Raw genomic sequence first — 57671 nt, 5'->3', positions numbered from 1 at the left:
TCGTCGGACGGGAACGACGTGCGGAGTACCTCGTGGCGTTCGAGCACGTCGATCACGGACTGCCGCAACGCATCCACATCGAGCGAGCCTGTCAGGCGCAGGACCGCCGGAATGTTGTAGGTCGCCGCCGTCGGATCGAACCGGTTGATGAACCACACCCGTTGCTGGGCGAACGACAACGGAATCCGTGCCGGGCGTGGCTCGACCGCGACGATCGGCGACAGCGCCTCGGCATTGCCCGCGACCGCGGCGGCGAGCGCGCGGACCGTCGATGCGGTGAACACCTCGCGCACCGAGATATCAACGCCGAGAGCCTCTCCGGCCTGCGCAGCCAAGCGCATCGCCGACAGCGAGTTGCCGCCGAGGTCGAAGAAGGAGTCGGTCACACTGATGCGGTCGAGGCCGAGAACGTCGGTGAACGCCTTCAGCACCGCCAGCTCCGCGGCGGTCTGCGGTGCCACCACACCCTCGCTGTGCGCCCCGAACTCAGGATCGGGCAAGGCGTCGCGGTCCAGTTTGCCGTTGGCGGTCAACGGCAGTGCTTCCACGATGAGCACCAGCGTGGGCACCATGTACGCGGGCAGTTGCCGTGCCGCAGCGGTGATCACGTCGTCGGCGACCACGTCGCGTCCGCCGTCGGCGACGACATACCCGACAAGGGTGTCGCCGGACGGTCCGTCGACGATGCGGACGGCTGCACCCACCACGCCGGACGCGGTCAGCAGCGCCGCCTCGATCTCGCCGAATTCGATACGGAATCCGCGCAATTGGACCTGCGCGTCGCCGCGGCCGAGGTACTCGATGTCGTTACCGACACGTCGCGCGCGGTCGCCGGTGCGGTACATCCGCGAACCGTCCCCGGCGAACGGGTCGGCGACGAAGCGCGTCGACGACAGGTCGGGGCGGCCAAGGTAGCCCTGGGTGAGTTGTCCACCGGTGACGTACATTTCACCCGGAACACCAACCGGAACCGGTCGCAGCCGATCGTCGAGGATGTGAATTCCCAGCGACGCCAGCGGGCGCCCGATGTACGAGGCGTCGTCGGCCGACACCGAGTCGGAGTCGAGTTCGCGGTAACTGACGTGAACCGTGGTCTCGGTGATGCCGTACATGTTCACCAGGCGCGCATCGTCGGCGGGGAATGCGTCGTACCAGCGCCGCACGTGTTCGAAACTCAGTGCCTCGCCGCCAAATACGACGTATCGCAGCCGCAGGTCGACGGGATTGCGACGGCGGGCGTCGATCAGCTGGTAGAACGCAGACGGTGTCTGGCTCAGCGAGGTGACGCCTTCGGCGGCGAGAAGGCCGACGAACCGGTCGATGTCGCGGGCCACGTCGCGGTCGACGATGACGCAGCGACCGCCGTAATACAGTGCCCCCCACAGTTCCCACACCGAGAAGTCGAAGGCGTACGAATGGAACATGGTCCAGACGTCGTCGGCACCGAACTCGAAGTCGCCTGCGGTGGTGTCGAGCAGCGTGACCACACCGCGGTGGGTGACCTCCACACCCTTGGGCAGGCCGGTCGAACCGGACGTGTAGATCACATAGGCCCGCGAATCAGCCGGGACGGCAACGGGACCCAGTGGCGACGCGCCGCTGTTCGCCGACACCAGCGTGCGGACGTCGACAGCCTCGACACCGTCCGGCACCGCTGCCCACAGTTCGTGACCGGCCGACGAATCGTCGGTCAGGACGACGGCCACGCCCGCGTCGGACACGATGTGCGACAGGCGCGCGACCGGGTTGGTGAGGTCGAGCGGCACATATGCGGCGCCCGCCTTGAGGACACCGATGATCGCGGTGACGAGGTCGGTGGTGCGGGCGGTGGCCACACCCACCAGGTCGCCGATGGCGGTGCCGCGTGAGATCAGGCCCGCGGCAACCGCATCCGAGTCCCGATCGAGTTCTGCGTACGTCAGTGCCGCGTCACCGGCGGTGACGGCGACCGAGTCACCGTGCGCCGCTGCGGACGCGGTGAACAAATCCACTAGAGTCGCACCGGAATGTTCGGTACGAGTGACTGGCTCGGGCAGGCTCCCGAGAAGGCGCCTGTCGTCGGAAAGGAGCAGGTCGACATCGCCGACGACCGTTGCGGGGCGTTCGGTCAACGCATCCAGCATGCGGACGAATCTGTCGGCGAGAGTGCTCATCGTCGGCTCGTCGAACAGATCGGTCGCGTACGTCAGCACACCTGTCCAGTCCTGCCCTTCCGGGGCGGAGGACACAACGACTCGCAGGTCCTGCTGCGCGGCAACCACCGGTGATTCGGCGGCGACGATCTCGAGACCGGAGATCTCGACGGGTGCCGAGCCCACCGACGCGATCGGGTCGAACGAGAGCATCACCTGCGCGAGGGGCGCGAACGCTTCGCTACGTACCGGGTCGACGGCCTCGACGACCGATTCGAACGGAACATCGGAGTATTCGAGGGCGTCCAGATTGGTGACCCGCACCTGGTCGAGCAACTCGGCGAACGGCTTTCCGGTGTCGACAGCGGTCCTCAGTACCAGCGTGTTGACGAACATGCCGATCAGCGGGTCGAGCGCGGCCTGACCGCGGCCGGCGGTCGGGGTGCCGACCATGATGTCGCCGGTGGCGGTCAGCCTGGCCAGCAGCGCGGCGAGCGCGGTGTGCACCACCATGAACGGGGTGACGCCGAATTCGCCTGCCACAGCGGCGACCCGGTCCGATACGCGGGCCGGGATCCCGAAGGTGACGTCGGCGCCGGCGTACGAGGCGACCGCCGGACGTGGGCGGTCGGCGGGCAGCTCGAGAACGTCCGGTGCACCGGCAAGTTGACTGCGCCAGTAGCTGAGCTGGCGGCCGATCACCGATTCGGCGTCGTCGGCCGAACCGAGCACCGTGTGCTGCCAGATCGCGAAGTCGGCGAACTGCACTTCGAGCGGTGCCCAGTCCGGTGAATCACCTTGAGCGCGAGCGGTATACGCGGTCACGATATCCGTGACCAGGGGCAGGATCGATTCGCCGTCGGCGGCGATGTGGTGGACGGTCAGCGCGAGAACGAAGTCGCGGTCACCGCCGGACAGCAGACGCACCCGCAGCGGCCACTGCGTGGTCACATCGAAACCGTCGGTCACCGAGGCGAGCAGTTCGTCGCGGGTGCCGACGACGCGCCACACGTCGTGGCTGTCGAAGTCGGCGATGTCCCCGACCACCTGGTGGGGTACGCCAGCCCGTGCCGGGAACACTGTCCGCAGCACCTCGTGCCGTTCGAGCACGTCGATCACGGCCTGCCGCAGCGCATCTGCGTCGAGGTCGCCGGTGAGGTTCAGGACCGCGGGGATGTTGTAGGTGGCCGCGGTGGTGTCGAACTGGTTGATGAACCACATCCGCTGCTGAGCAAACGACAACGGCACCAACTCCGGACGCGGATCAACCCTCGTGATCGGCGCCAAAGCCACACCATGACCGGACGTCGCCGCGATCAACTCACGCACACTCGGAGCCTCAAAGATGTCCCGAACAGACACCTCCACCCCGAGAACCTCACCAGCACGAGCAGCCAACCGCATCGCCGACAACGAGTTACCACCGACATCGAAGAACGACTCGGTCACCGACACCCGATCGGTACCCAACAGGTCGGCGAACACACCGGCCAAGCGCTCCTCGACGGCACCGTCCGGCGCCACGTACTCCTCGGAAACAGCACCGAAATCCGGAGCCGGCAATGCCTTCCGATCGAGTTTGCCCGCCGAATTCAGCGGTACGTCATTGATGAGCATCCACACCGTCGGCACCATGTACGACGGCAGTGCCTGTGCCACAGCAGCCTTCACCACGTTGACATCCACCGATGCCGGCGACAGGTAGGCCACGAGATGTTCGGCGCCGGAGTCGGTTGCCGCCACCGTCACCGCCGCATGCACCACACCCGGCACACCGGAGAGGACCGCTTCGATCTCACCGAGCTCGATCCGCTGACCCCGCAACTTCACCTGGAAGTCGGTACGACCCAAGTACTCGATATTGCCGACTGCGTTCCAGCGCACCGCATCACCGGTGCGGTACAGACGCGAACCTTCCACCCCGTACGGATCGGGAACGAACCGCTCAGCAGTCAAACCCGGCTGCCCCGCATATCCGCGCGCAATCTGCACGCCACCGAGATACAACTCTCCCGGAACACCCGCGGGCACCGGCTTGAGCCTGTCATCGAGCACAAGAGTCTCGGTGTTCCACACCGGCACACCGATCGTCACCGACTCCGGAGCATCCGACACATCAGCCCACGCCACCTCAACCGCAGCCTCAGTCGGACCGAACAGATTGTGAATACCTACGCTCGGCCACACCGCATGCACCTGGGCGACGACAGCAGCAGGCAACGCCTCACCGGAGGCGAACACCCACTTCAGAGAAATCAACTGCGCCAAACGATCCCGATCCACCACATCCACGAACACCGACAACATCGACGGCACGAAATGCACCGATGTCGCAGCAGTCTCCGCGATCAGATCCGCAATATACGCAGGATCGGCATGACCACCAGGACGAGCGATCACCAACTCCGCGCCCGCGAACAACGGCGCGAACAATTCCGGCACCGACACATCGAACGTGTACGGCGTCTTCTGCACAACCCTGTCCCCCACCGACCACGGGAACACATCCAGACCCCACCACAAACGGTTCAACACAGCACGATGCGACACCGTCACACCCTTGGGCACACCCGTCGAACCCGACGTAAACAGGGTGTACAACGCATTGTCCAACGACAACGACGCCAGCCGCTCAGCATCAGACACCGGAGCCGTAGCCAGATCCACCTCAGTGGTGCAATCCACCACGATCGTGCGGACCTGCTCACCCCATGCGCTCGTCTCACCGGACCCTTCGTGACGCGATCGGCTCGCAAGCTCGCCCGACCGCTCCTCAGGGATCAAGAAGTCGGCAGCTGTCAGGACGATCCGCACACCCGCGGCCACCACCATCGACCGCACACGATCAGCCGGAGCATCCGTGGCGATCGGCACATACTGACCACCAGCAGCCACCACCGCATGAATGGCCACCACCATCTCGATGCTGCGGTCGATACACACACCCACCGCGGTATCCGGGCCCACACCCGACGAAATCAACTCACGCGCAAGCACACTCACCCGAGCAGACAACTCGGCATAACAGACACTACGCCCCTCAAACCACAACGCCGACGCCTCCGGCGACCGAACACACTGCGCCACAACAACATCAGCCACCGAACCCACAGGCACAACAACCTCAGCACCCACCGAACGATCAAGCACCAAAGCACGATCAGCATCGGCCAGCAACGCCGCATCACCCACGGCCACTTCGGGTTCCGCTGTCAGCACGTCCAGCAGTCGCACGAATCGGTCGGCCAGCTCGGCCATCGTCGGCTCGTCGAACAGGTCGGTCGCATAGCGCAGCACGCCGGACCACGGTCGGTCGGCACCGCCGGAGGACACGACCACCGAGAGGTCGACCTGTGCGGGAACCTGATCCAGGGTGACGGGGGCGATCTTGAGATCGCCGACCTGAGCCCTGGCCTCAGCCACCGACGCACCGGGGTCGAACGAGAGCATCACCTGAGCCAGCGGCGCGAACGCCTCCGACCGCACCGGATCAACAGCCTCCACCACCGACTCGAACGGCACATCCGCATGCTCGAACGCATCCAGATCCGACACCCGAACCTGCTCCAGCAACTCCTCGAACGACATCGATGACTGAACGTCGGTGCGTAGCACCAAGGTGTTCACGAACATGCCGACCAACCGGTCGAGCACTGCCTGACCGCGACCGGCGGTCGGCGTCGACACCGCGATGTCCTGTGTGGCAGTCAATCTGGCGAGCAGCACCGCCAATGCGGCGTGCACGACCATGAACTCGGTGACGCCGTAGCGGCGGGCGATCTGCTCGATCCGCTCCGACACCTCGTCGGGGACGGCGAATCCGAGGTCGGCACCTCGGTACGAGGCGACCAGCGGGCGCGGGCGGTCAGTGGGCAGTTCGAGGACGTCCGGCAAGCCGGTGAGCTTGTCCTTCCAGTAGCCGAGCTGGCGGCCGATCACCGACTCGGCATCGTCAGCGGAGCCGAGGACCTCGTGCTGCCAGATCGCGAAGTCGGCGAACTGCACCGGCAAGGGCGTCCAGGACGGTGCATCGCCCTGGGTGCGTGCGGTGTACGCGGTGACGATGTCGGTCACCAGCGGCAACATCGACTCACCGTCGATACCGATATGGTGGGCGACCACCGCCAGGAGGTAGTCGCCGGCCGGGGTGGCGTCATGGTGCTCGTCTCGCCGGACCCTTCGTGACCCTCGCTCCTTCGTCGCATCGGCCTCAGGGATCAAGAAGGTGGAACCGTCGGCCTCAGGGGTCAAGATGGGGGATGCGTCGGTGTTGCGGAGGATAACTCGGATAGGCCATTGCATCGTTACGTCGAAGCCTGTTGTCGCCGCGGCGAAGACGTCCTCGTCGGTGGCGACGATCTGCCAGATGCCGTGGTCGTCGAACTCTGCGATGTCGCCGACCCACTGGAACGGTATACCGTTCTCGGCGGGGAACGAGGTGCGCAGGACCTCGTGGCGTTCGAGGACATCGATCACGGCCTGCCGCAACGCATCCACGTCCAGTTCGCCGGTCAGGCGGAGGACTGCGGGGATGTTGTAGGTGGCGCCGGATGTCTCGAAGCGGTTGATGAACCACATCCGCTGCTGGGCGAACGACAACGGGATGCGCGCAGGACGCGGATCGGCAACGGTTACCGGGACCACGGCAGCGCCGTGACCCGATGTGCCGGAGATCAATTCGCGGACACTCGGCGCACCGAAGATATCCCGGACGGACACCTCGACACCCAGTACCTCCGACGCACGCGCGGCCAGCCGCATCGCCGACAGGGAGTTGCCACCCAGGTCGAAGAACGACCCTGTCACCGACACCCGCTCAGCGCCGAGCACGTCGGCGAACACTGTCGCCAACGACTCCTCGACCGGGTTCGCGGGCGCGACGTACTCGGCCTCGACGGACCCGAAATCGGGTTCGGGCAACGCCTTCCGATCCAGCTTGCCCGCCGAATTGAGCACCACATCATCGATACCCACCCAAACAGTAGGCACCATATACACCGGCAACGACGCCGCCACCGCAGCCCGCACCACCTCGATATCCACCGACGCAGGCGAGACATAACCGATCAAATGCTGATCACCGGTCGGCGAATCAATCACCGTCGCAGCCGCATGCACCACACCCGGCGCCGACGCGATCGCCGACTCGATCTCACCGAGCTCCACTCGCTGACCACGCAACTTCACCTGGAAATCGGTACGGCCCAAATACTCCAACACACCATCAGTACGACGCCGCACCAAATCACCGGTCCGGTACATACGCGAACCAGACTCACCATAAGGATCGGCCAGGAAACGATCAGCCGTCAGATCACCACGCGCAGCATAACCACGCGCCAACTGCACACCACCCAAATACAGCTCACCGGGCACGCCGGCGGGAACCTGGTGGAGCCTGCCGTCGAGTACCAGTGACGTGCTGTTCCACACCGGGATGCCGATCGGCACCGACGCGTCGGAGGCCGATGCCCGTTCGATGTTCTCGTAGGTGATCTCGACCGCGGCCTCGGTGGGACCGTACAGGTTGTAGAACAAGATCTCCGGCAACGCCGAACGCACGTCGGCGGCTACCGCGGGCGGTACGGCCTCACCGGTGAGCGAAATGATACGCACCGAATCCATTGCCGAAATACGTTGTGTTCCCACCACATCGACGAAAACCGAGAGCATCGACGGCACGAAGTGCACCATCGTCGCCCGGGTCTGCTCGATCACCTCGGCCACGTACAGCGGCTCGGTGTGGCCACCGGGTTTGAGGATCACCATCCGCGCCCCCACCATCAGCGGCGCGAACAGTTCCGGCACCGAGACGTCGAAGGTGTACGGCGTCTTGAGGATGACCGTGTCTGTGTGATCGATCGGCAGTTCGTCCAGGCCCCACCACAGACGGTTCAGTACCGCCTCGTGCGGGAGGGTCACGCCCTTGGGGCGGCCGGTGGAACCCGAGGTGAACAGGGTGTAGATGGCGTTGTCCGGTGACACCGGGGCGATGCGCTCCGCAGCGGTGACCGGTGGTGTGGTCAGGTCGATGTCGCCGTCGCAGGAGACGACGAGGGTGCCGACACTCCCTACCCTCGAAACCATGTGAGCGGACGCGTCGGTGACCAGGACCAGATCCACACCGGCGGTGTCGACCATGTATTGCACACGGTCGGCGGGCGTATCGGTGCCGAACGGCACGTACTGGCCGCCCGCGGCCACGATGGCGTGGATGGCCACGACCATTTCCACGCCGCGGTCGATGCATATACCGACCGCGACGTCAGGTCCGATACCGGACGAGATCAGTTCACGCGCAAGGGTATTGACGCGGGCACCGAACTCGGCGTAAGAGACACCACGCCCCTCGAACCACAGCGCCGTCGCCTCCGGTGACGACGTCACCTGCGCGGCAACCACATCCGTGACGAGCAGCGGCGACACCTCGACATCGGCGCCCGCCGAACTGCCGAGCACCCGCGTCGTCTCGTCGGTGCCGAGCAGCTCCGCATCACCAACGGCGGCGTCGGGATCGGCGGTCAGCGCCGCGATGAGCCGGACGAAACGATCCGACATGCTCGCGATCGTCGATTTGTCGAACAAGTCTGTGGCGTAGCGCAGAATGCCCGACCACGGCCGGTCGGCGTCGCCGGTGGACACCATCACCGCCAGATCCACCTGTGCGGGCACCTCGTCGACGGCGACCGGCTCCATCCGCAACCCGCCGACGTCGACGCCGGCATCGGCGACCGACGCCGCCGGATTGAACGACAGGATCACCTGTGCCAGTGGCGCGAACGCTTCGGACCGCACCGGATCAAGTGCCTCGACAACCGCTTCGAACGGCACGTCGGCGTGGGTGAACGCCTCGAGGTCGGTGGCCCGGACATTGTCGAGCAACGTCGCGAAGGACTCGCCGCCCGACACCCGGGCCCGCAGGACGAGGGTGTTGACGAACATACCGACGAGCGGGTCGAGCACGGCCTGACCGCGGCCTGCGGTGGGCGTGGCCACGGCGATGTCGTCCGATGCGCTCAGCCGCGCCAACAGCACCGACAGCGCGGCGTGGACCACCATGAACTCGGTAGTACCGAATCGCTTTGCGGTGGCGGTGATCGCGTCGGAAACCTCGCGCGGGAAGTCGAAGGAGTGGTCGGCGCCCAGGTAGGACGCCACCCGGGGGCGCTGCCGGTCGGCAGGAAGTTCCAGGACGTCCGGAAGGCCGGCGAGTTGCTCGCGCCAGTAGCCGAGTTGTCGGCCGATGACCGATTGGGTGTCGTCGGCGGAGCCGAGGACCTCGTGCTGCCAGATCGCGTAGTCGGCGAACTGCACCGACAAGGGCGTCCACGACGGTGAATCACCTTGTGTGCGTGCGCGGTACGCGGTGACGATGTCGGTCACCAGCGGGAGCATGGACTCGCCGTCGAGGCCGATGTGGTGGGCGACTACCGCCAGGAGATACTCCTGGCCGGCCGAATCGGCCTGTGCCAGCCTGACCCGAATCGGCCACTGCGTTGTGACGTCGAAACCGGTTGTAGCGGCGGCGATGACGCCGTCCACCGAATCGGCGATCTGCCAGATGCGGCGGTCGTCGAACTCTGCGATGTCGCCGACCCGCTGGAACGGTATGCCGTTCTCGGCGGGGAACGAGGTGCGCAGGACCTCGTGGCGTTCGAGGACGTCGATCACGGCCTGCCGCAACGCATCCACGTCCAGTTCGCCGGTGACATTCGGCCCGCTCGCTTCGCTCCCGGCGCCGGTCAAGCGCAGGACGGCGGGGATGTTGTAGGTGGCGCCCGACGCGTCGAAGCGGTTGATGAACCACATCCGCTGCTGGGCGAACGACAACGGGACGCGCGCCGGACGCGGATCGGCGACGGTGACCGGAACGAGCGCGGCTCCATGTCCGGACGTGGCCTCGATCAGCTCGCGGACGCTCGGCGCACCGAAGATGTCGCGGACCGACACCTCGACCCCGAGCGTATCCGAGGCCCGCGCCGCCAGCCGCATCGCCGACAGCGAATTGCCACCCAGTTCGAAGAACGACCCGGCCACACTGACCCGATCGACACCGAGGACATCGGCGAACACCGCCGCGAGAGTCTCCTCAGCAGGTGTCCGCGGCGCGGTGTACTCGGCCTCCACGGACCCGAAATCGGGTTCGGGCAACGCCTTCCGATCCAGCTTGCCCGCCGAATTGAGCACCACATCATCGATACCCACCCAAACAGTAGGCACCATATACACCGGCAACGACGCCGCCACCGCAGCCCGCACCACCTCGATATCCACCGACGCAGGCGAGACATAACCGATCAAATGCTGATCACCGGTCGGCGAATCAATCACCGTCGCAGCCGCATGCACCACACCCGGCGCCGACGCGATCGCCGACTCGATCTCACCGAGCTCCACTCGCTGACCACGCAACTTCACCTGGAAATCGGTACGGCCCAAATACTCCAACACACCATCAGTACGACGCCGCACCAAATCACCGGTCCGGTACATACGCGAACCAGACTCACCATAAGGATCGGCCAGGAAACGATCAGCCGTCAGATCACCACGCGCAGCATAACCACGCGCCAACTGCACACCACCCAAATACAGCTCACCCGGCACCCCGGCCGGAACGCGCTGCAGCCGGGCGTCGAGCACCAGCGAGGAACTGTTCCAGATCGGCACGCCGATCGGCACCGAACCATCGGATGCCGACACCTGATCGATGTTCTCGGCGGTGATCTCGATGGCCGCCTCGGTGGGGCCGTAGAGGTTGTAGAACAGGATGTCCGGCAACGCTTCCCGCACATCGGCGGCCACCGCGGGCGGAACCGCCTCACCGGTCATGGAGATGATGCGCACCGAATCCATCCGCGAAATCCGGTCCACACCCACGACGTCGACGAACACCGACAGCATCGACGGCACGAAGTGCACCATCGTCGCCCGGGTCTGCTCGATCACCTCGGCCACGTACAGCGGCTCGGTGTGGCCACCCTCCTTGAGGATCACCATCCGCGCACCGACCATCAGCGGCGCGAACAGCTCCGGCACCGACACGTCAAAGGTGTACGGGGTCTTGAGGATCACGGTGTCGGCACCGTCGATCGGCAGTTCGTCCAGGCCCCACCACAGGCGGTTCACGACAGCGGCGTGCGGCAGCGTCACGCCCTTCGGCTTGCCGGTGGAACCCGAGGTGAACAGCGTGTAGATCGCCGCGTCGGGGCGGGTCGGGGCGCCGCGTTCGGCGTCGGTGACCGGAGTGGTGGTCAGGTCCGCCTCACCATCGCAGGAGACGACGATGGTGCGGACATCGCCGGCCTGCGGGGTTTCGAGAGCGGACATGTCGGTGACCAGGAAAAGGTCGACGCCTGCGGTCGCCAGCATGTATTCGACGCGGTCGGCGGGGGTGCCCAGACCGATCGGCACGTATTGGCCACCGGCCGCGACGATCGCGTGGATCGCGACGATGAGTTCCACCGACCGCGGAATGCACAGCGCCACCGCCGAATCCGGACCCACACCGTACGAGATGAGCTCGCGGGCAAGCGTGTTGACGCGTGCCCCGAACTCCGCGTAGGAGACACTTCGCCCCTCGAACCACAGCGCGGGTGCGTCCGGGGTCGCCGCGACCTGCGCCGCTACGGCGTCGACGATCGAACCCGCGGGAATCGCGACCTCGGCACCCCACTCGCGGCCCTCGACCTCGGCGAGGCCGGCGTCGTCAAGCAGGTCGATGGCGGCTACCGGCAGTGCGGGGGCGGTCGCGATGGCGCGCATGATCTGAGTCAGCGCATGGGCGAACACGGCGATCTGGTCGTCGCCGAACGCCTGCGGCAGGTACTTGAGGCGGACGAGGAGTCCGTCGCCGTCCGGTGCGGTGACCATGTTCAGCGGATAGTGCGTGGAGTCGCTCGCCCGGACGTCCGTGATCGACAGCCCGCCCGTGGCCGAGGCATCGTCGGTGGCCAGCGAATCGGCGTTGACCGGGTACGACTCGTGGATGGTCAGCGTGTCGAAGCCGATCGGCCTGCCGGCGGCCGCGGCGATCGCGGGCAGACTCAGGTACTGGTGGTCGAGGACCTTGATCTTGTCGGACTGCGCCCGTCCGATCACCTCACCGATGGAGGCGTCCGGATCGACGTCCACCACCGCGGGCAGGGTGTTGATGAACAGACCCACCATCGTTTCGACCCCGTCGAGGTCGGCGGGCCTGCCCGATACCGTCTCACCGAAGGTCACCACCCGATTGCCGGTGAGCCGGGACACCAGCACCGCCCAGGCCACCTGGACGACCGTGGCCAGAGTGGAACCATATTCTCGTGCAACCGATTCCAGCAGGGAGGTGGTCTCGGCGTCGAGGTGGGTCTCGTAGTCGCGGGGCAGCGCGTCGGCCTCCGGTACCTGGCCGGCGGCTACCATCGTCGCGCCCTCGACAGGGGCGAGGACCTCCCGCCACGCGGCCAGACCCTGCGCCCGGTCGCGACCGGCGATCATCGTCAGGTAGTCGCCGAAATCACCTGTCGCACCGCCGGATGCCACCGACGTGTACGGGGTTCCGGTCGCATAGACGGCCAGCACGTCGGCCAGGACCAGCGGTGCCGACCAGCCGTCGAGAATGAGGTGATGGTTGGTCACCACGAGTGTCGACGATGCACCGTGCCGGACGAGCACGAACCTCAGCAGCGGCGGGGCGGCCAGGTCGAACGGCTGCACGCGCTGCGCGGCGACGATCGACTCGATCCGTTCGGCGACAACATCTTCGGCGCCATGTTCATCGAGATCGACGACGGTCCAAGGCAGTTCGGCGTCGGCTGCGATGGCGGCGACCACCGCGCCGCTCGGGGCGGCGACGAACCGCGACCGCAGCACCCGATGATGGTCGACGACCTTCTGGGCCGCTGCCCGCAGCCGGTCGGCGTCGGCACCGGTCAGCGTCAGAACCGCCTGTGCCACATACACATCCACCTGACCGCTGTCGATGGCCAGTTGCGACTGGAAGTACAGACCGCCCTGCAGCGGCGACAGCGGCCACAGGTCGGCATCGGGGAAACGTGCTTCCAGATCATCGACGTCGACCTGGGTCAGTTCGGCCCCCGGAATATCGGATGGACTGTAACCGACTTGTCCCCCAACAGATTCGACGTACTCGGCGACCTCGGCCAGATAGTCCTGCCAGTGGCCGGCGATCTCGCGCGCGTCGGCCTCGGACATGATCGTGGTCAAGTACCCCAGGCTCGCGACGAGTTCGCGGCGGCCGTCGTGGGTGGCGATACCGGCGTCGAGCCGGACCGCGGACGTAGCGACCATGCCGCCGGAGATCGTGCCCGGCAACGCATACGGCTCTTGTGCCGGCGCGAACGGAACCAGGGCGGCAGCCGAGTCGTTGTCGGCGCGCACACCGCGGTTGCCGCCGTAGTTGAACGACACCGCGGGCAGGCCGCGGTCGGCGAAACGTTCGGCATGTGGGCCGAACAGCAAGGGGGTGAAGGCGATTCCGTTCTCCGGCTCGGCGAGGAACGCCTCTTTGGTCTGCTTGATCAGTGCGCGCGGCGACTCGTCGGCCAGGTCGAGACCGACCGGGGCGAGCGCCGTGAACCAGCCGACGGTGCGGGCCAGGTCGGCGCCGGGCGCGATCTCCTCGGCCCGGCCGTGTCCCTCCAGCAGGATCGACAATCGTCCGCTGTCGTGCCCGTGTGCGGCGGCCCAGCGATCGACGGCCACGGCGAGCGCGGCCACCATCGCCTCCGACGCGCCGGCACCGAATGCCTCCGGCACCGTGGTCAGCAGGCGTTCGGTGACGTCGGCGGATACGGTGACCGACACCTCCCCCATGGCGCGTTCCCGGTCGGAGGCGCGATCGAGGGCGCGCCCGAACCATTCCCGCGTGGTGGGCAATTGCTCACGCCAGTAACCGATCTCGTCGTCGCGTTCAGTACCGAGATCGGCGAGGACCTGCGACCATCTGCGGACCGAGGTGCCCTCCGCGTTGAGCGAGACCGCCTGTCCGGCCCAGATCTGCCCGGCGGCCACCACGAGATCGGCGATCACGGTTTGCCAGGACACGATGTCGACGACGGCGTGGTGAATCGCCAGGACGAGACGGCCGTCGGAACCGTCGGCGGGCAGCACGCCCGCAGCCGCGATCATCGCGCCCCGGGTGGGATCGAGCCGACCGATGGCCTCGGCGTGTGCCTGTTCGACAGCCAAGGCGAAGACATCCGTGCCGGGCGCGGCAGCCACCGAATGCATCGTGATCGCCTGTGCGGCATCGAATTCAGCAGCACCCGCGATCATCGACCAGGTGTCGCCGGACGCGGTGAGGGTGGCGGAGAGCATCGGATGGTTGGCGACCATCGCCGTGAGTACCGCACCGATTCCGTCCACGCTGCTGCCGGCCGGCAGTGCCAGCACCTGCGACTGCGAGAAATCAGCGAAATCTTCTGCAGTGTCGCTTCTTTCGAGCATCCACCGAACCATCGGCGGCAGAGTGACCTCGCCGGCGGGTCCGCCGGGCAACTCGTCGAGGACCACCGATTCGCGCATCCCCACCGCATGAGCCAGTGCGCGAACGGTTTTCAGCTCAAAGACGTCGCGGGGGCGAAGTTCGTAGCCGGCCGAACGCAACGCCGACGACAACTGGATCGACATGATCGAGTCGCCGCCGAGTGCGAAGAACGAGTCGGTGGCGCCGACCTGATCATGGCCGACGAATCCGGCGATGATCGCGGCGATCGTCTGCTCCACCTCGCCCACCGGGGCGACGTATACCGCTTCGACGATCGCCGACGGGGCCGGCAGCGCGTCGCGGTCGAGTTTGCCGCCCGGGGTCAGCGGCATCTCGTCGAGCGCGATCAGCTGCGCCGGCACCATGTGCGCCGGCAGCGTCGTCGACACCGCGGCAAGGACGGCGTCGGCGTCGATGCCGTCGGGCGCCACCACGTATCCGATGAGACGGGTGCGGCCGGAGGCGGCATCGTCGATACCGAGCACGAGGGCGCCTGTGACGCCGGGCTGATCGGTCAGCACCGACTCGATCTCGCCGAGTTCGATGCGCTGGCCGCTGATCTTGACCTGATGGTCGGCGCGGCCAGCGTACTCCAGATCACCGGACGAATTGACCCGCACCAGGTCGCCGGTCGCGTACATCCGCGAACCGGGTTCGCCGAACGGGTCGGCGACGAACGAGGTGACGGTGGCGCCGGGTTTGTTCAGGTAGCCGCGGGCCAGGGCGGGCGCCGACAGGTACAGCTCACCCACCACGCCCTGCGGCACCTGATGCAGCCGGGCGTCGAGAACATAGGTGGTGAATCCGACGATGCCGCGGCCGATGGTGACCGGTTTGCCGGGCAGCAGCCGCGCGCGGGTCGCCCACACGGTGGCCTCGGCAGGCCCGTACACGTTGAAGATGCGGCGACCGCGCGCAGCCCAGCGCTCGACCACCTCCGGTGGGCAGGCCTCGCCGCCGATGGCCAGATGTTCGACGGTCTCACCGAAGTCCGGGTCGACGGTCGCGAGCACCGTCGGGGTGATGATGACGTCGGTGACCTCGTTGTCCTCGATGACCTCACCCAGTGCGTCACCGGCATAGTCGGCCTGCGGCGCCACCACGAGCGTGTGGCCGGCCAGGACGGCCGCGGCCATCTCGACGACGATCGGGTCGAAGCTGGCTGATGCCAGGTGCAGGATGCGGGTGTCGGGGTTGTCCTCCCGCGGTCCGGTGACCTGGGCGTAGGTCTCCATCAGGTCGGCGATACCGGCGTGGGTGACGCTGACGCCCTTGGGCCGGCCGGTGGAACCGGAAGTGTAGGTGACGTAGGCGAGGTTGCTCAGCCGGACCGAACCATTCAGCTCGACGGCGGTCAGGTCGTCGCCGGACAGGGAGTCGTCGTCAAGATCGTCGAGGCCGAGCCATTCGCGGTCACCGTCGCCCAGACGCGACCGGGTCACCTCGTCGGTGATGCCGATGGTGACCGCCGAGTCCTCGAGCATGTACTCGATGCGGTCGAGCGGATACGACGGGTCGATGGGCAGGAAGGCCGCCCCGGACTTGGCGATACCCCACACGGCGATGACCGACTCGGCGGACCGGTCGAGCGCGACGGCGACGACGCTCTCGGCACCCGCACCGCGCGCGATGAGCGACCGGGCGATCCGGTTGGTGACGGCCTCGAACTCCGTGTAGTCGAGTTCGGTGTCGCCGCAGATGACCGCGGGATGGTCGAGATCCAGATCACGCCGCGCCAGCAGATCGATCAGCGTCCCGGCCTCGACGATGTTGCCCGGGTTGCCGCTGGTCGGATCGTTCGTGGTCGCCATTGTGTGTGGCACTCCTTCGCCCATTCTCACTGCTCGTGCATCCCCGGCCGCCCCTGTGGGGGAGACCTGGCGATGGCTGTAGGTCCATTGTGTCCGTGGCACCGAAACGAATATCGTCCGGGCCGCATGACGCGTTAGGGCGGTCGACCGTTCGGTCGACCGCCACCGGTCATTGTTCTCTGTGGGTTCAGCGTTCCGTGTGGGTTCAGGGGGTCATTCGTCCATTATGGCAAGGTCCCCGCCCGCATTGAGCCGGCCACGCATCCCGGTCGCGTACATCCGGACTCCGTCACCTGCCGGATCTGCGACGAAACGCACTGCGGTGTCCCCCATTCGGATGAACAGGCCGCGCGCCACAGCCTCACCCGACACGTACACGTCGCCGATCTCGCCGGCAGCCGCCTCCGCGAGCCGCTCGTCGAGCACCTTCACCACGACACCGCCGATCGCCTTACCCGCGGTAGGCGGCTTCTTGCGTGCCACCCGGCCCCTGGTGGCCCAGCCCCACGCCCCGGCGGGGCCGTAGGCGGTGAAGATACGGCGGCCACGTGCCCACCAGTCGGTGACGATGTCGTCGCCGCACCGTCCTCCGAGGACGACGATGTTGCGGACCGCATCCGCGGACTCCGGGTCGATCGAGGCCAGCACGGACGGTTCCAGCCAGACGTCGGTGACCTCGCCTGCGGCGAGGACCTCGCCGAGAGCCGCGCCATGACGTTCGTCACCGGACAGGACAAGTGTGTGTCCAGCCATGACTCCGGCGATCATCGTCACCCACGCCGCGACAGAATCGGTGGGAGATGTCACAAGGACCCGGGTGTCGGGGTCGGTGACCCGTGATCCGGTGATCCCCCTACACTCGTCGGACACCTGTTCGACCCCCTGGTGGGTGAGCACCACCCATCCGTCGCCTCCCGCGGGATGGTCGTCGGCCACGAGCGCGACGGCATCGGTTCGGCGGACCGGCCGACGCAATTCTGATGCGGCGATCGGTACGTCCGGAACATTGTCGCCGTCCTGCTCGGTGACGACGAAGACCGAGCCCACCCCGTGCAGACTGCCGGACACCGAGGCCGCCCGGTCGGCGGCGCCGGTCAGGCAGGCCGCCCCGGCCTTGATCGCACCCCAACAGGCAACGACCCGGTCGACCGGCGAGTCGGTGTCGATGACCACGACGTCTCCTGAGCCCGCCCCGCGCGCGATGAGCGCCCGGGCTGCGCGGTTGGTGCGGCGTTCGAAGGACACGTAGTCGAGCATGGTGTCACCGAAGATCAGCGCCGGGTGCGCCGGATCCAGATCGCGGTGTGCGATCAGGTCGACCAGCGTGCCGGATTCGATGGTCACGATGTCGCGGTCGCCGTCGGCCGGTGCCGCCACTGCCCCCGGTGCCGCGGTGACGATGTCGATATCGCCGACCGCGGTCGCCGATCCGGTCACGATCGCGGCGAGCACCCGCAGCCACACCTCGGCGAAGCGCTCGATCGTCGCCTCGTCGAACAGCGAACTGGCGTAGGTGAACTCGACCCGGGTGTGTCCGGCCGATTCCACGACGCTCACCATCACGTCGACCTTCGCGTCGGTGGAATCGACGAGGATCGGCTCGACGCCGGCGTCCTGCTCCCCCAACTCGACTTCGCCGATCGTGTGGGTGAGTGAAACCTGCGCGAGCGGTGCGTAGGCGGTGGAGCGCTGCGGTGCGAATCGCTCGACGAGCTGTTCGAACAGCACGTCGGCATGACCGAAGGCGTCGAGATCGGTACGTCGTACGACATCGAAGACGTCGCCGACCGACGCCCCGGGGTCGATCCGCGTGCGCAGCACCAGAGTGTTGACGAACATGCCGACCAGGTTTTCCAGCGCACGGTCGGTACGTCCGTCGATCGGTGAGGCGATGACCACGTCCGTGGTTGCCGCCAATCGTGCGACCGTCACCGCGAGCGCCGCATGGAACACCATGAACGAGGTGACCCGGTAGTCACCGGCGCACCGTGCGACGGCGGTGGCGATGTCGTCAGGCAGCACGGTGCGGACCACCGCGCCCGCCGGATCGGCGACCGCCGGTCGCGGCCGGTCCATCGGCAGGTCGGTGACCGCGGGCAGACCGTCGAGGTGGGTTTGCCAGTACGCCAGTTCCCGGGCAAGGATGCTCGCGGGGTCGCCCGGATCGCCCAGTGCGCGTTGCTGCCAGAGGCTGTAGTCGGCGTACTGCACCGGCAGCGGTTCCCACCCGGGCGCCGCGCCCGCGGTGCGCGCCACGTACGCAGCGGTCAGATCGGCGATGAACACACGCCCGGATCCACCGTCGAAGGCGATGTGGTGGGCCACGATCAGTACCTCGGTGATACCGGCCGCGGTGTCCTGCCAGATGCGCACCCGCAGCGGCAGATCCGTGGTGACGTCGAAACCTTCGCCGGCGGCCGCAAGCGCCTCGTCCCGGCTGTCGCAGATCTGCCAGTCCAGCAGTGCCGCAACCTGTTCGGCGTCGGCGATCTGCTGGTACGGGCCGTCGGCGTCCGACGGATAGCGGGTGCGCAGCACCTCGTGCCGCCCGATCGTGTCGAGCACCGCACCCCGCACCGCGGCGACGTCGATCGTGCCCTTGATCCGGACCGGCAACGGAATGTTGTAGGCCGACGACGCGGTGTCGAATTGGTTGACGAACCACATCCGGCGCTGCACGGACGACAACGGGAGCCGCTCCGGGCGGGGCACCACCGCCATCACCGGCGGCAGGTCCGGCGCGTTACCGGCCGTGGCGGCGATCAGCCCGCGCACCGTCGGAGCCTCGAAGACGTCGCGCACCGATACCCGCACCGCGAGCGCCGTACCGGCCCGCGACGCCAGCCGCATGGCGAGTAGCGAATTGCCGCCGGCGTCGAAGAACGATGTGGTGACGCCGAACCTGTCGAGTCCGGTGACATCGGCGAAGATCCGCGCGAGCACCGCCTCGATATCCGAAGCAGGCGCCACGTACTCGTCCACCGATGCCGACAGGTCCGGACTCGGCAACGCCGACCGATCGGTCTTACCCGCCGCGTTGGTGGGCCACTCGTCGATCGGCAACCACACCTCCGGCACCATGAACTCCGGAAGCAGCTGCACCGCATGTGATTTGACAGAATCAACGGAGACGTCCGCGGGCGCCAGATAGCCGACGAGATGCTGCGCCCCGGACTCGGACCGCACCACCGCGGCGGCGGCGTGCACGACGCCCGGCACCCCCGACAGCACCGTCTCGATCTCGCCGAGTTCGATGCGCTGACCACGCAGCTTCACCTGGAAATCACGCCGGCCGAGATATTCGAGATCGCCCGAATCATTGTGGCGCACAATATCTCCGGTGCGGTACAACCGGCCGCCGGCCGAGAACGGGTCGGCCACGAAACGATCGGCGGTCATCGCCGGAGCCGACGCGTACCCCCGTGCCGTCTGAGCGCCCCCGAGATACAGTTCGCCGGACACACCGGCGGGCACCGGATGCAGACGTGTATCGAGGACGTACGCGGACATCCCCGGCACCGGCCGTCCGATCGTCACCCGCCCATCGGCGGGGTCGAACTCCGAGATCGTGGAGTAGATGGTGGTCTCAGTCGGCCCGTACTGATTGTGGACACCGACCGACCATTCCTCGGTGACCTGGGCGGCCACCGACGGTGGCAGTGCCTCACCACCGACGGACACCTTGGCCAGTGTCTTGGCCCACGTAGGAGCCCCGCCGGGTAGATCCGGGCCGAGCGTCTCGGCCATCATGGCCATTAACGACGGAACGACGATCATGGCCGTGACGCCGAACCTCGCGATCGCCGCAGCCAGCGCCTGCGGGTCGCGATGCTCGCCGGGTTCTAACAGCACCAGCGGTGTTCCGTCAACGATCGGCCGCACGAACTCCAGCACCGCCGGATCGAAGGTGTACTCGAGCACCTGCAAGAACACGTCGTCGGGCCCGAAGCCGTAGTGCTCGCGGTCGGCGTAGACCTCGGCCATCAGCGCGCGGTGGCTCACGGTCACCCCCTTGGGGCGGCCCGTCGATCCGGAGGTGAACATCGTATAGGCGGCATTGTCCGGGCGCAGCGGGGCGATCCGATCGACGTCGGTCACTGCCGGGGCGGCGGGCACGGCGTCACCGGAGCAGTCGACGGTGAGCACCCGGACGCCATCGGAGCCGGCGAGCACCCGGACGCCGTCGGAGCCGGCGATGCCCGCCGCGCCATCGGCATTCCCGGTGAGCAGCACCGACGCGCCGGAGGTGGCCAGGATGTAGCCGACCCGGTCGGCGGGCGCGTCGGGAGCGATGGGCACGAACTGTCCGCCGGCTGCCCACACTGCGTGCAGGGCCACCACCATCTCAACCGAACGCTCGAACCGGATGCCGACCGCGGTGTCGGGACCGACACCGGACGAAATGAGTTCGCGCGCCAGCACATTCACCCGATCACCCAGTTCGGCGTAACTGACCGACCGGTCCCCGGAACACACCGCGATCTGCTCCGGCGCCGAGGCGACACATCTGCGCAGCAACCCGGTAACCGAGTCCGCTCCGACGTCGACCGTTCCCCCGGACGCGGCGTCGAGCAGTCTGCGCTCATCGGTCGCCGTCATCAGGTCGGCGTCGCCGACCGCGGCGTCGGGGTCGGCGGTCAGGCCGTCGACCAGCCGGACCAGCCGCTCGGCGAACCCGGCCATCGTGAAGTCGTCGAACAGGTCGGTGGCGTAGGTGATGGATCCGGCCCAGTCGGTACCGTCCGCCGATGGCGACAGCACCACCTCGATATCGAGTTTGGCCGGTGCCGACGGCGGATCCAGCGGCTGCACCCGGACCCCGGCGACGGACAGCTCCGCGCCGATCCCGGCCTGCGGGTCGAACGAGAGCGACACCTGCGCCAGCGGTGAGAATGCCTCGCTCCGAACCGGATTGAGCGCCTCCACGACCACCTCGAACGGCACGTCGGCGTTCGCGTAGGCATCCAGATCGATGCCCCTGACCTGGCGCAGCAGTTCGGTGAACGAATCGTGCTGATCGACCTGGGTGCGCAGCACGAGCGTGTTGACGAACATGCCGACGAGCGGGTCGAGGACTTGCTGACCGCGACCGGCGACCGGCGCCGCGATCGCGATGTCGTCGGTGGCGCTCAGCCGCGACAGGAGCACGGCCAGCGCCGCGTGCACCACCATGAACGGGGTGGCCCGGTGGCGGCGTGCGACCTCATCGATCTCGGCACCGACGGCCGCCGGGAGCGTGAAACCGACCCGCGCACCGCGATGGGAGGCGACGACGGGCCGCGGGCGGGCGCCGGCGATGTCAAGCACCTCGGGCAGCCCGTCGAGCCGGTCGCGCCAGCGCTCAAGCTGGCGCCCCACCACCGAATCCGGGACGACGCGCTCACCTGTCCGGGGGTCACGCCGAACCCGTTGCGCCGCTTCCGGATCACCGAGAACGCGATGCTGCCACAGGGCGAAGTCGGCGAACTGCACCGGCAGCGGCTCCCACGCCGGCGCGGCCCCGCCGCTGCGGGCGGCGAAGGCGGTCACCACGTCGGCCACCAGCGGCGGCATCGACTCGCCGTCGACCGCGATGTGGTGGGCGACGACGGCGAGCAGGTACTCGCCGGACGCCTGCTCGTACAGCCGCACCCGCAGCGGCCAGGTCTTGGACACGTCGAAACCGGTGGAGACGGCGGCCACGATGTCGGCCTCGGAGTCGACGACCCGCCAGACCTCGCTCCGGTCGAACTCGTCGAGTTGCCCGACGACCTGCCGGGGCTCGCCGTCGACCGCCGGGAACGACGTGCGCAACACCTCGTGCCGGGCGATCACATCTCGCACCGCTTCGCGCAGGGCGGTGGTGTCGACGGAGCCGGTCAGCCGCAGTACCGCGGGCACGTTGTAGGTGGCCTCTGTGGGGTCGAACTGGTTGATGAACCACAGCCTGGCCTGGGCGAACGACAACGGGATGACGTCCGGGCGCGGATCGATCGCGGTGATCGGAGGCAAGACCCGGTCGTGGCCGGCAACCTCGGCGACGAGGCCGCGAACCGTGTCGGCGGAGAACACATCGCGCACTGTCACCGTGACACCGAGCGCGTCGCCGGCGCGCGCTGCCAGGCGCATCGCGGCCAGCGAGTTGCCGCCCAGGTCGAAGAACGACGACGTGACGCTCACCCTGTCGACACCGAGGACGTCGGCGAACACCTGCGCGACGAGTTCCTCGGCGTCGGAGGCGGGTTCGGTGAAGTCGTCGCCGGGGACGCCGAACTCGGGTTCCGGCAACAGTTTTCGGTCGAGCTTTCCGGAGGCGCTGAGCGGCACGTCGGCGAGTGGCACCCATGCGGTCGGCACCATGAATTCCGGCAGTCGCAGCGCGGCGAACGCCGTGACGCCGGCGACGTCTACATCGGCAGGCGTCAGATATCCGGCCAGCACCTGGTCCCCGGCGGGGGTGGTGACGACGGCAGCGGCGGCGTGCACCACGCCGGGCGCGGCGGCCAGCACCGCCTCGACCTCACCGAGCTCGAGGCGCTGACCGCGCAGCTTGACCTGAAAGTCGGTACGGCCCAAGTATTCCAGCGCATCGGAAGCCGTCCAGCGCACCAGGTCGCCGGTGCGATAGAGGCGTCCGCCATCGGGGCCCAGCGGATCGGCGACGAACCGTTCGGCGGTCAGGTCCGGGCGCGCGGCATAACCACGGGCCAGCTGCACACCGCCGAGATACAATTCGCCGATCACGCCGGGGGGCACCGGGTGCAGGCGTTCGTCGAGCACGAGCGTCGTCGTGTTGGGTACGGGCGTACCGATCGGGATGACCTCGTCGCCGACCCGTGCTTCATGGGCGGTGACGTCGACCGCGGCCTCGGTGGGTCCGTACAGGTTGATCAGCCGCACCGCGGGCACCCCGGTGAGCAGAGCCCGTGCGGACGAAGTCCCGAGCGCCTCCCCGGAGGTGAACACGACCCGTAGCGATGTCAGCTCCGCGAGACCGTCCGCGCCGAGGACATCGGTGAACGCCGACAGCATCGACGGCACGAAGTGCATCACGGTGATCTGTTCTGCTCGTACGAGAGCGGCCAGATAGTCCGCGTCGCCATGTCTGCCGGGTGCGGCGATGACCAGCGGCGACCCGATGACCAACGGCAGCAGCAGTTCCCACACCGACACGTCGAAGGTCGCCGGGGTCTTCTGCACGAACACGTCGGAAGCCGACAGCCCGTACTGCTCGCGCATCCACTCCAACCGGTTGCGCAGCGCCCGGTGCGAGACCGTGACGCCCTTGGGCTGCCCCGTCGACCCCGAGGTGAACAGGGTGTATGCGGCGTGGTCCGGACGCAGCGGCGCCAGACGCTCTGCGTCGCAGACCGCTGCTGCCGAGTCCGGATGGATCTCGCCGGAACAGTCGACGACGACCGTCCCGACTCCCTCGGGCAGGTTGGTGACACCGGAGCCTGCCACCAGGACGAGGCCCGCGCCCGCGGTGTCCAGCATGTAGCGGACCCGTTCGGCGGGCGCATCGGCCGCGATCGGCACGTACTGGCCGCCGGCGGCGAGCACCGCGTGCACGGCGACGAGCAGTTCGACGCTGCGGTCGATCAGCACGGCGACCGCGGTATCGGGGCCGACACCCAGCGTTATCAGTTGCCTCGCAAGGGTATTGACGCGTGAACCGAACTCAGCGTAAGTCACCGTACGGGAGTCGTGGCGCAGCGCCGGACTGTCCGGGGAGCTGACGGCGCGAGCCCCGATCACATCGACGACGGTGCCGGGCGGCACCGGCTGCGCCGATCCCTGCGACGCGGCCAGGACCGCGGATCGTTCAGCGGCGTCGACGATTCCGGCCTCCCCCACCGGCAGCCCGGGATCGGCGGTGAGCCCCTCGAGCAGTGCGACGAACCGCCGCAGCATCGTCGCGGCCGTCGGCTCGGTGAACAGATCGGTGGCGTAGGTCAGGGCCAGCGACCACGGATCGCCGGCGGCCGCGGTCGACACGATCACCGACAGGTCCAGTTGCGCGGGAATCACCGGCAGCCCGACCGGGCTGAATTCCAGGCCGCCCACCGCGATGTCGGCGCCGGCGGCAGAGGCCGCCGGATCGAACGACAGCAGCACCTGTGCGAGCGGCGAGAAGGCCTCGGAACGAACAGGATCCAGTGCCTCGACGACCGATTCGAAGGGGGCCTCCGAATGCCCGAACGCGTCGAGGTCGACGCCCCGCACCGCGTGCAGGAACTCGGTGAACGTCTCGCCCGAGAAGGTCTGGGTACGCAGTACCAGGGTGTTGACGAACATGCCGACGAGCGGTTCGAGGACGGCCTGGCCGCGGCCGGCGATCGGGGTGGCGACGGCGATGTCGTGAGTTGCGCTGAGTCGGGCCAGCAGGACCGCGAGCGCCGCGTGCACCACCATGAACGGGGTGGCGTCATGGGTACGCGCCACCTCCAGGATCTGTGCCGCCACCGCGGCCGGCACCTCACCGCGGACCTGGGCGCCGTGGTAGGAGGCAACCTTGGGCCGGCGATGATCCGCGGGCAGGTTCAGCACATCCGGCAGACCCGCCAATTGTTCACGCCAGTAGGCCAATTGGCGAGCCACCACCGAGCCCGGATCGCCGGCACCGCCGAGCGCCCGGTGCTGCCAGATGGCGTAGTCGGCGAACTGCACGGCCAGCGGAGCGAATTCCGGTGCGCGCCCGTCGATCCGGGCGGCATATGCGGCAAGCAGATCACTCACCAGCGGCAGCACGGATTCGCCGTCGACGCCGATATGATGGCCGACGACGGCCAGCAGATGCCGTGAGGCGTCCTCCGGGTCGGCCGAAATACGCACCCGCAAAGGCCAATCCGTGGTCACGTCGAAACCCTCGGAGATGGCGCCCAGCAGTTCGCCGGGCGACCCGGCCACCCGCCACACGTCACGGGCGTCGAGTTCGGCTACGTCACCGACGAGCTGGAACGGTTCACCGTCCGGGGCGGGGAACGAAGTGCGCAGGATCTCATGGCGGGCGACGAGATCGCCGACCGCCAGCCGCAGCGCTCCGATGTCCAGCGGTCCCGACACCCGAAGCACCGCGGGAATGTTGTAGGCGGGCGAGGTGGTATCGAGCTGATTGATGAACCACATCCGTGCCTGCGCGAACGACAGCGGCACCCTGGCCGGTCGCGGCACCACCGCCACCACCGCGCCGAGTCCCGCGTCGGCGCCGGCCACCCGCTCGGCGAAGCCGCGTACCGTGGGTGCCTCGAACAGGTCGCGCAGGTTCAGGTCGACACCCATGTCGTCGCAGACGCGGGCGACGATGCGCGCCGCCAGCAGCGAGTTGCCGCCCATGTCGAACACGGACTCGACGACGCTGATCTTCTCCAGCCCCAGTACCTCGGCGAAGATCTTCGCCAGCGTGGCCTCGGCATCGGTTGCGGGTGCGACGAATTCGACCGCTGACACCAGGACCGGCGCCGGCAGTGCCCGGCGGTCGAGCTTGCCGTTCACATTGAGCGGAAGCTCATCGAGTACCGTGATCACGTCCGGCACCATGTACTCGGGAACCTTGCCCGCGACAACACGTTTGATATCCGCGGGGACCAGTTCACCGGCCGCCGAGCCCGCGGTGACATAGCCGACGAGCTGATCGGGGAAACCGTCGCGCGAATGTACGGCCGCCGCCGCCGCGCTGACCCCATCCGCGGCCAGCAGCGCGGCCTCCACCTCGCCGAGCTCGATCCGGAAGCCGCGCAGCTTCACCTGGTCGTCGGCGCGGCCGAGGTATTCGATGCCGCCGTCACGGATCAGCGCGACGTCGCCGGTCTGGTACATGCGGTCGCCCGGGCTGCCGAAGGGGTCGGCGACGAACCGGGTGGCGGTCAGTTCGTACCGGTCGGCATAGCCGCGGGCGAGTTGCCCACCGGCCAGGTACAGGTGCCCGGGCACCCCGTCGGGTGCCTTGACGAGCCGTGAGTCGAGCACGTACGCACGCACACCGGGCAGTGCGGCGCCGATGTCGCTCGCCGATGTGGCCGCCACGAAATCCGGGGTCAGCTCGCGGCGGGTGGAGTAGACGGTGGCCTCGGTAGGCCCGTACATATTGTTCAGCTGCGGTCCGGCGCTGCCCTCGCAGCGTTCCCGATCGGCGAACCAGCGCCGAACCTGCAGGAAGTCGAGTGCCTCACCGGCCAGGATCATCGACCGCACCGACGCGGGGAATGTGCGGACCGACGGCTCCCGCACGGCCTCGGCCAACTGGTAGAACGCCGACGGTGTCATGTTGATCACCGTCACCCGCTCGGCGTCGAGCACCCGCACCAGATCCGGCGGCGTCCGCGTGGTCAGGTAGTCCAGAACCACCAGGCGACCGCCCCAGCACAGCGACACCCAGACCTCGCTGACCGAGACGTCGAAGGCATAGGAGGTGTACATCGCCCACACGTCGTCGGGCGAGTAGTCGTATTCGCGGCCCATCGCCGACAGCAGATTGACCACGTCGGCATGGCTGATGACCACGCCTTTCGGGCGGCCGGTGGACCCGGAGGTGTACATGACGTAGGCAGGGTGCGCGCTGTCGATCCGGGTGGGCAGCGCGGCCCGGTGGTCGTCGGTGGCCAGGGCGCGCTGCCCGGCGACGGTGACCAGTTCGGCACCGAGGCCGGACCATTGCCCGATGGTCGCTTCGTCGGTGAGCACCAGAACCGGGTCGGCGTCGTCGACGACCATCTGCAGGCGGTCGACCGGGTGGGTCTGATCGAGTGGCAGGTAACCCGCCCCGGTCTTGACCACGGCCAGCAGTGCGACGACCAGGTCGATGCTGCGGGGCAGGGCGACGCCGACCAGCTTCTCGGGTCCGGCGCCGGCGGCCAGCAGGCCGGCGGCCAGATCGTCGGACAAACCGTCGAGCTCGGTATAGGTGACCGTGCGTCCGTGTTCGTCGGTGAGGGCGGTGCGCTCCCCGAAGCGGGCCGCCACCGACCGGAAGATACCGGGCAGGGAGGCGAGGTCGGTGCTGCCCGCGTAGCCGAGGGCTCGCGCCCGGATCGCGGCCACCGTCTCCCTGGTCTGTGCGGCCACGGCCTCGGGCGATAGTCCCGCGACCGGGAGGGCGGGGGTCACCGCGGCCCCGACGGCCGCGTCGGTGTCGATGCCCTGAGCTGCGAGAACCCTGGCGGTCAGCGACAGTTGTGTGTTGAGCTGCGCGAACGACACGGGTCCGGCGACACCGTCGACGGCGACCGAGTCTGGCGCAATCGTCGCGGCGAACGCCACCAGGTCCACCGTCGCCGGGGCAGGACCCCAGACACGGCTGAACGCGGCAGCAACCTCACCCACACCCGTCACGCCAAACCAGCTCCCCTCACATCTGTCTCCACCGTGCGGCGTACCGACGGACTCAACGACATCAACCGTCCGACGATACGCCACTGTCCGATCGCCGATACGTTCACCGGTCCAAATCCCCGGCCGTATCATGAATGCGGATATTGCCCGACTTATCAATCTGTGCCCGCAGCCCGGTGGCGAAGATCCGGTCGCCCGGTCCGCCCGCGGGGTCGGCGACGAAGACCATCGACGTCGACGCGGCGTCACCGGGATAGCCCGTGCCCAGCCCGTTGCCGCCGACATAGAGGGCGCCCTCCACGCCGGTGTCGACGGCCGCCAGGCGGTCGTCGAGCACCCGGACGACGACACCGTCGACAGGCTTGCCCACCCCGACGTCCTTGCCCGGGCGCAACCTCGCCGCCGTCGCCGCCCCGGCCACCTCTGCGGGCCCGAACAGGGTGAACATCCGCCGACCGCGTGTCTTCCACGGTCCGGACAGCTCCGCGGCACCGGGCTCGCCGACGAACGTCAGATTCCGCACCGACTCCAGCAGCTCCGGGTCGATCGCCTTCAGATCGGCGAATGAAGTCCACAGGTCCGTCACGGCGTGGCGGGCGATCGCGGCGCCGATGCGGTCACCGGCCCCCGGGATACCGGGAACGAGCACCAGGGTGTGTCCCGCGGCGATCGCGGCGAGCGACTCGCGCAGTGCGCCGATCGTGCCCGGTGTGGCCGTCGCGACGATCCGCGTATCGGGGTCGGTGGCAAGCGTGCCGGTGACTTTCAGGTTCTCCGCCACCACCATCGATAGTCCCGCGTGGGTCAACGCCACCGGCGGTGCGCCGGCGCCTTGCCATGCCAGCACCGCGACGCCGGCGGGATGTACGGGAGCGGTGCGTTCGGTGGCGGTGATCGGCGCGGACGACAGCGCGGCATCGTCGAGGTCGGCGATGCCGCCTTGCTCGATGCCGTCCGGGCCGCCCGGCCCGATCCACAGCCGCACCCGCGGCCAATAGGACGGGAGAGCCATACCCGCCGCGTCGCCGCCTGCGCCCAGAGGGGCCGCACCCGACTTGAGGACACCCCAGGTGGCGACCACCTCGTCCACGGCCCCGATCGGCCCGACGACGACGACATCGCCCGGGCCGACACCGCGGGCGATCAGGGCCCGCGCCACCCGGTTGGTGCGTGCCTCGAACTCGGCGTACCCGATGTTGATGCCGTCGCCGAGCAGTGCCGGATGACCGGGATCGAGGTCACGGGCGGCGAGCAGGCCGGGGAGGGTGGCCGGGTCGGCCGGTTGCCCGGTATCCTGCGAGAACGTATCGAGGATGTCGATATCGCCGATCGCCGGGTCGGCGGGGTTGTCACCCACGGAGCCGCTCCTCACGATCGCTTCGAGGATGCGTTCCCACACCAGGCCGAACCGGACGATACTGGCTTCGTCGAACAGTGCTGTCGCGTAGGTGATTTCGACCTCGGTATGCCCGGAACCCTCGTGCACGCTCAGCATCAGGTCAGTCTTCGCCTCAACGACATCGGGTACTACCGGCTCAACCGTCAGGTCACCTCCCGCCCTACTGCCCACCGTGCGCGCCGCGTCGAAGATCTCCAGGTCACCTGAGGTGTAGGTGAGGGCGATCTGGAACAACGGGGAGTAGGCCGTGGGCCGGTCGGGCACAAGCAGGTCGACCAGTTGGTCGAACTGCACCTCGGAGTAGGCGAACGCGTCAAGGTCGATGCGCCGGGCCACCGCCAGGGCCTCGGTGACCGTGGCCGCCGGATCGAACGCCGTCCGCAGGACGAGCGTATTGACGAACATCCCGACAACGCGGTCGAGCGCCCGGTCTGCCCGGCCCGCGATCGGCGTGCCGATCACCACATCCCACACCCCGGTCATCCGTGCGACGGTCAGCGCGAGAGCGGTGTGGAACACGATGAACGGAGTCACCCGGTGGTGTGCCGCGCACGGGGCGACCGCGGCGGCGATGTCCGCGCGCACCGTCAGGCGCACCACGCCGGCGCCGGCGTCCGCCACCGCCGGACGTGGCCGGTCCATGGGCAGGTCGGTAACCGCCGGCAGACCTGCCAGATGCCGGAGCCAGTAGCCCAGCTGGCCGCCCGGAACCCCGTGATCGTTTGTACCGCCGAGGATCTCGCGCTGCCACAGGGCGAAGTCGGCGTACTGCACCGGCAGCGGCTCCCAATCGGGCGCGCCGCCGGCGGCGCGCGCGGCATACGCCGTCACCAGATCCTGGAGCAGGACCCGCACGGATTCGCCGTCGCACGCGATGTGGTGGACGACGACCAGGATCTCCGATTCGGCACTGTCCGCATCCCGGAAGAACCGCACCCGCACGGGCAGATCGGCGTCGACGTGGAAACCCGCCACGGCCGCACCCCGCAGTTCGGCGGGATCGGCAACGATACGCCAATCAAGTTGCCATGCAGCCGATTCCGGATCCAGGATGTCCTGATAGGGCCCGGACTCGTCGGCCGGATACCTGGTACGCAGCACCTCGTGGCGGCCGAGGACGTCACCGAACGCCGCGCGGACCGCTACGGCGTCGACCGGTCCACGCATCCGCAGACCCAGCGGGATGTTGTACGCGCTGGACTCCGGATCGAGCCTGTTGACGAACCACATCCTGGTCTGCGCACCGGACAACGGGATCCGTTCGGGCCGGGTGACGGCCGACACGACCGGCGGCAGCGCGGAGCCGTTCCCCGACACCGCGGCCACCAGCTCACGCACGCTCGGTGCGGTGAACACATCACGCACCGACACGGTCACCCCGAGTGCGTCCGAGGCCCGTGCGGCCAGCCGCATCGCAGACAGTGAGTTACCGCCCAGATCGAAGAACGAGTCGGTGACCGACACCCGGTCGACGTCGAGAAGTTCGGCGAAGACCTGGGCCACAAGGGTTTCCGCCGGATTCTGCGGAGCCGCGTGAGCACCGGACCCGCCGGTCAGCTCGACGACGGGCAGCGCCGCACGGTCCAGCTTGCCGTTGGCGGTCAGCGGCAGGTCATCGAGCACGACGACGGCAGCGGGCACCATGTACGCCGGCACCCGCCGGGCAACCGCCGCGACCACCACATCCCGATCGACGGTGGCGCCCGGCTCGCGCACCACATATCCAACGATCGCGTCGCCGGCGAATCCGGTGACCGCACGATTCACGCCGTCGGCCGACTCCATCGCGGCCTCGATCTCACCGAGCTCGATCCGGAAACCACGTAGCATAACCTGAAAGTCGTTGCGGCCCAAGTATTCAATATCACTGCACTCAATATCACTGCACTCGATATCACCGCGCTTGCCGCCGTCCACGCGGCGGGCCGTGTCACCGGTCCGGTACATCCGCCGCCCGTCACCGGAGAACGGGTCGGCGACGAACCTTTCCGACGAGATGTCCGCGCGGCCGGTGTATCCCCGGGCCAATTGGTCACCGGATACGTAGATCTCACCGCGCACACCGACCGGCACGGGCCGAAGCCGGCTGTCGAGGATGTGAACTCGCAGCGACGACAGCGGCCGGCCGATCAGCGAGCGATCCCCGACCGGCACCGAATCCGGGGTCAGTTCACGGAAAGTGACGTGCACGGTGGTCTCGGTGATCCCGTACATGTTGATCAGGCGGGCCTGGTCGCCCGGGAACAGTTCCCACCAGCGCCGCACGCGCTGGGGACTGAGCGCCTCACCGCCGAACACCACATATCGCAGGGCGATCGGCCCGTGCCGGCGGCTGCGGGCGTCGATGAACGGGTAGAAGGCCGACGGGGTCTGACTCAGTACCGTCACGCGTTGTGCGGCTACGAGTTCGACCAGGAGGGCTGGGTCGCGCACCGTGTCGCGGTCGACGATCACGCACCGGCCACCGGTCGCCAGCGCACCCCACAGCTCCCAGACCGAGAAGTCGAATCCGTACGAATGGCACATCGTCCACACGTCTTCCGGACCGCAGTCGAAGTCGGCGGCCGCGGCGCCGAGCAGGGTCAGTACGTTTCGATGGGTGATCTCGACCCCCTTGGGTCGTCCCGTCGACCCAGAGGTGTAGATGACGTATGCCAGTGAATCCGGCTGCACCGCAACCGGAAGCGGGACAGCGACCGCTTCGCGCGCTGTGAGATCGGCGAGGTCGAGGCGGCGGGCCCGGCCTGCGGTGGCCTCCCACAGCGGATGGCCGTCCGTCGATGCGTCCGTCACGATCACCGACACCGCCGAATCGGTGACGTAGTAGTCCAGCCGTGCCACCGGATAGCTCATGTCCAGCGGGACGTACCCGGCGCCTGCCTTGAGCACGCCCAGGATGGCCACGGCCAGATCCACCGACCGGTCAGTGGCCACACCCACCGGATCACCCGGCCGCACACCGGAATCCACCAGGGCGGCGGCGACCGTGTCCGAGCGTGCGTCGAGCTGGGAGTAGGACAGTCCCGCATCCGTTCCGGCCGACACCGCGATCCGCTCGCCGTAGGCTCCGACGGACCGGGTGAACACGTCCACCAGAGACCCGGCGGCGGGCCCGGGCCGCGGCACCTCCTCGACCACCGGATGCGCGTGATCGGAGTCGATCAGAATGTCGGCATCACCGACGGCGGCCTCCGGGGCGGCGGTGACCGCGTCCAGGACGCGGACGAACCGCTCCATGATGGTCTCGACCGAAGAATCGTCGAACAGGTCGGTGGCGTAGCCGACCGCACACCGCCACGGCTCACCCGCGAGCCCGGTCTCGATGATGACGATCAGATCCAGCTGCGCGGGAATGTTCGGTGGACGCACCGGTTCTACGGTCAGGCCCGCGACCGTGATGTCCGCGTCGGCCACTGCCGCCGTCGGATCAAACGACAGCATCACCTGTGCCAGCGGCGAAAAAGCCTCCGACCGTACCGGATTCAGCGCCTCGACGACAGTCTCGAAGGGCGCGTCGGCGTGGGCGAAGGCGTCGAGGTCGACGTGCCGCACCTGCTCGAGCAGTTCGGTGAACCGGCCGGCGGGATCGACCTCGGTGCGCAGGACGAGGGTGTTGACGAACATGCCGACCAGCGGGTCGAGCACGGGCTGACCGCGCCCGGCGATCGGTGTGGCCACTGCGATGTCGGTGGTATCACTGAGCCGGGCCATCAGCACCGCGAACGCCGCGTGTACCACCATGAACGGGGTGGCGCCCAGATCTCTTGCGACAGAGTTGATCCGGTCGCCCACATCGGCGGGTATCGCGAACTCGACCCGGCCACCGGCCATCGACGCCACCGATGGCCGCGGACGGGTCGTGGGAAGCTCCAGGACGTCGGGCAGACCGGCGAGTTGGCCGCGCCAGTACTCGAGTTGACGCCCGATCACCGAGTGTTCGTCGGAAGCGGGACCGAGCACGTCGTGCTGCCAGACGGCGAAGTCGGCGAATTGCACCGCCAGCGGCGTGAATTCGGGTACATGTCCCTGCGCACGGGCCGTGTACGCCGCCACGAAGTCTCTGAGCAGCGGATGCAGTGATTCACCGTCGCCGGCGATGTGATGAATGATGACGGCGAGTACGTGCACGTCGCCGGACTTACGCCAGACGCACACCCGGATCGGCCACTGCTGCGCCACATCGAATCCCGTCGACACGGCGTCGAGCACCGCCTGCCGCGAATCGACGACCTGCCACACCCCGCGCGCGTCGAACTCCGCGGCCGAACCGATCCGCTGGCAAGGCACACCGTCGATCGCCGGGAAGGTGGTGCGCAGCACCTCGTGACGGTCGATGACGTCGATCATCGCCGCGCGGACCGCCGGTACGTCGAGTGCACCGGTGATCTTCAGGACGACGGGAATGTTGTAGGTCGGGGCGTCGGGGTCGAACCTGTTGATGAACCACATGCGCTGCTGCGCGAACGACACCGGGATCGGGTCGGGACGCACGGCGAGGGCGGTCACCGGCCCCGGGGCGAGCTCGTTGTCGGCCACCTGCTCGATCAGTTCCCGGACCGTCGGCGTGGCGAACACGTCGCGGATCGCCACCCCGACGCCCAGGACCACGGCGATCCGCGCCGCGAGCCTGGTCGCCGACAGCGAATTGCCGCCGATGTCGAAGAACGAATCGGTAACGCCGACCCTAGGCAGACCGAGGACCTCGGCGAACGCCTGGGCGACGAGGATCTCCTGGGCGGTCTCCGGCGCGGTGAAACCAGCTGTCGCGGCACCGAATTCGGGCACGGGCAAGGCCTCGCGGTCGAGCTTTCCGTTCGCGGTCAGCGGCAGGGCGTCGACGACCAGTACGGTGGCGGGCACCATGTACGCGGGTACGAGATCCGCGGCGCGTTCGCGCACCGCACCGACGTCGGGTTCGGCGCCGTCGGCGGCGACGACGTATCCGATGAGCTGCTCCCCGATCACCGGCATGTCCACGATGCGTGCCGCCGCGGCCACCACGCCCTCGGTGGCGAGCAGCCCGGCCTCGACCTCACCGAATTCGATCCGGAAGCCGCGCAACTGAACCTGCGAATCCGCACGGCCAAGATACTCGATATCCCCGTTTCCGTCGTCCCCCGCCACGCGCCGGGCGACGTCACCGGTTCGATACAGCCGCGATCCGGGCGGCCCGTACGGGTCGGCGACGAACCGGGTGGCGGTGAGGTCGGGGCGGGAAAGGTAGCCCTGCGCCAATTGTCCACCGGCCACGTACATCTCGCCGGCCACACCCATCGGTACCGGCCGCAGCCGGGCATCGAGGACGTGAATACCCAACGAGGACAGCGGCCTACCGATCAGCGATCCGTCACCCGCCGACACCGCCGCACGATCGAGCTCGCGGAAACTCACGTGCACAGTGGTTTCGGTGATGCCGTACATGTTGACCAGCCGGGCTTCATCGTCTCCGAACAGGTCGAACCAGCGCCGCACCTGCTCGAAACTCAGTGCCTCGCCGCCGAATACGATGTAGCGCACCGGCCACCGCCGACCCGCAGCACCGCGCCGACGCACGTCGATGAGCTGATAGAACGCCGACGGCGTCTGATTGAGTACCGTCACTCCTTCTGCCACAAGCAGATCCACGAACACTTCCGGGTCGCGGGCCAGGTCCCGATCGACGATGACGCAGCGCCCGCCGTGGAACAGCGGCCCCCACAGCTCCCACACCGAGAAGTCGAATGCGTAGGAATGGAACATCGTCCATACGTCGCCGGAACCGAAATCGAAGTCGGCCGACGCAGCATCGAGCAGGGTGAGCACGTCGCGGTGAGTCACCTCGACGCCCTTCGGCAGCCCCGTCGAACCCGACGTATAGATCACGTAGGCACGCGAATCAGACGGCACCGCAACGGAAACCGGATCATCAACGGCAACCCGGGGGGCCGAGATCAGGTCTGCGACGTCGGCAACGACAACGCCGTCGCCCGCCGCCTCCCAGAGCGGGTGGGCCGACGACGACGCGTCGGTCAGCACTACACCCACACCTGAGTCGGACACGATATGGGCCAGCCGCCCGACCGGATTGGTGAGGTCGAGCGGTACATAGGCCGCGCCCGCCCGCAAGATGCCGATGATCGAGGCGACCAGGTCCACCGACCTGGCGGTGGCGACCCCCACCAGATCACCGGCCCGGACACCGCGAGCGCGCAGTCCCGACGCGACCGCGCGGGATCGGGTATCCAATTCGGCATAGGTCAGCGACATCTCTCCCGCCGTCACCGCGATCGAATCAGGATGGGCTGCAGCGGAATCGGCGAATATCCCGGCCAGCGACGACTGTGCGTGCGCGGTGGCGGTCACCGGCGCGGGCAACCGTGCCAGCATCGCCCGGTCGCCGTCGGTCAGGATATCGACGTCACCGACGGCCATCGCCGGATCGGCGGTCAGCGCATCCAGAACACGGATGAACCGTTCGGCGAAGACCACCATCGTCGAACGGTCGAACAGGTCGGTCGCATAGCCGAGCGAACCGTGCCACAGACCCGAACCCGCCCCCGGAACCAGGGACACCGTCAGATCACGTTGCGCCGCCCGCTGCCCCGGATCCACGGCACGGACCTCGATCCCGGGCAGGGTGAGGTCCAAATCGGCCAGGTCACCGGTCGGATTGAACGACAGCATCACCTGGGCGAGCGGTTCGTACGCCTGTCCGGCATGCGGCACCAACTGCTCGACGATGTTCTCGAACGGCACGTCCGCATGCGCGAAGGCGTCGAGGTCGGTGGCTTTGACACAGTCCAGCAGCTCGTCCATCGTCAGTTCCGCGGACACCGCCGTACGCAGTACGAGTGTGTTCACGAACATACCCACGACCGGATCGAGCGCCGCCTGGCCGCGGCCGGCGATGGGTGTGGCGATGGCGATATCCCCGGATGCGCTGAGCCTGGCGAGCAACACGGCCAGACCGGCATGCACCACCATGAACGGTGTGACCCCCCGCCCGCGTGCCAGCGCATCGATCCGGCGGCCGACAGGAACGGGTATCTCGAATCCGACGCGGTCGCCCCGCCCGGACGCGACCGTCGGGCGCGGCCGGTCCGTGGGGAGTTCGAGAACATCGGGTACCCCCGCCAGCTGCTCGCGCCAATACCCGAACTGGCGACCGATGACCGAATCCACGTCGTCGACGGTGCCGAGCACCTCGCGCTGCCAGATCGCATAGTCCGCCATCTGGACCGCGAGCGGTTCGATGTCGGGCACCGCGCCGCGCGTCCGTGCGCCGTACGCCGTCAGCAGGTCCGACACCAGCGGCGCCAGCGATTCACCGTCGGCGGCGATGTGGTGCACGACGATCGCCAGCAGATGTTCGGCGACCCCGGTCCGGCAGACGCGGACCCGGATCGGCCAGTTCGTGGATACATCGAATCCGCGGCCGACCGCCTCATCGATCCCGGACCGATCCTCGACCACCGACCAATCAAGTTGCCCCGTAATCGATTCCGGGTCCGCGATGAGCTGGCAGGGCTGGTCGTCGCCGGGCGCGTCCCCAGCACCCGATCCGGTGGGTGCGAACACCGTGCGCAGCACCTCGTGACGGATGACGACGTCGACCACCGCCTGTCGCAGCGCCTCGACGTCCAGCGTGCCGGTGATACGCAGGACGAGCGGGATGTTGTATGCCGACGAGGCAGTGTCCAGCTGGTTGACGAACCACATCCGCGCCTGCGCGAACGACAGCGGAATCCGTTCGGGCCGTGGCGAAACCGCTGTCACCGCGGGCAATCCGGCGTTCGCCCGGGCCACCCGCACAGCGAGCCCCCGCACGGTGGGCTCATCGAACAGGTCGCGGAGGTTCAGGTCGACGCCGAACTCGTCGCACACCCGCGCCACTATCCTGGCCGCCAGCATCGAGTTGCCGCCGACGTCGAAGACCGACTCGACGACGCTCACCCGTTCCACACCGAGCACCCGCGCGCAGATCTGCTCGACGGTCACCTCGACGGAGCCTTGCGGGGCAACGTATTCCGCGGCGGCGCCGAAGACCGGCGCGGGCAATGCGCGCCGGTCGAGCTTGCCGTTCAGCGTCAGCGGCAGCCGTGCAAGGATCATCACCACGTCGGGAACCATGTAGTCGGGGAGCCGGGTGCGGACGAACTCCCGGACCGACTCGCCGGTGGCCCCGGCGCCCGTGACATAACCCACCAGTCGGTCGGTGGATCGCTCGTCGCCGTAGACGTCGGCGGCCGCGGCTACCACGCCGGGCGCCGCCGACATCACCGACTCCACCTCACCGAGTTCGATCCGATAGCCGCGCAGCTTCACCTGGTCGTCGGAGCGTCCCAGAAATTCCAGACTCCCGTCCCGCAGCAGGCCCACGTCGCCGGTAAGGTACATTCGGTCGCCGGCACCGCCGAAAGGGTCCGCGACGAAGCGTGCGGCGGTGAGCGCCGGACGATGCGCGTAGCCGTCGGCCAACTGGGCGCCGGCGAGGTACACATCTCCAGGCACCCCGTCGGGTACCGCCGCCAGCCGCGAATCCAGCACGTACAAGCGGGTTTCGGGCAGGGCGCCGCCCACATCGCCGGCCGGGGTCTCCTCGACGAACTCCCGCGTCAGTTCACGGCGCGTGGCATAGACGGTCGCCTCCGTCGGTCCGTACATATTGTTCAGGCGCGGCCCGATGACCCCTTCGGCATCACGATCGGCGAACCAGCGCCGTACCTGGGTGATGTCCAGTGCCTCCCCCGCGAGCATCATGATCCGCACGCACGAGGGAAAGCCCCCGCCGCGTACTGCACCGGCGATCTCGTAGAAGGCCGACGGGGTCATGTTGACCACCGACACCCCCTCGCGGCCCAGCATGGCCACGAAATCACCGGCCGATCGTGAGGTCAGGAAGTCGATCGCCACGAATCGTCCGCCGCACGCCAGGGACAGCCACATCTCGGCGACCGACACGTCGAAACCGAAGGATGTGAACCCCGCCCACACGTCGTCCGGCGATATGTCGTATTCACCGATCATCGTCGCCAGTAACGCCAGCACAGCGCGATGGGACACCGCCACGCCCTTGGGCACCCCCGTCGTACCCGAGGTGTACATGACGTACGCGGGCAGCCCCGGATCGATCCGCGTCGGCAACGCCGGCTCGCCGGTATCCCCATCGCCGCCGGCCAGGTCATCCCCGGCCAGGTCACTCGCCAGCACACACCGGACGTCCAACGCCGCCGACCAGCTGTCCACCACGGACGCGTCCGAGATCACCAGCACCGGTTCCGCGTCCGCCACCACGGTGCTGATCCGGTCGACCGGGTGACCGGTGTCGAGCGGCACATACCCGGCCCCGGCCTTGAGCACCGCCAATAGCACGGTGATCAGTTCGGCGCCCCGGTCGACACCCACACCCACCAATGTCCCGGTGCCCGCACCGCGCCGGAGCAGGCCCGCGGCGAGTTCATCGGAACGGGCGTCCAGTTCACGGTAGGTCAGCGCGGCACCCGAGGTGTCGACGACCGCGACCCGGTCCGGGTTCCGGGCGGCCACGACCCGCAGTACACCGGCCAGCGAGCCCAGATCGGCATGCCCGACCACCGATCGGGCCGACTCGCGAACCCGGGTGACCTCCTCGGGGACCCGTGCCGCCACACCGGCAGCATCACCACCGGCGCGCATCAGGACCGCCGTAAGGATGGCACCCACCGCGGCATCGGTATCCAGACCTTGCGCCACAAGGACTTCCGCGGTCACTGTAACTTGCTCATGCAACTGACCGAAGGTGAGCACCGGGGTGTCGGCCACCGCGACGCGGCCGGGATCAACCGCCGCGGCACACGCGATCAGGTCGACGGTCGAGGGCGCTGCCGATCCCCACACCCGCGAGAAAGCCAGCACGCTCTCACGACTATCTGTCATCCCCGGCTCAGACCACGTTGCCCTGGTCCATCTCGCGTCCGCCCGCTGCCCGGCGCCGGATCTCCTCGAGCGCATCACCGAGTTCTTCGGCATCGCCTCCGGCCAGACTCTGCGCCAGACTCATCAACGCGGTGACGAATGCCGAGTCCGGATCGGGCAGCGCGGCCGACATGGCGGCGGTCATCTCGGCCAGCGCCTGGAAGGTGACCGTGACCCCGTCCCGGCTCAACGCCGTGCCGTCGGGCGAACGCAGTGCCGCGGCCGCCACCAACGCGGGCAGCGGCTGATCCTCCTGAGCCGACGTACCGGCCGCCGCACGCTCCTCGTCCGTGGCGATCGAGATGTCGCCGACCACGATCTGCGGGTCGGCGCAGATCTCCTCGAGCACGCGAAGATAGCGGCGAGCATGCCGGTCGATCGTCGCCTCGTCGAAAAGATCTGTGGCGTAAACGAACTCACCACGCATCGGGGCGCCGTGATCGGTCACACCGGCATCTCCCGGCAGCAGCGTCAGCTGCAGATCGACCTTGGCCGCGACCAGTTCCTCCGAGAGCGGAGAGATCTCCAGGCCGGCCAGCTCGACCACCGGGAACTCCAGATTCTGGAAGGCGAACATCGCCTGGAACACCGGATTGAACGACGCACTGCGCGCGATGCCGAGTTCGGCCACCACCGACTCGAACGAGACGTCGGTGTGCGCCATGTCGGCAAGATCGTTGCTACGGACCCGTTCGATGAGACCGGAGAACGGTTCGGCCGGATCGATCTCGGTGCGCAGAGCCAGCGTGTTGACGAACATTCCCACGATGTCGTCGAGGGCGGGCATCGAGCGCCCCGCGTACGGGGTCCCGATGACAACGTCGTTACGTCCGCTCAGTCGGGTCAGCAGGATCGCCAGTGCCGCATGGGTGACCATGAACAGGGTCGTGTTGCGCGCGCGAGCGATGCCTTCGAGAGCGTTGACGAGCCGGGCCGGGATCTCGAATCCGACACGCGCACCGCCGAATGTGGGCACGGCCGGACGGGGCCGGTCGCTGGGCAGGTCGAGACGCTCGGGCGCCCCCGCCAGACGGTGCTTCCAGTAGGCCATCTGCCGGTCGCGTTCCGGTACCCCGTCGTCGTCGCGCATGGCCAGACGCTCGGCCTGCCACTGCACGTAGTCGGCGTACTGGACCCGCAGCGGCTGCCATGACGGCGCATGGCCCGCGGCCCGGGCCGAGTACGCGGCCATGAAGTCGCGCGCGAGCGGTCCGAGCGACGAGCCGTCGCCGCCTATGTGATGGATGACGAACACCATCACGTGCTCGGCCGGACCGACACGGAGAAGCGCCAGCCGCATAGGCGGCGCGGTGACCACGTCGAAACCCTTGCCGGTGATCTCGGCGATCGCCGCGTTCAGCGGTCCGCGCACGTCGATCGGGGTGAGTTCGAGTCCTGCCACCACCTCGTCGGCGGGGCGGATCACCTGGGTGGGCATCCCGTCGATCATCGGGTAGCTGGTGCGCAGCACCTCCTGACGGCGGATCAAGTCACCGGCGGCGGCCCGCAGAGCACCGAGATCGAGGTCGCCGACCAGGCGTAGCGCGAACGCGATGTTGTAGGCGGCCGAATCGGGATCGGCCCGGTTGAGCAGCCACATTCCGCGCTGCGCATCCGACACGGGCACGAGCTCGGCCCGCTGCCGGGCGACCAGCGGTGGCATGATGTGGCCCGCGGTCAGCGTTCCGATGGCCTCGGACATGCCGGCAACGCTGGGCGCCTCGAAGAGCGTCTTCACCGGAACCGGACGCCCGATCACATTGGACAGCGCCGCCGCGAGCTTGGTGGCCGACAGTGAGTTGCCGCCGAGTTCGAAGAACCCGTCGTGGACGCTGACCCGCTCAAGTCCGAGCGTCTGCGCGAACACGTCGGCGATGACACTTTCGAGCTGGGTGCGCGGCGCGACGAAGTCGGTCACCCGCGTGAAGTCGGCGGTCGGCAGCTTCGAACGGTCGATCTTGCCGACCGGGGTCAGCGCGAACTCGTCGACCACGACCACCGACTGCGGCACCATGTGCGAAGGCAGCGACTGCGCCGCGAAGTCGATCACGTCGTCGGGGAAGAGCGTGCTGCCCTTGACCGGGGTCACATACGACACCAGGACCGTCGCACCGGCCGGACCGGGCACACCCATGCTCAGCGAGTTGGCCACACCCGGATACGTGTTGAGCACCGCGTCGACCTCGCCCGGTTCCACGCGCATCCCGCGGACCTTCATCTGGAAGTCGCCGCGGCCGTGGTAGACGAGCCTGCCGTCGGCCAGCCGCCGCACCCGGTCGCCGGTCCGGTACATCCGCGTGCCCGACCCGAACGGATCGGCCACGAATCGCTCGGCAGTGAGCTGCATACGATTGAGGTAACCGAGAACCACCTGATCACCGGTCAGATACAGCTCCCCGATCACTCCGGTGGGCGTGGGCCGCAGACCGACATCGAGCACCATCGCACCGATCCCCGCCGGCGCCCGGCCGATCGTCACCTCCTCGGTGGTGGTCATCGGGCCGATGTAGGTGGCGAACACCGTGGCCTCGGTGGGTCCGTAGGCGTTGTAGAAGCGGCGGCCGGCGTCGGTCCAGGTGCGCACCAGATCCGGCGAGCACGGCTCACCGCAACTGACCACGACCTGCACCGAGGGCACCTGCTCCGGCGCCACCGTGGACAGCGCCGACGGTGTCATCACCACATGGGTGGCCTCGTGCGCGGCGATGAGCGCCTCGAGTTCCTGACCGCCGTAGGTGTAGCGGTCGGCGACGACGAACGGCTCGTCGGTGGACAAGGCCATCAGGAGTTCGGCGATCCACACGTCGAAGCTGGTCGACACCACGTGCAGAACACGCGAGGACCGGGTGACGCCGAAGATCTCGACGCACCGTTCGGCCAGGTTCTGCAACCCGCGATTGGGGACGACCGTGGCCTTCGGCGTACCCGTGGACCCGGACGTGTAGATCAGGTAGGCCGGGTCGTCCGGCAGCGGCAGGCGGCGCAACTCCGCGTCGTCGATGGGGGTCTCGCGGTGACCGGCGAGCCTCAGCTCGCACACGCTGTCGTCGAGCACGATCCAGTCGAGCCCGCCGGCACCGGCCGCACCGGTCGCCGTGGTGGTGATACCGATCGCCGACCGCGAGTCCGCGAGCATCGTCTCGCGGCGATCGGCGGGGAACTCGGGGTCGATGCTGACGAACGCGGCACCGGTCTTGATCACTGCCACCGCCGCGATCACCGACAGGTGAGAACGTGGAATCGACAGTGCGACAACATCTCCCGGACCGAGACCGACGGCGAGCAGTTCGCGCGCAAGCTGATTGCTCTGCATGTCGAACAACTCGTTGCTCACGGTGGTGGCACCGGTGACCGCGGACCGCTGCGCATCAGCGGCCGCGAGCGCACCGATCACGAACTCGCGCAACGTGCCCGGTGTGGCCCCGGGCGCATGGCCGGTCAGAGCCGTGATCTCGCCGGCGGGAAGGATATCGATCGAGCCGAGCGGGCGGCCCGGATCGGCGATCATCGCCTCGATCGTCGCTGCCAGGTACGCCGCGATCCGCTCGACCGTCGAACGTTCGAAAAGGTCTGTGGAGTACGAGAATTCGAGCTCGATGCGGTCGCTTTCGGCACCGGCTCCGTCAGTGCCGTCGTCGCGGAACTGAACCGCGGAGACACTCAGGTCGTACTTGGCGGCGGGAACGCGGGCGTCGAGAACCTCGACGCCCTCGGTGCGCAGCGCCCGATGGTGGTCGGTGGTCATCGTGAAGATGGCCTGCACCAACGGGCTATGCGCCAGCGTCCGGTGGGTTGCCACGGCGTCGACCACCTGCTCGAACGGCGCCTGCGAATGCTCCAGCGCCCGCGTGCGCACCCGGCCGGCCTCACGCAGGAAACCGGCCACCGTCTGCCCCGGCCGGACCTGAGTGCGCAGCACAACCGTGTTGACGAACATGCCGATGAGCGCTGCCGTCTCGGGCTCGTCGCGGCCCGCGACAGCGGTGCCGATCGAGATATCGCCACTGTCACCGAGCCGGGAGAACACCGCGGCGAGCGCGGCATGCAGGACCGTGAACGGGGTGACGTCGTGCGCCCGCGCAAGGGCACGCACCCCGGCGGCCGTCGTGCCGTCGAGCACCGTGTCGACGAACGCTCCGACACCGGTGGGGATATGCGGACGGGGATGGTCGGCGGGCAGGCTCAGCAGCTCCGGTGCACCGGCCAGTTCATCGGCCCAGAACACCAGTTCCTTGTTCAGCCTCGATGTCTCGTCGTCGGGTGCTCCGAGGACATCACGCTGCCACAGCGCGTAGTCGGCGTACTGGACGGGCAATGGCAGCCAGAGCGGGACCTGACCCGCCAGCCGGGAGGCGTAGGCGGTCATCAGGTCGGTGATCAGCGGTTCGAGCGACGCGCCGTCACCGGCGATGTGATGCAGCACGATCGCCAGCACATTGTCTGTGACCACACCGGCCTCGACCACCTGGAGGACCAGGAACCGGACCGGGAGTTGGGTGGCGACGTCGAAACCGACCATGACCTCGGTGCTCAACGCGGAATCGAGTTCTGCCGACGACACCTTGCGCACCGACAGCGCCGTCTCCGCGACGGCCGCCTCCACCGGAACGATCTCCTGCAGCGGCTCACCGTCGACGGCGGGGAAACGGGTGCGCAACGACTCGTGCCGGGTGACCACGTCGGTCACCGCCGAACGCATCGCGTCGATGTCGACGTCGGAGCCAAGCCTGACCGCGCCCGGCATGTTGTAGGTGGCCGCGGAAGGATCCATCCGGTTGATGAACCACAGCCGGGTCTGCGGATACGACAGCGGGATCCGCTCGGGGCGCAGGGCCGCACGGAGCGGTGGTCGGTCGTCCGCACGCTCGGCGTTGTCGATGGCTGCTGCGAGCTCGCCGATGTCGACGCTGTCGAACACCTCGTTCAGGGCGACCGCGGAACCGAACTCCTTGCGGACCCGGGCGGCGAGCCTGGCCGCGGTGAGCGAATCGGCACCGAGAGAGAAGATGTTGTCACGCAGGCCTATGCGCTCGACATCGAGGAGTTCGGACAACAATGACACCAGACGGAGCTGGGTGGGTGTCGTCGGCTCCACGAACGGTACCGAGTCGTCGGTGGTGAACATCGGATCCGGCAGCGCGGACCGGTCGAGCTTGCCCGATGAATTGACCGGGAACTCGTCCAGCACGACGACCACCGCGGGCACCATGTAGCGAGGCAGGTGCCGACGGCACCAGCGCAGCAGCGACGCCGACAGATCCTCGTCAACAGTGGTCCACGGATTGGGCCGCACGTACGCGACGAGTGTGGGTGCGCCCAGGTCGGTACGGACCACCACGACAGCGCTGTCGACCCGGCCCTCGCCGAGCAGAGTCGCCTCGATCTCGCCGAGCTCGACCCGCTGGCCACGGATCTTGACCTGGAAGTCGGTGCGGCCCAGGTAGTCCAGATCGCCGTCGGCGTTCCACCGGACCAGATCGCCGGTCCGGTACATCCGCTCACCCGACACGAACGGGTCGGCGACAAACCTGTCGGCCGTGAGCGACTCCTGATTGACGTAGCCGTCGGCCAACTGCGCACCGGCCAGATACAGTTCGCCGGCGACACCGACCGGCACCTGCCGCAGCCGCGCGTCAAGAACGTACGTACGCGTGTTGGGAACCGGGGCACCGATGGGAATGGCGTGCTCGTCACCGTTGACCTCGTACCCGGTCACCTCGACCGAGGCCTCGGTGGGACCGTACAGGTTGATCAGCCGGACATCGGACTCGGCGACCACACGTCGGGCCAGCGGCGCCGGCAGTCCCTCGCCGGAGGTGAAGACCCGGCGCACGCCCGGCGGCAGGATCTGCGTGCCCGGCTCGACGGCGTCGACGAAGACGTCGAGCATCGACGGCACGAAATGGACGTTGGTCACCGACTTGGCGCTGAGCACCGTCCGCAGGTATTCCGGGTCACGGTGGCCGCCCGCGCGGGCGATCACCATCCGAGCACCCACCTGTAGCGGCCAGAAAAGCTCCCACACCGAGACGTCGAAGGTGAACGGGGTCTTGTACAGCACCGAGTCGCCGGCATCGATCGGGTAACGGTCCTGCATCCAGGCGAGCCTGTTGGCCACGCCGGCCACCGGCACCCCGACACCCTTGGGGACACCGGTCGAGCCCGAGGTGAAGATCACGTAGGCGTTCGCTCCGAGCGGCAGCGCGGGCGAGGTGACCTCGACCGGATCGGATCCGTATGCAGCGGGATCGGCCTGCAGGCCGACCTTCGTCAGGTAGTCGGCGTCGATGACCAGAGCGGGCTGCGCGGTCTCCAGGACCAGTGAGCGCCGGCCGTCCGGCGAGGCCGGATCGATCGGCACATAGGCGCCGCCGACGGTGAGGACCGCGTAGATGGCTGCGACCTGCTCGATCCCACGATCGAGGACGACAGCCACCCGGTCGGCGGGCCGGACACCGTCGTCCGCGAGGTGCGCTGCCAGTTCCCGCCGCAGCCCGTCGAACTGCGCATAGGTCCAGTCGTGGGTGTCATCGCTGATCGCGACTCGGTCAGGATGCTCGGCCACCCGCGCCGAGAACAGCCCGAGCAGCCCGTCGGGCGAGAACTGCCGGTCAGTCCACTGCCGCTCGGCACCAGTGGCGAGTTCGGTCAGATCCGCGCTCTCGCCGGGCAGCAGGATGTCGACGTCAATGACGTCGGCGTCCAGGTCATCGAGTAGCCGTCCCACGAACGCCAGGAATCGCCGGTGGTGGGTGCTGATCTCCTCTATCGAATACAGATGCGGGTTGCCGTGCAGGTCGACCACCAGTTCGGCGCCCTTACTCGCCTGGTACAGGTTGATGAGCAGGTCTTCGAGGATCCCTGAGGTGAGAATCCGGTAGTCGACGCTCGCACCCTCGATCTCGATGGGTTCGTCGAAAAAGACCATGTTGATCCGCGGCCCGAATCCCACAGAACTGCCGTCCATGTCGGCGTCCCGTTTGATGTCGTCCGAGCGGTAGCGCTGATGCCGCAGCGCACCCGTCAGCTCCAGTTGAGCTGCGGCGACCAGGTCACGCACGGTTCGCGTACTCACATCCCGGACACGGACCGGGAGGATGTTCGACAGCATTCCACCCGACCGCTTGATCTTGGCTGTCGAGCGTCCGGTGACGGGCAAGCTCATCACGATATCGTCCGCGCCGCTCATCCTCGAGAGGAAGGCGGCGAAAGCCGCAGTCAGCACCACGGCCATAGAGGAGCCGCATTCCTTGGCGACAGTCTCGAGGCGGACCTGCAGGACAGGATCAAGAGCCCCTCCTGCAACCACGTTGTCGAATGACAGCGGTGCGTTGCCGCTGACCCGCGCCAGAGTGACGCGCTCGGGGAGATCCTGCACGCGGCTCAGCCAGTGCTTACGATCCGTTTCCCTGCGGCCGCTGGACTGGTATGCCTTCTCGTACTCAACGATCTCCGCCATGTCGGCAGCGGGCCGGGAGACCGGTTCCTCGCCGCGGCGAAGTGCGTTGTAGCGGTCGACGATGCGCTGTACCACGGTCAGTGCGGCATACCCGTCGACGATGATGTGGTGGCTTCGCTGGTACCAGAAGGTCCGGTCGTCGGCCACACGGATCAGTACGATCACCACGAACTGATCGGAAAGCAGATCGACAGGCTGCCGGTACTCGGTGTTCATCCAGGCGAGCGCGGTGGCCACCGGATCGGCCTCGCCGCGCAGGTCCTTGATCTCGACATGCTGGTCGAAGTCGACATCGACGTACTGCATGGGTACGCCATCGACCTCGGTCAACCGCACGAACGGCGACTCGATCTGCTTACCAACCTCCTCGCAGACCCCAGCGAGGAGGTCCACATCCAGGCCGCCGGGATCGTGGCGGATGTCCAGGTACTGGGCGATGTTGACCGAGTAGTCGGGCGAGAGATTCTCGGCAAACCACATGCCGCGTTGCGCAGGTGTCAGCGGCAGCGTGCCGTTCACCACGTCGCGGTCTCCGTTTGCCCCAGCCATCGGACTCAACCCTCCTCGCTACCTCTCTCCGCCATCACCCGTTGCGGATATCACCCCGCAACGGTGTGCAGGAGGCGCCGCAGACTTCCCTTCGAACCCCGACCCATCGGACAGTGTAGGGGCTGTCTCGCCCGATGACGTCGCCGCATCTCGCCATGCATGTGCATTTCGAGACGGCCGACAAGCACGTTACAACCAGTCACAGACATCGGGCGCATCTGCGGAGCCGCGCCCAGCCCATCGGGCCATTCTGTCATCCACTAGGTGTCCCCGGCACCGAAGTCGGGTACAGGCGACCGCACCCACAGGGCTGACCAGGCCATATTGCCGCCGCCTTCCCTCAGGTTCGGCCGTATGACCGACACGCCACGTCGCCTCGTCCGTCGGTTGTACCGGGACGATCCGGGCATCGTCGCACCGTTACCTGACCGTACCGGCGCGCACCCGGGCCGCGCGCATCTTTCGAGACCGTATGCTCTGAGATGACGGTCATCTCGTCAGATTCTCGTACACACCAGGAGCAGCATGACCCACGCCGACCGGCCAGCTCGCGACCGCGAGGGCGCACTCGCGTCCCCCGGCGGTGGTCGCACTCCGGCCGCCCAGCCCGCACATCGAGCCGATGGCGGCGCACCATCGTCCCCCGGGCTGCGGTACAGGCGTGGCAGCGAGGTTCCGGCAGCGCCCGCCGGCGGCGATGCGCTGGGCCGGCCCGACGCGAACGGTTCGATCGCACCCGGTTCCGGGGCGCTGCCACGCATGCTCGGGCCGACGGGTACCCACGACCCGGACATCACCGACATCCTGCCGGTGGTGCGGGCCGTTCGGCCACCCGCCAGGCACCAGCTTCCGACGCCGGCCGGAACACGTATCGGCGCGCGGCCGGCCTCCGAGGCTCCCCCGGCGATCGAGGCCGTGGGCCTGCGCAAGCTCTTCAAGGACTTCGTCGCCGTCGACGACGTCAGCCTGGTGGTCCCCACCGGCAGCATCCTGGCCCTGCTCGGCCCCAACGGTGCCGGCAAGACCACCACCGTCAACATGCTGTGCACTCTCCTCAAACCCGATGGCGGCCACGCGGTGGTCGCCGGGCACGACATCGGCAAGGAGGCCGCGCAGGTCCGCCGGTCGATTGCGCTGACCGGCCAGTTCGCGTCGCTGGACGAATCGCTCACCGGCCGCGAGAACCTCGTCCTGTTCGGCAGGCTTCTGGGCCTGAAGAAGAAGGAGGCCAAGCTCCGCGCCACTGAACTCCTCGAGCATTTCAACCTGGTGGAAGCGGCCGACAAACGGGTGCGCGACTACTCGGGCGGTATGCGCCGGCGGATCGACATCGCGTGCGGTCTGGTCACCTGGCCGAGTGTGGTGTTCCTGGACGAGCCGACCACGGGCCTCGATCCCCGTAGCCGCCAGGATGTGTGGTCGCTCATCGAGACCCTGCGCGACAACGGCGTCACCACCCTGCTGACGACCCAGTATCTCGAAGAAGCGGACATGCTGGCCGACAACATCGTGGTCATCGACCGCGGCAGGGTGATCGCCCAGGGCACTGCGAACGAGCTCAAGGCTCGCACGGGCAATGCGTACTGTGACGTCACACCCGAGTACGCCACCGAACTGCCACGGCTGCTGGCTACGCTGGCCGATCTGCTCGGACCCGATCACACACAGCCGCCCGGTCTCACCGTGTCGGTACCCGCCCCCGACGGGGCCGATACCCTCGTCGAGGTGGTTCGCCGGACCGCGGATGCCGGGATCCAACTCGCCGACATCACGTTGCGGCGCCCATCACTGGATGAGGTCTTCCTCTATCTCACCGATCCGAACACGGCAGGAAAGGATGCCCCGTGACAGCGGATACGGCCGCCGCCGCCGACGTCGACGCGCGGCTGGTCGGCGTCCGGACGCCACAGATCAGCCCTCTCGGACAGTGGCTGGCCCTGAGCCACCGCGGACTCATCCACGTGATGAAGAACGGCGAGGTGATCTTCGCCATCATCTCCCCGCTCCTGCTGGCCGTGTGCTTCTATGTGCCGCTGCGGCGCCTGATGGATGTCAGCGGCATCAACTACGCGCAGTTCCTGATGCCGATCATCCTGTTGCAGTCGATCGGTTTCACCGGATCGACCGCTGCGATGCGTGTCACGCTCGACATGGATCGTGGCATCTCGACGCGCTTCCGGGCGTTACCCATGCACAAGGCCGTACCGATGCTGGCCAGGGTGTCGACCAATCTGATCCTTCTGGTCCTGTCGATCATTTTCGCAACCGCCATCTGTCTGGTGATCGGCTGGCGGCCGCAAGGCGGTGTGATGGGTCTGGTCCTGCTGTATTCGTTCGCGATGATCGTCGGCATCGTGGTGAGCATGGTGGCCGACGGCATCGGCATGGTCGCGGGAACTCCGCAGGCCACCAGCCAGGTGATCGGTCTGCCACTGATGATCCTGAGCATGTGCTCATCCGGGTTTATTCCGCCCGAGCGCTTTCCCGAGTGGATTCAGCCGTTCGTCCGGAATCAGCCGGTGTCACAGATCACCAACGCGCTGCGCGCACTCGATGAGTACAACCTGAGCTGGTACCACATCGGTCCCGCCATCTGGTGGTGCGTCGGCCTCACGGCCGTTGCGTCGGTCCTGATCGCGATCGGCACGCGGAAGGCGGCGCTCGCACGATGACCTCACACTCTGTGACCCCCACGACCAAACTGCGCTCGCTCACGGCCGCCGAGGTCGGTGCCCCACCCGAGTGGAGCCTGCGCGGCTGGTGGGCACACTCGATGGTGCTCGCGGGACGGCAGTTCCTGATCTGGGCCCGCGAACCGTTCACCACCGTTCAGACCATCCTGATGCCTGCCTTGTCGATGGTGCTGATCAAGGTGGTCCTCGGCGACACCATCGGCCGCGCCACCGGGTTGAACAGCGTGTACGGCTCGGTGCCGATGATCATTCTCGTGGGTTCGATGTTCGGGTCGATGGCCACCGCCCTACGGCTGAACCAGGAAAGCACGGCGGGTCTGCTGAGCAGGCTGTACGTGATGCCGATTCACCGGGGCGCGGACCTGACGGCACGGATCATCGCCGAACTGGTCCGGATCCTGGTGACCACCCTCGTCCTGCTCGGAGTGGGATGTCTGCTCGGGTTCCGATTCGCCGAAGGGACGTGGACTGTCGTCGGCCTCGTCGGTATCGCCGTGCTGTACGGCGTGGCGTTCTCGGTGTTCATCATGGCACTGGCGGTCAACAGCCCCCCGGGCGCCTCAATGGTGCACTACGTCTCGCTGCTGTCCACGGTGCTGATGTTCTTCAATTCGGGATTCACCCCGGTCGACATGTATCCGGACTGGCTGCAGCCGATCGTCGAGTATCAACCGATGTCACCGGCGATCGATGTGATGCGCGGCCTGGCCCTGGGCGATCGTGCCATCGCCCATAAGCTCGTCATCGTGTTCATCTGGTCGGTCTCTTTGATCGTCGTCTTCATCTATCCGGCCATCCGCGGATACCGCAGAGCGGCCACCGCCCGCGGATAGAGCAGGATACCGGGCATATCAGACCGTTCAGTCCCTTGACAAGGTCACCCCGCACCCTTTGCCGCCCGCCGAACTGCGTTACTCTGTGCGGGTGACCTTGCGGCTGAGCCTGGTAATTCCCGTCTACAATGAAGAGCACTACATCGGCGCGTGTCTGGAAGCCGTCACCCGGCAGATCCGGCTGCCCGACGAGGTGATTGTCGTTGACAACGGATCGACCGACGCCTCACGGAGCGTGATCGACGGCTTCGTCGGCCGTCTGCAGATGACCGTCCTGTCCGAATCACGACAGGGCGCTATGTACGCGCGGGACGCCGGATTCGACGCCGCCACCGGCGAGGTCATCGGGCGTATCGACGCCGATACCCTTCTCGACCCGCACTGGTGCGAGCGCGTCGAGCAGTACATCGAGAGCGATCCCGAGCTCGACGCGATCGCCGGCAGCCAGTTCTTCTACGAACTGCCCTGGAAACGTCTGCAGGAACGCCAGCGCACTGCCGCGCTGGATACGTATATGAACACCGAACCGAGCGTCACCGACGCGCTGTCGGGAAACAACATGGCGATCCGGAAGACCGCCTGGGAGAAGGCCAAGCCGCACCTGGTGGGCAGGGCCGACCTACACGAGGACATGGACCTGTCGATGGCGCTCAAGAAGTCGTCGGCCCTGTTGTGGTACGCCCCTCGCGTCTTCGCCGACGTGTCGGCCCGCAGGTTCCGGTCCTCACGCAAGGAACTGCTGCAGTACGGGCGCACCATGATGGACACGGCCGTGGCACACGACGACCAGGAACTCGTCAACGCACTCAAGAAGAACAAGTACGCCATCGGACTGAACTTCGCGATCCTGTGGGCCATCGAGCAGAACTACGACCCGGACAAGGACCGGATCGTGCCGTTCTTCCTCCGCAAGGACAAGAAGGAGCGGGTCTCACCGGTCGCCATTCCCTGATCCTGGAACCCGCAAGGCCACGAATCCGCATCGCCACCCGAATCACCGGACCTACCGGCCTCGGCATTCCCTTAGGATTGACGGATGACGCTTAGCCTGAGCCTGGTCCTGCCGGTATACAACGAAGAGGAGGGCGTGGCCGCCTGCCTTGACTCAGTGGTAGCCCAAACCAGGCCCGTCGATGAGGTGGTCATCGTCGATAACAATTCGACGGACGGTACCCGTGCCATCGTCGACAGCTACGCCGACCGACTTCCCCTCGTCGTGTTGAACGAAGCTCAGCAGGGCCTGATGTACGCCAGGACGACAGGACTCAACGCCGCGACCGGTGATGTCATCGGCCGGACCGACGGCGACGCCATCCTCCCTCCGGAATGGTGTGAGCAGGTCGTGCGGTTCATGGAAGCCAACCCCGAACTCGACGCCCTGACCGGACCGGTCCTGTTCCATGACAACCCCGGCGCCGCCAAGCAAGAACGCAGAATCAAGAAGATGTGGCCAAAACTGCTGGCAGCCCCTCCGGAGAAGGACACGTGGCCGTTGGCAGGCGGAAACAACGTCCTGCGAAAGCGTGCGTGGGAGGCCGTCAAACCACATCTAATCGGGCGGGCGAACCTGCACGAGGACATCGACATCGCCTGTGCAGCAGACAAGGTCGGCCTGAAAATGTGGTACTGCCACACCGTCTATGTGCTGGTGTCGGCGCGCCGCTTCAAGTCGCCGTTTGATGAGATCAAACCCTACATTCAGACCACACTGGACACGATCGAAGCTCACGGACTGAAGGATCGGGCCGAATGGTACAAGGGGCAGATGCCACAGGTCACCAAGAGCTTCCGGCTGCTGTGGCTCATCCAGCACAACTACAACCCCGAGACCAAACGCTTTGTACCGTTCTTCCTCATGCGCAACAAGGAATCACGCGTCTCCCCACTCGCCGACTGATCCGTGGAAGCACGACGCCGCCTCCGTGCATGCATCGAATGCAGATGCGCTGAGGCGGCGTCGGATTCGCCCAATGGCCGATCTACCCCCATGACCGATCTACTCGGTGAAGCTTCCCAGGCCGGCCTGGATCAGTCCGACGGTCCGTTCCTGGTGCTTGGTGAAGTGGAAGTTCTGGAAGTACAGTCGCTCACCACCGAGGAATTGGTGCGGGCTGGCGACCCTCACCTTGAGCGCCACACCCTGCGGTACGTTGTTGGCCACATACGAGAAGCCCGTACGGCCCGGACGGCGCATCGGGTACCCGACATAGCGCGCATCCTTGACGTAACGCCCGGTGGCGGTCGTGATATATACCCGGGGTGCCCGGTAGTTGTTGCCCTTGGTCCACACAGTGATGTTCACGGCGTTGGTGACGGGCCCGTAGTTGTTTCCACCGGGCTGCCAACGCGGATAGGCATCTGCCTGCCCGGCGACGGCTCCCGCCACCCCCGCCGACAGGACGAGCGCCAGCAGCGCCACTGACAGTTTTCTGATCATCATCATTCCTTCCGTATGCCGGGCTCTCAGTACTCTTAGACAGCGTGCCGCGTCGAGTCCCGGCGACTATCGCCATGGTAGCGACTACACCGAGTGGCCATCGGGTCGCCGCAGGCCCCCACTCTCTATCGGTCTGTGCGAGGTCACTTGTTACTTGAGACCGGCGAGGCGGGTCGCAGGTGCGCTCAGATCACGCAGACCAGCAGTTTGCCGATGCTTACACGAACACCTGGGCACTCGTACTAGAATCCGGTGCGCAGCGAATATCACACCAGGTATCCGCATCATTTTGGATGGAGAGAACCCTTGTCACAGCACCCGAGACACCACCACAATCGCGATCCCCTCGGTAATCTCCTGGACCTCTTCGGTTTCTCCTTCGGGAGCGCCACACCCACGCTGACCATCAAACCCGGGATCTAGTCCGGACCCAGGGTTTGACCCCGACGGTGTCGGGAGGCCGGAGCCGTTGATCGATCCGATACTGATGCTATGACCGATCTACGGCTCGATAGGCGCTTTGCCGCCGCACTCACCCCGCTCACAGCCCAGCAGCGGGCCGACCTCGTCGGGACCCTCGGCAGCGCGATGCACGAGGGCCTCGACCCCGACGACGACTTCGTCGCCACAATGGTCGCACTGCGCCGCGGTGAGTGCGGCAGGGACGACCTGCTCGCCAAGTGGCGGCGCGGCAGCTGACGCGCGGCCGTGTTCCGGCAACGCAAGGCCCGTGCCGCGTGGGAGGCCACGTTCATCCCGGGTACCTACATCCTGGCCAACAAGCTCGGTATCACCGATGCCCGGCAATTGCAGCGCGCCGAGTTCGAACTGGCCACCGACGCCGAACTGCGCGTACTCGACGGGTCGACGCGCATCCCCGCGACGTACGATTTCGACCACCTCAAGGCCCTGCATCGGGCACTCGCCGGTGACATCTATCCGTGGGCCGGGCAATGCCGCATCTACGAGCTGGGCCGCGGCAGCGTCTCGTTCGCCCCTACACACGTCATCGACCGCCAGCTGGCCACGATGGCCCGGTTCGTCCGGAAGCAACCTTGGGCGGAGCTGGGGCACGACGAGACCGCGCAGGTGCTTGCGCACGTATACGCGCGGCTCAACTACGCGCACCCGTTCCGCGACTGCAACGGACGCGCCGGCAAACTCCTGGTGCGGCTCCTGGCCCGCGAACACGGCTGGGAGCTCGACTACTCGCGGGTGCCGATCGCCGACTGGATCCACGGTTCGCGGCTGAGTCTGCCCGACCCGAGCGCGGTATCCACCTGGGCCGGGCCGGCAGAGCCCGATCCGGCCTACCTGGTCCCGGCCTTCCACCGCGCACTCATCGAACCGCCCTGGTAACACGGCAAAGCGGCCCACCCCCAACCGGGGACGGGCCGCTTTGTGGCTTTGCGAGGGGCCTACTTGGCCTTCTCCAGCACCTCGACGAGGCGCCAGTGCTTGGTCGCCGACAGCGGACGGGTCTCCATGATCCGCACGCGGTCACCGACGCCGGCATCGCCGTTCTCGTCGTGTGCCTTGACCTTGCTCGTGGTCCGGATGATCTTGCCGTAGAGCGGGTGGCTCTTGCGATCTTCCAGCTCGACCACGATGGTCTTCTGCATCTTGTCGCTGACGACGTAACCGATGCGCTCCTTGCGGCGGTTACGAACCTCAGCAGCCTGGGTTTCGGTCACGTTCTGGTCCTCACTCATGCGTCGTCACCGTCCGGCCCGGCCGCAAGGCCGAGTTCGCGCTCACGCATCACGGTGTAGATCCGGGCGATCTCACGACGCACGGTCCGCAGCCGACGATTGTTGTCGAGCTGGCCGGTGGCCATCTGGAAACGAAGGTTGAACAGCTCTTCCTTCGACTCCTTCAGACGGTCGACCAGATCGGTGTCGGTGAGGTCACGCAGCTCAGCTGCTGCCACTCCCAGTCCCATCAGAACTGCTCCTCTCTGGTGACGATCCTGGTCTTGATGGGGAGCTTGTGCTGCGCGCGACGCAGGGCCTCGCGAGCGATCTCCTCATTGGGGTAGGTCATCTCGAACAGCACCCGACCCGGCTTGACCGGGGCGACCCACCACTCGGGCGAACCCTTACCCGAACCCATGCGGGTTTCGGCCGGCTTCTTGGTGAGCGGGCGGTCCGGGAAGATGTTGATCCAGACCTTGCCGCCACGCTTGATGTGCCGGTTGATGGCGATACGAGCGGACTCGATCTGCCGGTTGGTGATGTAGGCGCCTTCGAGCGCCTGGATGCCGTAGTCACCGAAGGTGACCTTGGTGCCACCCGATGCCTGGCCCTTCAGGCTGGGGTGGTGCTGCTTGCGGTGCTTGACCCGGCGAGGGATCAACATGGGCTAGCCCTCCTGCTTCTCGGTGCCCGCGCCGGCAGGAACCTCGGCCGGAGCCTCGGCGGCGCGACCCGCCTCGGTGCTGGTGGCCGTGGTGCCCGACGAACCGCTGCGACGCGGCCGGCTGGGGCGACGGGGACGACGGTCTTCCGAGGCCGGAGCGGCAGCGGAAAGCTCGCGGCGTCCGCCGACGATGTCGCCCTTGTAGATCCACACCTTCACTCCGATACGGCCGAAGGTGGTCTTGGCCTCGTAGAGTCCGTAGTCGATGTCGGCGCGCAGCGTATGCAGCGGCACGCGTCCCTCGCGGTAGAACTCGCTCCGGCTCATCTCGGCGCCGCCGAGGCGACCCGAGCACTGGACCCGGATGCCCTTGACGTTCGGCTGACGCATCGCCGACTGGATGGCCTTGCGCATCGCGCGACGGAACGCCACACGGTTGCTCAGCTGCTCGGCGACACCCTGGGCCACGAGCTGGGCCTCGGACTCGGCGTTCTTGACCTCGAGGATGTTGAGCTGAACCTGCTTGCCGGTCAGCTTCTCCAGGTCGCCACGGATCCGGTCGGCCTCGGCGCCGCGGCGGCCGATGACGATGCCCGGGCGGGCGGTGTGGATGTCGACGCGGACCCGGTCACGGGTGCGCTCGATCTCCACCTTGGCGATGCCGGCCCGCTCAAGTCCCTGCGAGAGGAGCTTGCGGATGGCGACATCCTCTTTCACGTACTCCGCGTACTGCTTGTCGGCGTACCACCGCGACTTCCAGTCGGTGGTGATGCCCAGACGGAAGCCGTGCGGGTTGATTTTCTGGCCCACTACTAGGCTCCCTTCTTCTTCGGCTGGCGCGAACGGGCGCGGCCCGCGGTTGCCTTCTCCGGCAGCGACTCCACGACCACGGTGATGTGGCTGGTGCGCTTACGGATCCGGAACGCACGCGGCTGGAACCGCTTGAGCGTCGGGCCCTCGTCGGCGAACGCCGTGTTGACCACGAGGGTCCGGCGGTCGACACCGAGGTTGTTGGTGGCGTTGGCGACGGCACTCGCGAGCACCTTGTACACCGGGTCGGACGCCGACTGCGGGGCGAACCGCAGGATGTCGAGCGCTTCGTCGACGTCCTTTCCGCGGATCAGGTCCAGCACGCGACGAGCCTTCATCGGCGTGACGCGCACGAAGCGCGCCGTCGCCTGGGCGGTCGGGTTTTCAGTCTGTGTGCTCATGGTTACCGGCGCTTCGCTTTCCGGTCATCCTTGATGTGACCCTTGAACGTGCGGGTGGGCGCGAACTCGCCCAGCTTGTGACCGACCATGTTGTCCGAGATGAACACCGGCACGTGCTTGCGACCGTCGTGGACGGCGAAGGTGTGACCGATGAAGTCGGGGATGATGGTCGAGCGGCGCGACCAGGTCTTGATGACCTGCTTGGTGCCCTTTTCGTTCTGGGCGTCCACCTTCGCAAGGAGGTGGTCGTCGACGAACGGGCCCTTCTTGAGGCTGCGTGGCATTCTCTAACTCCCTCCTGTGCTTATCGCTTGTTCTTGCCGGTGCGACGACGCCGGACGATCAGCTTGTCGCTGGCCTTGTTCTTACGGGTACGGCCTTCAGGCTGTCCCCAGGGGCTGACCGGGTGGCGACCACCGGAGGTCTTGCCCTCACCACCGCCGTGCGGGTGGTCGACCGGGTTCATGACCACACCACGGACGGTGGGGCGCTTGCCCTTCCACCGCATGCGGCCGGCCTTGCCCCAGTTGATGTTGGACTGCTCGGCGTTGCCCACCTCGCCGACGGTGGCGCGGCAGCGCACGTCGACACGGCGGATCTCACCGGAAGGCATACGCAGCGTGGCGTAGGGGCCTTCCTTGCCCAGCAGCTGGATCGAGGCACCGGCGCTGCGGGCCATCTTGGCCCCGCCGCCCGGACGCAGCTCGACGGCGTGCACCTGGGTACCGGTGGGGATGTTGCGCAGCGGCAGGTTGTTGCCGGGCTTGATGTCGGCGCCGGGTCCGGATTCGACGACGGCGCCCTGGTTCAGGCCCTTGGGTGCGATGATGTACCGCTTCTCGCCGTCGACGTAGTGCAGCAACGCGATCCGCGCGGTGCGGTTGGGGTCGTACTCGATGTGAGCGACCTTGGCGTTGACGCCGTCCTTGTCGTTACGACGGAAATCGATGACACGGTAGGCGCGCTTGTGGCCGCCACCCTGGTGACGGGTGGTGATGCGACCGTGCGCGTTACGGCCACCGCGGCCGTGCAGCGGGCGGACCAGCGACTTCT

19 protein-coding genes (1 of these 19 running past the window's edge) are annotated in these 57671 nt (G+C 67.4%); 7 read left to right on the top strand and 12 right to left on the bottom strand.

All coding sequences use genetic code 11. From position 1 onward, the window contains the following. The 4 genes from Q0627_RS09990 to Q0627_RS09975 all read right to left on the bottom strand — a co-directional run. Positions 1–16436: part of a non-ribosomal peptide synthase/polyketide synthase coding region (locus Q0627_RS09990; protein ID WP_298809432.1), annotated on the bottom strand (this coding region is incomplete at its 3' end). The annotated region extends 2075 nt beyond the left edge of the window; the window shows 16436 of its 18511 annotated nt. Positions 16437–16649: 213 nt separating this feature from the next. After that, positions 16650–27746, bottom strand: a complete 11097-nt coding sequence (locus Q0627_RS09985; protein ID WP_298809429.1) for a non-ribosomal peptide synthetase — start codon at positions 27744–27746, stop codon at positions 16650–16652. Between the two features lie 103 nt (positions 27747–27849). Beyond that, positions 27850–39039 carry a non-ribosomal peptide synthetase gene (locus Q0627_RS09980; protein ID WP_291011847.1) on the bottom strand — a complete coding sequence of 3730 codons (11190 nt, stop codon included), beginning with the start codon at positions 39037–39039 and terminating at the stop codon, positions 27850–27852. 7 nt (positions 39040–39046) lie between these two features. Next, positions 39047–47086, bottom strand: a complete 8040-nt coding sequence (locus Q0627_RS09975) for a non-ribosomal peptide synthetase (RefSeq protein WP_291011844.1) — start codon at positions 47084–47086, stop codon at positions 39047–39049. 525 nt (positions 47087–47611) lie between these two features. Here Q0627_RS09975 and Q0627_RS09970 point away from each other — a divergent pair. From Q0627_RS09970 to Q0627_RS09950, 5 genes are all read left to right on the top strand, one after another. Continuing rightward, positions 47612–48934, top strand: coding sequence for an ATP-binding cassette domain-containing protein (locus tag Q0627_RS09970; RefSeq protein ID WP_291011842.1), 1323 nt, complete (start codon positions 47612–47614; stop codon positions 48932–48934). After that, positions 48931–49758: an ABC transporter permease gene (locus Q0627_RS09965; RefSeq protein WP_291011839.1), complete on the top strand. Its 828-nt coding sequence runs from the start codon at positions 48931–48933 to the stop codon at positions 49756–49758. Before Q0627_RS09970 ends, Q0627_RS09965 begins: the two co-directional genes overlap by 4 nt. Further along, positions 49755–50612 (top strand): ABC transporter permease, encoded by an 858-nt coding sequence (locus Q0627_RS09960; RefSeq protein ID WP_291011837.1) that lies wholly within the window; start codon positions 49755–49757, stop codon positions 50610–50612. Before Q0627_RS09965 ends, Q0627_RS09960 begins: the two co-directional genes overlap by 4 nt. 91 nt (positions 50613–50703) lie before the next feature. Further along, a complete protein-coding gene (locus tag Q0627_RS09955; protein ID WP_291011834.1) occupies positions 50704–51564 on the top strand; it encodes a glycosyltransferase family 2 protein in 861 nt (286 codons plus the stop codon). Positions 51565–51648: 84 nt separating this feature from the next. Then, on the top strand, positions 51649–52509 hold the full coding sequence (locus Q0627_RS09950; protein WP_291011832.1) for a glycosyltransferase family 2 protein: 861 nt from the start codon (positions 51649–51651) through the stop codon (positions 52507–52509). A 99-nt stretch (positions 52510–52608) separates the two neighbouring features. Here the strand turns inward: Q0627_RS09950 and Q0627_RS09945 are convergent, their stop codons facing one another. Beyond that, positions 52609–53049: a hypothetical protein gene (locus tag Q0627_RS09945; protein ID WP_291011829.1), complete on the bottom strand. Its 441-nt coding sequence runs from the start codon at positions 53047–53049 to the stop codon at positions 52609–52611. Positions 53050–53541: 492 nt separating this feature from the next. Here Q0627_RS09945 and Q0627_RS09940 point away from each other — a divergent pair, with 492 nt between their 5' ends. Together Q0627_RS09940 and Q0627_RS09935 are read left to right on the top strand one after the other, a co-directional pair. Continuing rightward, positions 53542–53748, top strand: coding sequence for a hypothetical protein (locus Q0627_RS09940; protein ID WP_291011827.1), 207 nt, complete (start codon positions 53542–53544; stop codon positions 53746–53748). A 9-nt stretch (positions 53749–53757) separates the two neighbouring features. Next, complete coding sequence (locus Q0627_RS09935; RefSeq protein ID WP_291011824.1) at positions 53758–54408, top strand: Fic family protein; 651 nt, start codon at positions 53758–53760, stop codon at positions 54406–54408. A gap of 59 nt (positions 54409–54467) precedes the next feature. On the opposite strand, the gene rpsQ is transcribed toward Q0627_RS09935, so the two are convergent. From rpsQ to rplB, 7 genes are all read right to left on the bottom strand, one after another. Beyond that, positions 54468–54761 (bottom strand): 30S ribosomal protein S17, encoded by a 294-nt coding sequence (rpsQ, locus tag Q0627_RS09930; protein ID WP_291011820.1) that lies wholly within the window; start codon positions 54759–54761, stop codon positions 54468–54470. Continuing rightward, positions 54758–54991 (bottom strand): 50S ribosomal protein L29, encoded by a 234-nt coding sequence (rpmC, locus tag Q0627_RS09925; protein WP_005193589.1) that lies wholly within the window; start codon positions 54989–54991, stop codon positions 54758–54760. Before rpmC ends, rpsQ begins: the two co-directional genes overlap by 4 nt. Then, positions 54991–55407: a 50S ribosomal protein L16 gene (gene rplP, locus Q0627_RS09920; protein ID WP_005193588.1), complete on the bottom strand. Its 417-nt coding sequence runs from the start codon at positions 55405–55407 to the stop codon at positions 54991–54993. The genes rpmC and rplP overlap by 1 nt, the downstream gene beginning before the upstream one ends. Positions 55408–55410: 3 nt before the next feature. Continuing rightward, the gene (gene rpsC, locus Q0627_RS09915) at positions 55411–56217 is read right to left on the bottom strand and encodes a 30S ribosomal protein S3 (protein WP_291011816.1); all 807 of its coding nucleotides are present in this window, start codon (positions 56215–56217) and stop codon (positions 55411–55413) included. 2 nt (positions 56218–56219) lie between these two features. Next, positions 56220–56618, bottom strand: coding sequence for a 50S ribosomal protein L22 (gene rplV / locus Q0627_RS09910; RefSeq protein WP_298809420.1), 399 nt, complete (start codon positions 56616–56618; stop codon positions 56220–56222). 2 nt (positions 56619–56620) lie between these two features. After that, the gene (gene rpsS / locus Q0627_RS09905) at positions 56621–56902 is read right to left on the bottom strand and encodes a 30S ribosomal protein S19 (RefSeq protein WP_005193585.1); all 282 of its coding nucleotides are present in this window, start codon (positions 56900–56902) and stop codon (positions 56621–56623) included. 20 nt (positions 56903–56922) lie between these two features. Then, positions 56923–57671, bottom strand: a 749-nt coding sequence (rplB, locus tag Q0627_RS09900) for a 50S ribosomal protein L2 (RefSeq protein WP_298809413.1), incomplete at its 5' end; no start/stop codon positions are given.

Origin of the sequence: uncultured Gordonia sp. (assembly GCF_937858515.1) — a bacterium.
In the GTDB taxonomy this organism is placed as follows: domain Bacteria; phylum Actinomycetota; class Actinomycetes; order Mycobacteriales; family Mycobacteriaceae; genus Gordonia.
This window is presented reverse-complemented; position numbering and strand designations above follow the sequence as displayed.

Bases quoted from the DNA above. Each gene is read 5' to 3' on its own strand.
- Q0627_RS09980 (WP_291011847.1), bottom strand. From the start codon at position 39,039: ATGACAGATAGTCGTGAGAGCGTGCTGGCTTTCTCGCGGGTGTGGGGA.
- Q0627_RS09975 (WP_291011844.1), bottom strand. From the start codon at position 47,086: ATGGCTGGGGCAAACGGAGACCGCGACGTGGTGAACGGCACGCTGCCG.
- Q0627_RS09970 (WP_291011842.1), top strand. From the start codon at position 47,612: ATGACCCACGCCGACCGGCCAGCTCGCGACCGCGAGGGCGCACTCGCG.
- Q0627_RS09960 (WP_291011837.1), top strand. From the start codon at position 49,755: ATGACCTCACACTCTGTGACCCCCACGACCAAACTGCGCTCGCTCACG.
- Q0627_RS09950 (WP_291011832.1), top strand. From the start codon at position 51,649: ATGACGCTTAGCCTGAGCCTGGTCCTGCCGGTATACAACGAAGAGGAG.
- Q0627_RS09945 (WP_291011829.1), bottom strand. From the start codon at position 53,049: ATGATCAGAAAACTGTCAGTGGCGCTGCTGGCGCTCGTCCTGTCGGCG.
- Q0627_RS09940 (WP_291011827.1), top strand. From the start codon at position 53,542: ATGACCGATCTACGGCTCGATAGGCGCTTTGCCGCCGCACTCACCCCG.
- rpsQ (WP_291011820.1), bottom strand. From the start codon at position 54,761: ATGAGTGAGGACCAGAACGTGACCGAAACCCAGGCTGCTGAGGTTCGT.
- rpmC (WP_005193589.1), bottom strand. From the start codon at position 54,991: ATGGGACTGGGAGTGGCAGCAGCTGAGCTGCGTGACCTCACCGACACC.
- rplP (WP_005193588.1), bottom strand. From the start codon at position 55,407: ATGTTGATCCCTCGCCGGGTCAAGCACCGCAAGCAGCACCACCCCAGC.
- rplV (WP_298809420.1), bottom strand. From the start codon at position 56,618: ATGAGCACACAGACTGAAAACCCGACCGCCCAGGCGACGGCGCGCTTC.
- rpsS (WP_005193585.1), bottom strand. From the start codon at position 56,902: ATGCCACGCAGCCTCAAGAAGGGCCCGTTCGTCGACGACCACCTCCTT.